The sequence below is a fragment of the Armatimonadota bacterium genome (genome assembly GCA_017303935.1).
Lineage (GTDB): Bacteria > Armatimonadota > Fimbriimonadia > Fimbriimonadales > Fimbriimonadaceae > JAFLBD01.
The window spans coordinates 403017-459129 of record JAFLBD010000003.1 but is presented as its reverse complement, the minus strand read 5'-3'; the positions used below and the strand labels follow the sequence as shown (position 1 = coordinate 459129).

General features: G+C 51.2%; 58 protein-coding genes and 2 tRNA genes (1 of these 60 running past the window's edge). 26 read left to right on the top strand and 34 right to left on the bottom strand.

Annotation, left to right across the window (positions count from 1 at the left end):
* The first annotated feature begins 25 nt into the window (after positions 1-25).
* Positions 26-724 (top strand): fumarylacetoacetate hydrolase family protein, encoded by a 699-nt coding sequence (locus J0L72_11325; GenBank protein ID MBN8691358.1) that lies wholly within the window; start codon positions 26-28, stop codon positions 722-724.
* Here J0L72_11325 and J0L72_11320 read toward each other — a convergent pair.
* Genes J0L72_11320 through J0L72_11305 form a run of 4 tightly spaced genes read right to left on the bottom strand, consistent with a single transcriptional unit; the run spans position 721 to position 4624 of the window.
* Complete coding sequence (locus J0L72_11320; GenBank protein ID MBN8691357.1) at positions 721-1347, bottom strand: flagellar brake protein; 627 nt, start codon at positions 1345-1347, stop codon at positions 721-723. The two genes, J0L72_11325 and J0L72_11320, sit on opposite strands and share 4 nt — an antisense overlap.
* Positions 1348-1378: 31 nt before the next feature.
* Entirely contained in the window at positions 1379-2845 is a 1467-nt protein-coding gene (locus tag J0L72_11315) for a tetratricopeptide repeat protein (GenBank protein MBN8691356.1), read from the bottom strand.
* Positions 2846-2848: 3 nt separating this feature from the next.
* Positions 2849-4144, bottom strand: a complete 1296-nt coding sequence (locus J0L72_11310) for a tetratricopeptide repeat protein (protein MBN8691355.1) — start codon at positions 4142-4144, stop codon at positions 2849-2851.
* 36 nt (positions 4145-4180) lie between these two features.
* Positions 4181-4624: a sigma-70 family RNA polymerase sigma factor gene (locus J0L72_11305; protein MBN8691354.1), complete on the bottom strand. Its 444-nt coding sequence runs from the start codon at positions 4622-4624 to the stop codon at positions 4181-4183.
* Positions 4625-4940: 316 nt separating this feature from the next.
* Between J0L72_11305 and J0L72_11300 the strand changes: the two genes are divergently transcribed.
* The gene (locus J0L72_11300) at positions 4941-6269 is read left to right on the top strand and encodes a hypothetical protein (GenBank protein ID MBN8691353.1); all 1329 of its coding nucleotides are present in this window, start codon (positions 4941-4943) and stop codon (positions 6267-6269) included.
* A gap of 76 nt (positions 6270-6345) precedes the next feature.
* Positions 6346-7431 carry a glycine cleavage system aminomethyltransferase GcvT gene (gene gcvT, locus J0L72_11295; protein ID MBN8691352.1) on the top strand — a complete coding sequence of 362 codons (1086 nt, stop codon included), beginning with the start codon at positions 6346-6348 and terminating at the stop codon, positions 7429-7431.
* On the opposite strand, the gene J0L72_11290 is transcribed toward gcvT, so the two are convergent.
* The gene (locus J0L72_11290) at positions 7428-8453 is read right to left on the bottom strand and encodes a hypothetical protein (GenBank protein ID MBN8691351.1); all 1026 of its coding nucleotides are present in this window, start codon (positions 8451-8453) and stop codon (positions 7428-7430) included. The two genes, gcvT and J0L72_11290, sit on opposite strands and share 4 nt — an antisense overlap.
* 63 nt (positions 8454-8516) lie before the next feature.
* On the opposite strand from J0L72_11290, the gene J0L72_11285 reads away from it, so the two are divergent.
* Entirely contained in the window at positions 8517-9173 is a 657-nt protein-coding gene (locus tag J0L72_11285; protein ID MBN8691350.1) for a flagellar basal body-associated FliL family protein, read from the top strand.
* Between the two features lie 110 nt (positions 9174-9283).
* On the opposite strand, the gene ccsA is transcribed toward J0L72_11285, so the two are convergent.
* The 4 genes from ccsA to nrfH all read right to left on the bottom strand — a co-directional run bounded on the left by ccsA (position 9284) and on the right by nrfH (position 13405).
* Positions 9284-10069: a cytochrome c biogenesis protein CcsA gene (gene ccsA, locus J0L72_11280; protein ID MBN8691349.1), complete on the bottom strand. Its 786-nt coding sequence runs from the start codon at positions 10067-10069 to the stop codon at positions 9284-9286.
* Complete coding sequence (locus tag J0L72_11275) at positions 10066-11310, bottom strand: cytochrome c biogenesis protein ResB (protein ID MBN8691348.1); 1245 nt, start codon at positions 11308-11310, stop codon at positions 10066-10068. The genes ccsA and J0L72_11275 overlap by 4 nt, the downstream gene beginning before the upstream one ends.
* Before the next feature lie 118 nt (positions 11311-11428).
* On the bottom strand, positions 11429-12877 hold the full coding sequence (locus J0L72_11270; GenBank protein ID MBN8691347.1) for an ammonia-forming cytochrome c nitrite reductase subunit c552: 1449 nt from the start codon (positions 12875-12877) through the stop codon (positions 11429-11431).
* On the bottom strand, positions 12878-13405 hold the full coding sequence (gene nrfH, locus J0L72_11265; GenBank protein ID MBN8691346.1) for a cytochrome c nitrite reductase small subunit: 528 nt from the start codon (positions 13403-13405) through the stop codon (positions 12878-12880).
* A gap of 258 nt (positions 13406-13663) precedes the next feature.
* Here nrfH and J0L72_11260 point away from each other — a divergent pair.
* Positions 13664-13740: transfer RNA gene (locus tag J0L72_11260), tRNA-Asp, on the top strand.
* 5 nt (positions 13741-13745) lie between these two features.
* Positions 13746-13821 (top strand) — tRNA-Phe (locus J0L72_11255).
* Between the two features lie 193 nt (positions 13822-14014).
* On the opposite strand, the gene J0L72_11250 is transcribed toward J0L72_11255, so the two are convergent.
* On the bottom strand, positions 14015-15352 hold the full coding sequence (locus tag J0L72_11250; GenBank protein ID MBN8691345.1) for a PDZ domain-containing protein: 1338 nt from the start codon (positions 15350-15352) through the stop codon (positions 14015-14017).
* 47 nt (positions 15353-15399) lie between these two features.
* Between J0L72_11250 and J0L72_11245 the strand changes: the two genes are divergently transcribed.
* Complete coding sequence (locus tag J0L72_11245; protein MBN8691344.1) at positions 15400-15966, top strand: hypothetical protein; 567 nt, start codon at positions 15400-15402, stop codon at positions 15964-15966.
* Here J0L72_11245 and J0L72_11240 read toward each other — a convergent pair.
* From J0L72_11240 to J0L72_11230, 3 genes are read right to left on the bottom strand one after another with little or no spacing between them, the layout of a single operon-like run.
* Complete coding sequence (locus J0L72_11240; protein ID MBN8691343.1) at positions 15952-16335, bottom strand: hypothetical protein; 384 nt, start codon at positions 16333-16335, stop codon at positions 15952-15954. The two genes, J0L72_11245 and J0L72_11240, sit on opposite strands and share 15 nt — an antisense overlap.
* Positions 16322-16642: a DUF1905 domain-containing protein gene (locus J0L72_11235; protein MBN8691342.1), complete on the bottom strand. Its 321-nt coding sequence runs from the start codon at positions 16640-16642 to the stop codon at positions 16322-16324. The genes J0L72_11240 and J0L72_11235 overlap by 14 nt, the downstream gene beginning before the upstream one ends.
* Positions 16639-16998, bottom strand: coding sequence for a hypothetical protein (locus tag J0L72_11230; GenBank protein ID MBN8691341.1), 360 nt, complete (start codon positions 16996-16998; stop codon positions 16639-16641). The genes J0L72_11235 and J0L72_11230 overlap by 4 nt, the downstream gene beginning before the upstream one ends.
* Positions 16999-17047: 49 nt before the next feature.
* Here J0L72_11230 and J0L72_11225 point away from each other — a divergent pair, with 49 nt between their 5' ends.
* The 4 genes from J0L72_11225 to J0L72_11210 all read left to right on the top strand — a co-directional run bounded on the left by J0L72_11225 (position 17048) and on the right by J0L72_11210 (position 19361).
* Positions 17048-17611 (top strand): DUF4256 domain-containing protein, encoded by a 564-nt coding sequence (locus J0L72_11225; GenBank protein ID MBN8691340.1) that lies wholly within the window; start codon positions 17048-17050, stop codon positions 17609-17611.
* 75 nt (positions 17612-17686) lie between these two features.
* Positions 17687-18163, top strand: coding sequence for a VOC family protein (locus J0L72_11220; protein MBN8691339.1), 477 nt, complete (start codon positions 17687-17689; stop codon positions 18161-18163).
* The gene (locus tag J0L72_11215; GenBank protein ID MBN8691338.1) at positions 18160-18876 is read left to right on the top strand and encodes a DNA alkylation repair protein; all 717 of its coding nucleotides are present in this window, start codon (positions 18160-18162) and stop codon (positions 18874-18876) included. The genes J0L72_11220 and J0L72_11215 overlap by 4 nt, the downstream gene beginning before the upstream one ends.
* Positions 18876-19361 (top strand): DinB family protein, encoded by a 486-nt coding sequence (locus J0L72_11210; GenBank protein ID MBN8691337.1) that lies wholly within the window; start codon positions 18876-18878, stop codon positions 19359-19361. The genes J0L72_11215 and J0L72_11210 overlap by 1 nt, the downstream gene beginning before the upstream one ends.
* 51 nt (positions 19362-19412) lie before the next feature.
* On the opposite strand, the gene J0L72_11205 is transcribed toward J0L72_11210, so the two are convergent.
* A complete protein-coding gene (locus J0L72_11205) occupies positions 19413-19910 on the bottom strand; it encodes a PEP-CTERM sorting domain-containing protein (protein ID MBN8691336.1) in 498 nt (165 codons plus the stop codon).
* 155 nt (positions 19911-20065) lie between these two features.
* A complete protein-coding gene (locus tag J0L72_11200; protein ID MBN8691335.1) occupies positions 20066-21028 on the bottom strand; it encodes a PEP-CTERM sorting domain-containing protein in 963 nt (320 codons plus the stop codon).
* A 167-nt stretch (positions 21029-21195) separates the two neighbouring features.
* Between J0L72_11200 and J0L72_11195 the strand changes: the two genes are divergently transcribed.
* Positions 21196-21735 carry a hypothetical protein gene (locus J0L72_11195; GenBank protein MBN8691334.1) on the top strand — a complete coding sequence of 180 codons (540 nt, stop codon included), beginning with the start codon at positions 21196-21198 and terminating at the stop codon, positions 21733-21735.
* Positions 21736-21758: 23 nt separating this feature from the next.
* On the opposite strand, the gene J0L72_11190 is transcribed toward J0L72_11195, so the two are convergent.
* The gene (locus tag J0L72_11190; GenBank protein ID MBN8691333.1) at positions 21759-23504 is read right to left on the bottom strand and encodes a hypothetical protein; all 1746 of its coding nucleotides are present in this window, start codon (positions 23502-23504) and stop codon (positions 21759-21761) included.
* Positions 23505-23944: 440 nt separating this feature from the next.
* Here J0L72_11190 and J0L72_11185 point away from each other — a divergent pair, with 440 nt between their 5' ends.
* Complete coding sequence (locus J0L72_11185; GenBank protein MBN8691332.1) at positions 23945-24580, top strand: hypothetical protein; 636 nt, start codon at positions 23945-23947, stop codon at positions 24578-24580.
* Between the two features lie 105 nt (positions 24581-24685).
* Here the strand turns inward: J0L72_11185 and J0L72_11180 are convergent, their stop codons facing one another.
* Positions 24686-25621 (bottom strand): hypothetical protein, encoded by a 936-nt coding sequence (locus J0L72_11180; protein MBN8691331.1) that lies wholly within the window; start codon positions 25619-25621, stop codon positions 24686-24688.
* Between the two features lie 166 nt (positions 25622-25787).
* Between J0L72_11180 and J0L72_11175 the strand changes: the two genes are divergently transcribed.
* A complete protein-coding gene (locus tag J0L72_11175; GenBank protein MBN8691330.1) occupies positions 25788-26774 on the top strand; it encodes a PEP-CTERM sorting domain-containing protein in 987 nt (328 codons plus the stop codon).
* Between the two features lie 56 nt (positions 26775-26830).
* On the opposite strand, the gene J0L72_11170 is transcribed toward J0L72_11175, so the two are convergent.
* Entirely contained in the window at positions 26831-27814 is a 984-nt protein-coding gene (locus J0L72_11170) for a PEP-CTERM sorting domain-containing protein (GenBank protein ID MBN8691329.1), read from the bottom strand.
* 48 nt (positions 27815-27862) lie between these two features.
* On the bottom strand, positions 27863-28288 hold the full coding sequence (locus J0L72_11165) for a DUF1801 domain-containing protein (protein ID MBN8691328.1): 426 nt from the start codon (positions 28286-28288) through the stop codon (positions 27863-27865).
* A gap of 106 nt (positions 28289-28394) precedes the next feature.
* On the opposite strand from J0L72_11165, the gene J0L72_11160 reads away from it, so the two are divergent.
* Complete coding sequence (locus J0L72_11160; GenBank protein ID MBN8691327.1) at positions 28395-30557, top strand: redoxin domain-containing protein; 2163 nt, start codon at positions 28395-28397, stop codon at positions 30555-30557.
* Between the two features lie 106 nt (positions 30558-30663).
* Here the strand turns inward: J0L72_11160 and J0L72_11155 are convergent, their stop codons facing one another.
* The 5 genes from J0L72_11155 to J0L72_11135 all read right to left on the bottom strand — a co-directional run bounded on the left by J0L72_11155 (position 30664) and on the right by J0L72_11135 (position 34002).
* Entirely contained in the window at positions 30664-31500 is an 837-nt protein-coding gene (locus tag J0L72_11155) for a hypothetical protein (protein MBN8691326.1), read from the bottom strand.
* A 98-nt stretch (positions 31501-31598) separates the two neighbouring features.
* Positions 31599-32021 carry a hypothetical protein gene (locus J0L72_11150; protein MBN8691325.1) on the bottom strand — a complete coding sequence of 141 codons (423 nt, stop codon included), beginning with the start codon at positions 32019-32021 and terminating at the stop codon, positions 31599-31601.
* Positions 32022-32023: 2 nt separating this feature from the next.
* Complete coding sequence (locus tag J0L72_11145) at positions 32024-32425, bottom strand: hypothetical protein (GenBank protein MBN8691324.1); 402 nt, start codon at positions 32423-32425, stop codon at positions 32024-32026.
* Between the two features lie 134 nt (positions 32426-32559).
* Positions 32560-33066 (bottom strand): hypothetical protein, encoded by a 507-nt coding sequence (locus J0L72_11140; protein MBN8691323.1) that lies wholly within the window; start codon positions 33064-33066, stop codon positions 32560-32562.
* A gap of 15 nt (positions 33067-33081) precedes the next feature.
* Positions 33082-34002 (bottom strand): PEP-CTERM sorting domain-containing protein, encoded by a 921-nt coding sequence (locus J0L72_11135; protein MBN8691322.1) that lies wholly within the window; start codon positions 34000-34002, stop codon positions 33082-33084.
* A gap of 87 nt (positions 34003-34089) precedes the next feature.
* Between J0L72_11135 and J0L72_11130 the strand changes: the two genes are divergently transcribed.
* The 3 genes from J0L72_11130 to J0L72_11120 all read left to right on the top strand — a co-directional run bounded on the left by J0L72_11130 (position 34090) and on the right by J0L72_11120 (position 37627).
* The gene (locus J0L72_11130) at positions 34090-35025 is read left to right on the top strand and encodes a PEP-CTERM sorting domain-containing protein (protein MBN8691321.1); all 936 of its coding nucleotides are present in this window, start codon (positions 34090-34092) and stop codon (positions 35023-35025) included.
* 375 nt (positions 35026-35400) lie between these two features.
* Positions 35401-36396 carry a hypothetical protein gene (locus J0L72_11125; GenBank protein ID MBN8691320.1) on the top strand — a complete coding sequence of 332 codons (996 nt, stop codon included), beginning with the start codon at positions 35401-35403 and terminating at the stop codon, positions 36394-36396.
* Positions 36397-36670: 274 nt separating this feature from the next.
* Positions 36671-37627: a PEP-CTERM sorting domain-containing protein gene (locus J0L72_11120; GenBank protein ID MBN8691319.1), complete on the top strand. Its 957-nt coding sequence runs from the start codon at positions 36671-36673 to the stop codon at positions 37625-37627.
* Positions 37628-37793: 166 nt separating this feature from the next.
* Here J0L72_11120 and J0L72_11115 read toward each other — a convergent pair whose 3' ends face one another.
* On the bottom strand, positions 37794-38414 hold the full coding sequence (locus J0L72_11115) for a DUF642 domain-containing protein (GenBank protein ID MBN8691318.1): 621 nt from the start codon (positions 38412-38414) through the stop codon (positions 37794-37796).
* Positions 38415-38716: 302 nt separating this feature from the next.
* Between J0L72_11115 and J0L72_11110 the strand changes: the two genes are divergently transcribed.
* Entirely contained in the window at positions 38717-39631 is a 915-nt protein-coding gene (locus J0L72_11110; protein ID MBN8691317.1) for a PEP-CTERM sorting domain-containing protein, read from the top strand.
* 156 nt (positions 39632-39787) lie between these two features.
* Here the strand turns inward: J0L72_11110 and J0L72_11105 are convergent, their stop codons facing one another.
* The 3 genes from J0L72_11105 to J0L72_11095 form a co-directional block, all read right to left on the bottom strand.
* The gene (locus J0L72_11105) at positions 39788-40714 is read right to left on the bottom strand and encodes a PEP-CTERM sorting domain-containing protein (GenBank protein MBN8691316.1); all 927 of its coding nucleotides are present in this window, start codon (positions 40712-40714) and stop codon (positions 39788-39790) included.
* A 529-nt stretch (positions 40715-41243) separates the two neighbouring features.
* Positions 41244-41570 (bottom strand): helix-turn-helix transcriptional regulator, encoded by a 327-nt coding sequence (locus tag J0L72_11100; protein MBN8691315.1) that lies wholly within the window; start codon positions 41568-41570, stop codon positions 41244-41246.
* 3 nt (positions 41571-41573) lie between these two features.
* Positions 41574-41984, bottom strand: a complete 411-nt coding sequence (locus J0L72_11095) for an SRPBCC domain-containing protein (protein MBN8691314.1) — start codon at positions 41982-41984, stop codon at positions 41574-41576.
* Positions 41985-42247: 263 nt separating this feature from the next.
* Between J0L72_11095 and J0L72_11090 the strand changes: the two genes are divergently transcribed.
* Positions 42248-43075: a PEP-CTERM sorting domain-containing protein gene (locus tag J0L72_11090; protein ID MBN8691313.1), complete on the top strand. Its 828-nt coding sequence runs from the start codon at positions 42248-42250 to the stop codon at positions 43073-43075.
* A 232-nt stretch (positions 43076-43307) separates the two neighbouring features.
* Here the strand turns inward: J0L72_11090 and J0L72_11085 are convergent, their stop codons facing one another.
* Both J0L72_11085 and J0L72_11080 read right to left on the bottom strand, forming a co-directional pair.
* On the bottom strand, positions 43308-44855 hold the full coding sequence (locus tag J0L72_11085) for a right-handed parallel beta-helix repeat-containing protein (GenBank protein ID MBN8691312.1): 1548 nt from the start codon (positions 44853-44855) through the stop codon (positions 43308-43310).
* 220 nt (positions 44856-45075) lie between these two features.
* Entirely contained in the window at positions 45076-45714 is a 639-nt protein-coding gene (locus J0L72_11080) for a hypothetical protein (protein ID MBN8691311.1), read from the bottom strand.
* 948 nt (positions 45715-46662) lie between these two features.
* Here J0L72_11080 and J0L72_11075 point away from each other — a divergent pair.
* Positions 46663-47961, top strand: coding sequence for a hypothetical protein (locus tag J0L72_11075; GenBank protein MBN8691310.1), 1299 nt, complete (start codon positions 46663-46665; stop codon positions 47959-47961).
* Between the two features lie 111 nt (positions 47962-48072).
* Positions 48073-49020: a PEP-CTERM sorting domain-containing protein gene (locus J0L72_11070; protein ID MBN8691309.1), complete on the top strand. Its 948-nt coding sequence runs from the start codon at positions 48073-48075 to the stop codon at positions 49018-49020.
* A gap of 133 nt (positions 49021-49153) precedes the next feature.
* Here J0L72_11070 and J0L72_11065 read toward each other — a convergent pair whose 3' ends face one another.
* Positions 49154-49492: a hypothetical protein gene (locus J0L72_11065; protein MBN8691308.1), complete on the bottom strand. Its 339-nt coding sequence runs from the start codon at positions 49490-49492 to the stop codon at positions 49154-49156.
* Between the two features lie 157 nt (positions 49493-49649).
* The gene (locus J0L72_11060) at positions 49650-50531 is read right to left on the bottom strand and encodes a DUF4394 domain-containing protein (protein MBN8691307.1); all 882 of its coding nucleotides are present in this window, start codon (positions 50529-50531) and stop codon (positions 49650-49652) included.
* 210 nt (positions 50532-50741) lie between these two features.
* On the opposite strand from J0L72_11060, the gene J0L72_11055 reads away from it, so the two are divergent.
* From J0L72_11055 to J0L72_11040, 4 genes are all read left to right on the top strand, one after another.
* Positions 50742-52322, top strand: coding sequence for a GAF domain-containing protein (locus J0L72_11055; GenBank protein ID MBN8691306.1), 1581 nt, complete (start codon positions 50742-50744; stop codon positions 52320-52322).
* Positions 52319-53011 carry a response regulator transcription factor gene (locus J0L72_11050; protein MBN8691305.1) on the top strand — a complete coding sequence of 231 codons (693 nt, stop codon included), beginning with the start codon at positions 52319-52321 and terminating at the stop codon, positions 53009-53011. Before J0L72_11055 ends, J0L72_11050 begins: the two co-directional genes overlap by 4 nt.
* A 185-nt stretch (positions 53012-53196) precedes the next feature.
* The gene (locus J0L72_11045; protein MBN8691304.1) at positions 53197-54600 is read left to right on the top strand and encodes a hypothetical protein; all 1404 of its coding nucleotides are present in this window, start codon (positions 53197-53199) and stop codon (positions 54598-54600) included.
* A 128-nt stretch (positions 54601-54728) separates the two neighbouring features.
* Entirely contained in the window at positions 54729-54950 is a 222-nt protein-coding gene (locus J0L72_11040) for a hypothetical protein (GenBank protein MBN8691303.1), read from the top strand.
* Here the strand turns inward: J0L72_11040 and J0L72_11035 are convergent.
* Positions 54911-55660 (bottom strand): metallophosphoesterase family protein, encoded by a 750-nt coding sequence (locus J0L72_11035; protein MBN8691302.1) that lies wholly within the window; start codon positions 55658-55660, stop codon positions 54911-54913. The two genes, J0L72_11040 and J0L72_11035, sit on opposite strands and share 40 nt — an antisense overlap.
* A protein-coding gene (arsA, locus tag J0L72_11030; GenBank protein MBN8691301.1) for an arsenical pump-driving ATPase crosses the window boundary here: on the bottom strand, positions 55657-56113 show its 3' portion. 1298 nt of this gene lie beyond the right edge of the window; 457 of the gene's 1755 nt are visible here — the last part of the coding sequence; the start codon falls outside the window, past its right edge; it ends in the stop codon at positions 55657-55659. Before arsA ends, J0L72_11035 begins: the two co-directional genes overlap by 4 nt.

Here is a 56113-nt window from a genome sequence, read left to right as displayed (position 1 = left end):
ACGAATGCAACTTTGTAGATTTGAATTGCGCGATAACCCGGGCCAAGTGCGCTCGGGGATTTTCCACGAGGGGCGTGTCTACGAAACCGATGGACAGAATGCAATCGGCGTCCACGATCTTGGGCGCGTGGATTTCTTGCCGCCTGTTTCGCTGCCGCCCACTCTGCGAGTTTTTGATCGCAATGGCGAGTTTGCTTATAGAAACTCTGCGGTGTTTTTGGGGCCTCTTGCTGAGCTCGATGTTCCCGCCGGTGATGTCGATTTTGAAGTTCGGGTGGCGGCGGTTCTCAAGGATTCGGGCGGACGATTGACCTCTGAAGAAGCTACCGATTTTATCTTGGGCTATGTGATGTTCATCGGGTTCTTTGCTGATGATCAGCTTCGGTCCGGCGCGCAGACTGCCGCATTTGACGTGCCGTTTGCCATCGGACCTTTCTTGACCACTCCAGACAGCGTCGTGGTTGGAGAGCAGTTTGTCACCAAGCTAGCGGTGAAAATAAACGGCGAGGTCATGCACGAGTCAGAGCATTCTCACTCCAAATTCGAAGAGATGATCGTGCGGGCGTCGCGGTCGAACGAGGTCAGGGCTGCTGACTTGATCGCGGGGCCAACATTGATGAAGCCACCTGTTTTGGAATCTAAACTAGGGCGGTATCTCCGCCCAGGCGACACTGTTCAAGCTGGTACCGAATCGCTTGGGATGCTAACGATCAAGCTCGTTTAGACGCTCGGTTCAGCGAACACTAGTCGTAGGTTATTTGCCCGGCGACCATCGAGGGAGTCGGGCAGCACTTCCAGGACGCATCCCATTTTCTCGTCATCGAGAGTCTCAAGGCGAATCCAATCGCCAACAGAAACTTCGGCTCGGCTGATGACCCGCGCGCCACCCATCGAGATATTGATGAGAGCGGAGGGCTCGCCATTGAGCCTAGAGAACGCGGTTTCAGGGAAGCACTCCCTCGGATGTTGGCGGCGATTCTGATTCAGGACTTGGCTTGGGATTGCCAGATGGAGCTGTTTGGATTCTGCGCCGCGCGACACGACTTCAGTTCGAAAGGCAACACAACCGCCGAATGCTGGTGCCTCGACTTGGAGCGATTCACCCACCCGTAGTGGTACATAGACATTCTTATCAAGCGGTGCATCAACAATCAGTTCTTGTCCTTGTCTCTGGATGAAGCGAACTCTGTAAAGGCCGGAAGAAGTCCGCAATCGCCAGAAAGTGCCTTCGGGAAGGGTGGGTAGTTGGTTAGCTTTCGGCTTCTTGCCCGTGAGAATGTAGGCGATGCCGAAGCTGGCCAAAAAGATGCCCAACAGCCAAAGTGCGATTTCAAGTACTGGATTCATGGCCAATTCCTTGCGGTTGGCACAACGCTACTTACTCAGAACCGTACATTTCGTTGGCTTCTTTCAACGTCGTCAGGGCTTCGGTGAGGCTGATGGTTGCCTCGTCCCCAACTTCTGGATCGCCGGTTCGAGCAAATTGTAGAATCTGCGCCGTTGCTTGAGCGAGCAATTTGTGTGCCAATACTCGTTTGGCGTGGGATTCTTTGTAGGCGGCGGGCACTCGCAGGACGTCCAAAACTCCCGAAAGAGCCGATGCCGATTTGTAAGCACGTTGTGCCGTTTGGACGGTCGCGGATACACCGGGCTGAAGGCGAGACAGCCGCAAGACCTCTCGTAGATCATCGGCAATTCGCTTCATAGGACTCGTCTGGGCCGCGATAAACCTTCGATAAACTGTGCTGAACTCAGCGTCGTCCTTCACTTGGAGCGTGTCGATGAGTCTTCGAGCTTCGCTGGTGTCTCCTTCGAATGCAACGGTGAGGGCCAAGAGTGCTTGGATCGTACTCGTCGGCTGCTTCGCCATCTGCCCGAGGAATGCCTCTCGCGCTCCAGCGTAGTCGCCTCTGGCGAGCGCGGATCGCCCTTTGATTTCGGAGACCGCTGATGGATCGCCGCCCCGTGCCAAGTATTCATTGATTTCGTTTGCGGCATCTTCGGCACGGCCGAGATCTAGGAGCACGGAGGCATAAAGATAGCGGAAGCTGAGGGAAGCAGGGAACAGGCTGATGGCTTGCGCGCACTCCGCTTCGGCCTCAGAAGTGAGACCGAGGTTGATCAGCATATCCACCAAGATCGCTCGAACCTCAGGGTCGGTGGGATAGATATCGACCTGCTGGTAGAGGTATTTGATCGCCTGCTGGCTGTCGCCCGACTTTAGATAGGATTCGGCTTGAGCACGGATCACGGTGCGGTCAGTTACTGGAGGGACCGGAGTCGGATCAGGTGTGATCGTGCTGCCCTGACCAATCGGTTCGATAGGGGTGGTGATACCGCGCATATCGTTCTTGAACGGTCCAGTTTTGAGTTCGATCGCCCAAGATCGAGCAAGGGATCGTTCGACTTGTTCACGATCTGTATTGCCCGCGACAACCACTGAAGCGTTGACATTTCGTTGCCAGATCGGCTTGCCGCCGGACGGTTTGAAGAGCTGAATCGTCGAACCCGTGAGGTCAGCTTTTGGCATGATCGAGATCACGACTACATAATGCGCCTTGATTTTTTGCGCGGTGCCGAAAAGTTGAGCGTCGGTGGGGTTAGGCTCGGCGGGAATCACGCCGTCGTAAACGTAGTCTCGAAAGACCGGATCGGACATCGCCCACACAATCGGTTGGAACTTGAAATTAGTCGACAGTTCTTCGCTAAAGTACGCGGCGATGTCGCTCTCAAGGCGGCTTTCGTTGTTTTCGCGAATCGTTTTCTGGAAGATCAGTACAGACGGCTCTGCGCAATAGGCGACCGCTGAATGGACCAATAGCGCGAAGAGTGCGACGTTTTTCATGGATTAAAGGCTGGCGAGCGCCGACTTGCAGGCTTCAAGTCCAGTTTTGGCGGCGGCATCATCCGGTGAATTTTGGACGCGTCGCTCGTAGGCATTAATGGCGTTTTGATACGCTCTCGCTGCGTCGGACTTGCGGCCCAACTTTTGATAGCACTGCCCGAGTCTTTGGTTCGAAACGCTTGGATCAGCGCCCATTCGAATTGCAGATTCGTAAGCGTCGGCGGCCTTGGCGAAATCACCTGCGGTGTAAAGGCTGCGTGCTTTGGCGAGCATTTCCCTCGCTGTCGTGGGGGAATCGTTGATTGGTTGGCTACCGCCAGCGACGCTAGAACCTCCGCCATTGCTTGGCCGGATGTCGATCGTTCCAGGATTGGGTCTTGACGTTGTCGATCCGTTGTTGGAATTTGTCGCCTGACTATTCGATGGAGTTGGGTCCGGGTCTTGGCGCGAACCTTGATTGGTATTCGTCGCGGGACGAGAATTGTTATTGCCGGCGGTGTTTAGAGGCTGGATCGTCACGTCCGGTCGAAGCGGGGCGACGTCACCTTCCATCGGCTCCATGCCACCGTTGGTGCGTCCATCTGGGAGCCTAGGATTGTTGTTGGAACTGGTCGAAGTCGCTGGAGTTTGGTTGGTGTTCCCGGAGGCTTGCCCTGCTTGCTGTTGGGCTAAAAGGCGTTCGTATTCGGCTCTTGAAACTTCTGGTGCAAGGGGTCGGCCAGTGACCGGATCGGTTTGAACCTCGTTTGTTCCGGTGACGGGGTCAAAGTTTGAGGCTACAGGCTTGCCGACTGCGAACTTCGTGTTCTTAGCATTCTGACCACTGATGTAAATCGCTCCCAGAGTTCCCACGCTTCCGATGAGCATCATCGCGGCGATTGCGGCACCCAAAGCGCGCTTCTTGTTTGGAATCGCGGGAACTGGTTGGCTCAAAACCTTTCTAACGTGATCGAGTTTGATTCGGTCTAGTGCGGAATCTGGTTGGAGTTCGACGACCTTTTCATACAGCGATAGCGCGCCGACGATGTCGCCGGAACGTTCAAGGCAATCCGCCTTGAGCGAAAGCGCTTGAGCGTTACTTGGGTCATTTTCGGCGGCCGTGCCAGCGATCATTTGGGCTTCGTCTAGGCGGCCTTCGCTGAGCAGTTTGAACCCTTCGGTCACGAGTTTGTCGTTTTCGGCTTTGGCTTCGGCGAGCAAGTCTGCGCCAAGCGGATGGCCGCAAGAACGGCAGAAGTTGCCATCCAAACCGTTATCTTTGCCGCATTCGCCGCACCGAACCATACCCGCACGAATCATAAATCTAGGAAAACCCCACTCGGTAGACTGATCAGACTACCGAATTAGTTTACCTTTGACGTTCATTCGCCTCCCTCGATTCGTTTCGGATCGATAAACTTCCATCAGTCCAGTGTAGGGATAGAGTGCTTCGCAGCGATGAATCTTCTTCGTCGCCTGTTGCAGGATGTTGAGAATAGCTTGCTTCGAGCAACCGGAAATCGCGCCAATTTCCTCGAAGGTCTTTCCCGCGAGCCGTAAGTTGATCACTTCCTTTTGGCGGCAAGTGAGCTTGGCATCGGCGACAATCCCCGCCCACTCTTTGCGGAAGAGGTAGAGCATGCTTTCTGGTGGGCGGGGAACAGGGGTTGATTTCGCCCGGCGTTGCGCGGTTCGAATCTTGCACCGGAACGAGTCGTCGGTGTAGTGGGGCGCATCCGGGTTTCGTGGTATTCGGCTAAGGATCTGGTCAGCAAGTTTTCGGGTCTCAAATTCGGTCATAGGATTCGCCCTCTAAAGATAGTAGATACGTGTCTACTATTATAGGGTGATCCGGTGTTTGTCAACCACTCGATTTTTCGCCCGGCCGTTCAGGGTGGCAGGCAAATTTGCCTGTTTTTGAGTACGCGAACAGCGAAAAATACGTGATGCAAAAAAAATCTCTGATGATTGGCGCAGGATTTGCAAAGAACTGGTGTAAACTTTGACGTAAGAATACGTATTCCGAGCCCCAATTCGGCGATTGGAATCCGTTTTCTGCTTCAGCGGTTTTCTGCCGATTTGGTGCAGATTTGAAGCGAACAGGTTAAGGAGTTCAATGATGAATTTGAAGCGAACGATGCTCATGCTTGCTGGCGCAACTACCGCGCTTGCAGCCAATGCTGCTGTGATCGATGGCACGATCTCAGAATCTCAATATTTTGGCGGCGGCCCCGTCTTCCTGCAAGGCAACCCAACCCAGTTTGGTAACGCTCCTGGCGGCACAGTAGATGCTTGCCCAGGCGGTTCTGAGCTCGATGGTTTGTATGCCTACACCGACGGCGTTTATCTTTACCTCGGCCTTACAGGCAACGTCGAGACCAACTGGAACAAGCTGGCGATTTTCATTGACAGCATTCCTGGCGGTCAGAACCAACTCGTCGGTCCATACACTGACTTTGATCCATTCGGTCTTCAACGATACGGCGCCGATGGAACTCAACCGGGTCTGAAATTCCCAACCGGATTTGAAGCTGACTACATGTATTCGTTGACCAACAATACTTACGATCCAGACGGCGACGGACTTTTGGGCACTCAATACTGGATTCCAACCGACTACTTTAGCGTTGCTAACGAAGCCGACAATGCATTCCTCGGCCTGGGCGTCCACGGCGCAGAAGCTTCTTTGCAATTGCAGAACAACGCAGCTCCTTGGATGTCCAACGTTCGTGTTTCGATCAACAACAGCAATGGCGGCGGTGTTTCGGATTCGGCAGTCAATGACCCAAGCCTGGTCAACACTGGCGCAGAAGTCAAGATTCCTTTGGCTTCGATCGGCGGCAACGCAAGCAATGTCAAGATCATGGCCTTGATCAATGGATCGAGCCACGACTACATGTCCAACCAATTCTTGCCATCGTTGCCAGCCGGCTATGGCAACTTGGGTGAACCACGACTCACGGACATGAGCGGCTTCAGCGGCTTCTCGATCCCAGCAATCTGCCCATCGACTTCGGGCAACTTGAACCTCGGCGGATACGTTGGTGGCGGTCGAACCCTTCCAGCGACCTTCCAAGTCGACTACATGCTTGACTTCATCGTCAAGTACACCTCGGCAGCCAAGGTAATCGATGGTTCGCCATTGCAATACATCGTTAGCGCACCGGGCAACGGTGGCAACTACGACCTGCGAGTTTACTTCCCAGGCGCATTGACGAAGGTTTTTGCAAGCGACACATTCAATGGCCCAACGATCCAGAACCTCAACCTGATCATGGGTGATGTGGATGGCGACAACGAAATCGGCGCAGGCGACTTCGATGCTGTGGTACTAGCTTACGGAAACAGCGGTACCAACTTGATCGAAGACGTGGACTACGACGGAGAAGTTGGCGCAGGCGACTTTGACATCGTGGTCGGTAACTACGGCGAGTCGGGCGAGTAATCTCGTAACAAACGACTAGTTCGAATAGCGGCAAGGAGAATTCCTTGCCGCTATTGATTTTTGATATACTCGGTTCATGACCACCGACGTTCAGCGAACCGCACTCTTTGACGCTCATGTTGCTCTTGGAGGGCGAATGGTGCCTTTCGCTGGGTTCGAACTTCCCGTTCAGTACACCAGCATTATTGCGGAGTCACACGCCGTGCGGGCAGGAGCCGGGATGTTTGACGTCTCGCACATGGCTCGCTTGGTGTTCACTGGTGATCAGGTTTTGGAATTCACCGAGCATGTCACCAGTAACGATGTCGCCAAGTTGGAGTTTGGCACAGGGCAATATTCGCTTCTGCCAAACGAGACTGGTGGAGTCGTGGATGACATCATCGTCTACCGAATTGCTCCGAATGAAATTCGAATGGTGGTGAATGCTGCCAACCATCAAAAGGACGTTGCTTGGCTGAACCAACAAAACAGGTTTGGCGTGACCATGCAAGACACGACTTCGCAGACTTCGATGATCGCGGTACAAGGCCCGAAGGCAACCGAAATCCTTGCCGGACTGAGCGATCAAACTGAGAAAATCAAAACCGCCCCGATGTTTGGAGCGTTTGAAGCGACGATTTGTGGCGTTACCTGCTTCGCTGCACGGTCTGGCTATACCGGTGAAGACGGCTACGAGTTAGTGTGCGATAACGCCGATGCTGTGAAACTCTGGAATGGACTCCTGAATGCTGGCGTCGTTGCCTGCGGTTTAGGATCCCGAGATGTGCTGCGGGTTGAAGCCGGGTTACCGTTGTACGGGCATGAGCTCAACGACGAGCAGAGCCCGATCGAAGCCGGCCTAGGATGGGTGATCGGTAAGGAAAAGCAGTTTATCGGAAGCGAGTTGATCCGCCAGGCGAAGGCGAATGGCACAGCGAAGCGGCTGGTCGGCGTGAAGCTCGACTCAAAGCGTTTACCGGCGATCGGTCAACAAGTTTTGGTGGAAGGCCGGTCCGTGGGAGAGATTTCAAGCGGCGTGTACTCGCCAATGCTGGAGTGCGGCATTGGCTTTGCGTTTGTGGATTCCGGAGTGCCGCTGAGCACTGCCTGCGCGCTCGATTTTCGCGGCAAGCTAGAACCTGCGACGCTTGTCAATAAGCGATTCTTCAAGCGGTCCAGTTAAGGATTCTTGGTCGCCGAATTGATGATCTGATTCCAAACCGAGTTGCGAATCTCCTCTCTTGAAGGAGGTCGTTGCTTTCGCACGGCATCATCGAAGTTTTGCTCGCACTCCCGGCGAGCGTTGTCGATGATGTTCAAGATCACGTCTGGATTGCGTAAATTGGGTCGGTTATCATAGTCACGCCAAGTGCGACTGTCTGATCCAGTCGCCCGAACGTCGCCCAGTGCATTTCGGCCCGATGCTGATACAGTGGCTTCGATATTCAGCTCTCGGCGACGGCTGTCCCATCGAACGTCCACGTTGCAACTCATCGTGCCACTTCCAGAGTAGTCGTACCGCAGAAATTCGCCGTAAGTCCGCCGCATGAGGTCCGATTGTGCATCGGATTCGACCGATGAGCGTCGATCAACACTAGCGTTCGAAGTGCGGATGTTCACCGAGGGGCGGTCGAATCGAACGGTCAGATCCTCGCGAGAGAACTTCGGATCATATTCGGAGATTTGGGTTTTGTCCGCAGTGAGCGAGGTGAGAAATTGCGGGACATGGATCGGATGCGTCATGACAATGACCTTTGCGACTTCCATTTCACTTGGACCAATCGCGAAGACGGTGATCCCGCGCTTCTCGAAAGAAAACACGCTCCAATCTTCAAATCGCTCGATTGGGAACGACTGCTTCGGCGTTTCTCCGAGTTCCTGGACGAGGTTCTTGACGGTTGACCCGGCGCCGAGTGCTTCGATGCGGATGGCCGCAAGCCGAGCTTTAGATCCCCGGTCGTCGAGCAATGCGTCGACACGGTACTCAACGGGTGCTGCGACCATCAGCCGTAGAGCCTCTGGGCGAATGGCACCTTTGGCGATTGCGAATTGCTTCTTGATGCTACTGTCGGTGGAAGTCCCGATGGTAAGCCCGCTCCATGATTTCCCGTCGAAGCTAGAAAAAGGTGCGATTGTGATCGGCGGCGCGGCGTGGGCTTGGGCGCAACACACCGCTAAAACTACTGCAGGAAAAATTTTCATCATTCGCACCTCAAATTTGCGGGCTGGTATGGAATAGACACACCAGAACCTGAAAAGGATACGCAAATGTCAGAAGCTCCAGCAACAGAAGGTGGGAAGAAGAAGGGCGGAAAGCTTCCGTTGATCATCGCCGTGGTGGCGGTGTTGGCTGGGGGCGGCTACTTCATGATGGGATCGAAGAAGAAAGAGCCCGTCAAAGAGCCTGAACCCGAACTGGGTGAGGTTGTCGCGATGGTTCCGGAATTTGTGGTGAACCTTCGAGAACGCCAGTACTTCTTGCGCGCCGAGATCAATCTGCAACTCGACAAGAACTCAAAGCTCCACTTGGGCGGCGATGGTGGTGGTCACGGTGGCGGTGGTCCGAGCGCAGAGATGACCGCGCTTCGAGATGCTGTCCAACAACGACTCAGTTCGATTAGCGTTGAGGACATTCGCCGACCAGACTTTCAAGAGCGGTTGCGCCGATTGATCGCAGCGGATGCGAATGCGGTCCTGCACTTGGTGGCTCATCACGAGGAAGAGGCACCGGCTAAGGACGAGAAGAAAGACAAGAAATCTAAGAAAAAGAAAGAGGAAGAGGAATCTGCCGAAGAGCACCACGAGAGCTACACCTTCGACAACGTTCCGATGAATCACGAGGAAATGGATTACCCAGAATGGGATTCGGACGAAGGTCCAGTCCTCAAGGTGTACATCACCTCTTTTGCAACCCAAAGAGAATAGAAACGACTTTTAACCGGGGTTGGGGATGAGACTCGCTGTGGGCATTTATTGCCCCGGCGAGTTCTCTATTTAGGGCCACTGACGGGAACAAGTCAGTGGCCCTCATTCACTCAGTTTTGCGTGTAAGTGTGGACGCTCTCTTGAGCTGTCGGAAGGTAGTTGACCCCGAACCAGCAGCCTATTAGTACTGCGAACCCCACGACCAATAACGATAGATTCAGCGTTGGCTTTACGGAGTGACGATGCTTGACGTGGAGGTATGTGAGATAAGTTGCCCAGGTCAAAAACGCCCAGGTTTCCTTTGGGTCCCATGTCCAGTAGTGCCCCCAAGCTTCCTTTGCCCAAAATGCACCAAAAAGTAAGCCGCAGGTGAGAAGAGGCAGTCCCACCATCACTAGCTTGTGAGGGGTTTCCACGTCTTCAGGAGTGATCGTTTGACGTCGAATGGCTTTGGTCGCGAGTGTCCAAGCACCGACGAGACTGCTCAGGCCCAGCGCGGAATAGGCAACCATATAGACGACGACATGCGGTACAAACCATGGGCTTTGTAGAGCAGGCATCAAGGTCTTGTCCATGTATTCGGGGTGGGCCAGGTTGATCGCCGCGAACACAACGCCCATCAGGCAACCCGGGATCGCAAGAATCTTCGTATTGAATCGCCATCCGATGAGAAGGCTCAGAAGAGGCACCGCGGTGGAGTACCACATACGGGTCTCGCCCAACGTTCGGAGCGGCGGCCTGCCAAGTGAGATCCAGAGCATTCCCAGTCCCAACGCACTGGCGAAAATGCCTAGCATGGTCAGGAGATCGCCGATCCAAGGGCGCCGGCGTTGTAGCGCATAAGCTCCGCCAGCAGCAACCCAACTTCCTAAGGCGAATTGAGCGAGCATTGTCATGATTTTGAAACTCCATTGAACAGGTGAAGCATTGAACCGAAAACCATCAGACCCATGCCGATGTAGACCACTTGGATGCCGGGGTCACGCACGATTTCTAGAGTGGAATAGGCTGAAGCGGCACCGGCCTTATCGTCATAGCTGAGCTGATAGATCGTGTATGGACCGCGTTGAATCGGGGAATTAACCTTCACCGATTGCTTGACCGACTTGCCATTTTCGTGAATGGTGAGGTCAGAGCGGAATTCCTTTGGATGAGGTTCCGGCAGGACGATAGCGACATTTTCGGAGATTCTCAGATGTTCTTGGGGGGCATCGATTGCACCGGAGCTCACCCAACCTTCGTGCTTTTTGCCGTTTTCGTCTGTGACCACCAGAAGTGCGGCAGGGCTAGCGGTTTTCCATGGGGCGGCGGTCCAGCCATTGCCCCCCATTACAGCCTTTGGAAAGTACTTCTTGACCTCAATTTTGTATCCCCTGAGGGTTGCGTGTAGGCCAGGTTTCACAAAGTCCGAACCTGGATCGAGTCGAAAACCGTCTGGCGCTTTCGGATCGAGCGAGGCGACAGCCAAGACAGGAGGGAAGGTGTCCAGATGGAATTCGCGCAGTTCGACTGAGAACGGTAATGGCTGCATGGTTCCTGACGGGGTCATTGCCGCGCGGACTGGCTCCCCAGGGAACACGACCATCACATTTCTTTCGAGCAGGAGAGAAGAGCCGGCCCCGCCGATGATCGCGGTGGCAAGGCCAGCATGCGTTGTCAGATAGACAACATTGGTGTAGTTGAGTGGCCAGCACCGCTTTCCGACCGACCCAACCAAATTGATCAACATGAGCTCGACCATCAGCAAGAATGGCCAGCTCGACCAAATGCTCTCGGCATGAAGTTTGGACTGGATTACACTGGCGGGGACAATCCCGCCGATGAGCGCTAGGACCCCTACCGCAACCGTGACAGAAACAGCCATTGGGATGCCTGTCAACCAGTGGATTACGTGGGATTTTCGGCCAACTCGCCCAGCAATCAGCATCGCTGGGACAAGGAGCGCGAGCAGCCACATGACTGGATTGAGGGTGTGTGGAATTCGATAGCCGATTGTCGAATGGAGGGCCATGCCCAGCGCAAACACAAAACTGATGAGAACGACAGACTGAGGGTAACCCAATTGTCCTTGCCAAAACGATTCGTGAGATTTCGGGCGGATTTTGTCAACCGGTTTGGAGTGGATTTTTGCGATCATCACTATGAATATGGATCGCTTGATTCAGGAAAACTATGACCTGCATCATATATGGAATTATTTGAAAAAATAGCCTCCTGGCGGGGCCAGGAGGCTAGGAAAGGAGATTGATGAGCGATCAGGTTTTTGCCGCTTCGGCGGCAGCCTTTTCTTCTGCGGCTTTCTTATCGGCTTGAGCCTTTACATAAGGCTTGATATACTCCTGAGCCTTCTCTTTGGTGGAGATATCGACCGCTGGCGCGGTTGGTGGCAACCCATACTTTGCACGAACTCCAGCCAAAACGAGCCTTCCTTCGTTAGCGATTGAGATGGATTTCGCCAGCACCCGTGCTGTTTCTTGTGGCGCGTGGAATCCCATACCGTTGTTAGCGCTCACATAGTCCCAATACATTTGAGCGAGGGAAACTAGTTCACGTGGCTTGGCCAACTCTTCATCGGTGGCACCCTTGGCTTTGGCTTCGCCGATCGAGAGATGCAAGCTCACCAGAGCGTTTTCGGATTCAATCAGCATCTCTTGATGCTTGCGTTGCATTCCAAGAACGCGTTCCTTGATCTTATCTTCGCCCCATCGGTGGCACACCTGGCAGCTATTCGCGACGTTGGTGAGCGGGCTTTGAACTTGGTGATCGGTGAACTTGACGCCACCTTCCTGCTTGTAAGGCATGTGGCAGTCTGCGCAGCTCACGCCACGGGCGGCGTGGATTCCTTGTTGGAACACCTCATAGTCTGGGTGCTGCATCTTGATCATCTTTGCGCCGGAGATCGAGTGGACCCAGTCGGTGTGCGTGCTGTTCTTGTAGTAATCAGCCATCGCTTCGGCGGTCAAACCCTTATCCCAAGGGAAGGTGAGGTAGTTTTCCTTCTTGCCCTTGAAATAATATTCAACGTGGCACTGGGCACAGACCAAAGATCGCATTTCTTGGTGAGTGATCTTGGCGATATCGCGACCTTGTCGCTCCAAAGCTTCTTTTAGCGCAGGGCGACTGATCTGCAACGCCATCGTTTTTTCGTTGTGGCAGTCGGCACATCCGATCGGATTCTTGATGTCCTCCTTGTAGTGCGAGAACTTGTTTGCGTAGTACTGCGAAACGCCATCGCGTGCCATCACCCTCGGTACATCGGGGCTCTTACAAGTCCAACAAGTCGCAGGCGTCTTCTCGTTGATTCGCGGAGTTGCGTTGACATCTTCGACGGCGTGCATGTGCCCGCGTGGGGAATTGTATCCCTTTGCGAATCCGTAGCCAGCCCAAAGTACGACCAATCTTGGATCATGAGCCAGATAGTCCTTTTGAATACTTCCGCCAAACTCCGTTTCAGTATTAGAAGCGAGTGTGGCTTTCCACGTGTCGTATTCGCGTGGGAAACTCACTCCCCACTTGGAACTGTCGGATTCCCATTGATTGATGGGTTGTTTGAGCGTGAGCCTGCCGATGGAGGCTTCTTCGCGCCGTTCGAGAATGGTGCTTCCAAGCAAACCAAGTGCAAACACGCCAAGCGCTGATCCAGCTAGGATCAACCACCCGGTCAGGCTTCCCTTGGGTTTGGAAGGGACTTCGTTACTACTCATTTATTTGTTCTCCTTGTTTTCTGGGTTCTTAAATCCGCCAATTCCGACCTTTTTAAGGGGTGGAGTGAGGGTGTTTGGTGTCGAGCTAAGACTCGTGGTTCGTCCATGCGGGGTTTCGCGGTGGCATTCGATACATTGGCGATCCGGCTGATGGCCCCTGAATCCGTTGACTTCTGAAAGCAAATTGCCATGGCATCGCATGCAGTTGTTTTGGATCACGTGTTGCGCTTCAGTTGTGGCGCGAAGAACCTGCGGCTCCATTCTTAAGGTGAAAATTGTGGAATGGCGCATTCCATCTTTGGCCTTGTATGCGTACTTCGCAAAGGTCGATTCGTGCGGCACGTGACAGTCGTTGCAGGTGGCGACCCGGGCGTGGGAAGAGTGTTGCCAGGAAGCGTAATAGGGCTTCATGATGTGGCAGTTGATGCACGCTTCAGGTTCATCCGAGAGATAGCTCGTCGCATTACTGATTCGTGCGACGTAGAGTCCGGACCCCGCAAACACACCTATAGCTGCAAAGCAAGCCATCCGCAACTGATGCGGAACTCCAGAGAGGGTTATGATTTCGCGTATTCCCACCGAGTTTCTCCGGACGGACTGGTGAAGCCCATCACTGTTTCAATGTTGTGGGAAACGAAAGCAGCAATCTATGACCTGCGTCATATTTCCGGTTTTTTAGGTTCAAATCCCGATTTGTTCGGCTCGAGAAATTGTTGAAATCCACAAAAATCGGAGGGCCACTTGCACACGGTGAAATCGCCTGTCATAATGAATCTTCACCCGAGCGCGGGTGTAGCTCAGTTGGTTAGAGCGCCGCCCTGTCACGGCGGAGGTCGCGGGTTCGAGTCCCGTCATCCGCGCCATTTATGCCGCGGTAGCTCAGTTGGTAGAGCAAAGCACTGAAAATGCTTGGGTCGCCGGTTCGAGTCCGGCCTGCGGCACCACTTTCTTCCACTAGTTGGCCTGTTGGTCCTAATTTTCACGCATTGCCGCCGGGATGTATTCGCCCGCCCACCCCGCTCGCCTTTGGCTCGCTCCCACATCCCGGCGGACCGATTTGATGCCTAAAGTGCGAAAAAATGCGCCACAAGGAAGACCCTGTGGCGCCAAATCAACCTTATCTCTTTTTGATTGAAGTTAACGAACCTTCACGGTTTCGATCCAGTCCGTCACGAGTTTCCCAAACGCCGGGTTACATTGACCAAATTGGAATTTGGCCATGCTCTCTTTCTCGGTTGCAAAGTTGTGGAATAGGTGATCCGAGTTTGGCAAGACCTCGAACTTGCCATATCCCGGGTTCACGCTGTTGATAATGTCTGCGATGAGCTTGTGGTCGGCATCATAAGTCACGAAGTCGGATGCGCCGCGAACTGCCAGCACGTGCGAGCCGCATTTCGCCCAGTACGTCGCAAAGTTGATCTCGTTCAGCTGCCGCCAAAATTCGAGGGTTTTGCCGTTGAACAATCCGCCAGGGAAGTAGGCGTCCACGAACTGCGCCAGTTCTGGGCTCGACTTCTTGACCTCTTCTGGTGACTTCTTGAGCAACATGACTTGCGACATCACCTTTGCGCCGATTCGAGCTTCTTCGTCGGCACCTTCGAACGATTGCCCTGCGACCAATCCTTGATACCGGATCGTGTCCATGAGGTATTCGAACCACGTTCGTCCGGCAGTGCCGTAGACAGCGAGCCCACGCACTGGAAATTCGTTTGCGATCATCGGACCGAACGAGCCGCCCATGCTGTGACCAAAAATGAAGACATTGCGCTTGTCTACCAATGTCATATCGATCATCTGCTTCATCGCTTGGCGATAGATGTCGATCTCACTCTTAAAATCAAGGTTCGCGAAGGGGCCGCCCTCGCTGTCTCCAACTCCAGGCTTTTCGACGCGCATAAGTACAAAGTTCGAACTTGCGAAGTGGTACAAAATGGGTCCATCCAGCGAGGTCACGTCTCCCTTGGAGCCTTCTAAAGTGAAGTCATAAGACACTGGAGAAAACCCCTGAATAAACAGAATCGCCGGATACTTACCAGGCTTCTTCGGGGTCGTGATGATCGTGCGCATTCGACCGCAAGTCGTGTCCACGGAACTGTAAGTCACGGTGTAGTTGGCGTTGCCTGGATCACGAGGACGCTCGACAAGGCGATGCTTAAGCGTCATCGGTTTGCGGTCTCGAATGACGGTAAATGTCATTTCGCTGCCGGCAGGAATCGTACGAACCCACTCGCCAAGACCTTGAGCCTTGGCGGGTCGATCGTTGATTTTCGTGATCACGTCGCTGGGCTTCAGCCCCGCTTTTTCAGCGGTCAGCCCTGGGACAACTCCTGTTACGACGATGCCTGAAGTTCCGGGTTCAAGATTTGCTGCGGTGATAGCTTCATCAGAAAGTTGTGCGAATTGCGCGCCGAGGGCACCTCGTCGCGGAAGATCGGCTTGTAAGGCCAACAAAGAAAGCGTTGTGGCAAGTACCATGGCTACTATTACAAAACGTAATAGTCCGAAAGTTTCTAAAATATCGTATGAGCAAGAAAATTGGGACTTCTGTCGAAATGACGATGCTTGGAATGACCTTCCTGCGCGGACCGTGTACGGTGTACTCCGTGATGAAGGAGCTTTCCGCGTCGGAGTCCACCTTCTACCGGTCGCGAGCCGGAACCGCTTACCAATCGATCAAGAGGCTGATCGAGCGCGGGTGGGTAGAGCGTGTTCAGGGCGACTTGGTGCAGACCACTCGCGAAGGGGAAGCGGTGTTATCCCAGTGGGTTGGCCCGGATGTACCCATGATGGACGTTGCCCACTCGGCCGATCTCTTGCGTTTGCGCTGCTTCTTTCTGGAGTCATTACCTCCACTACAACGACTCGAATTTATTGATCTATCATTGCAGAAACTTGAACAATTCTTGACGCGATGCGAGGGATTGATCGCTGAGAACCAGGCAATAGGGGAATACTACGGTGCGCTCGCCACGCTTTGCTCGGTGAAGGAAACTCGGGCAAGAATCGATTGGCTACAGCAGATTCGGCCCTTGGTTGAAAGCCCGCTACCCAAAAATGAGAATTGGGCAGAAATCCTACTTGGACTTTGAGCGCTTCTTCACTGGCTGACTCCTGGTAAGAAACGCTTCATCTAGTAAGTCGTGAAGTTCATTTAGCGGTATCAGCGGGAGCCTGACGATCACGGCCGGGTAGCCGTTGTAGTGTGGATCTTCGACCCAATATTCCTTTGGTTCTGACAAAAGTGCATCTTTGATTGCTAGTCCTGATACATAAATTGCCAGCACCTCGCGGTTTGGGACACGTGCCTTTTTGGGGTCGTGCCGCTCAAGCCAAGTCCAGCAGTATCCCTTTATCTTGCCCTTGAACGGTACGCTCGCTGAAAATCGACCACCGTCGTCCTCAACAACGACACCTTCGTGTTCCTGGGTCCTTGCCAGCACATCTTCAAGTGTCGCCAAGCGATTGCCTCCGCTCGAACGGTAGCTCAATTTCTAGAGTGACCTGGATCGAACTGCCTTCTTCGATGTCCTCTGCCTTCCGGATAGCGTCCTTGAGCGGAAGTACGTACGAGCCGTCTTTGGGAAACATGGCGGTACGCCACCGCGAATTACCAACCTGCGCGTTTACGGGCATCATGCCCCATCCGTAGCTGGCCGACTTTTGAAGCGCGCGGATTTCTGCGGCAATTTCCGGTGGGACCGTCGCAAAATAGAACGGCGCGGGGCCACGCCAGTACCAAACGTCAGCTTCAAAATGATGCGTCATTCGCTGGGTTTGATCTCCATTCCAATAAACATCATGGCCTTGGTAAATGGGAGTTCGACATGAACTTCGCGCATTAAGTACGGCTGGTCAAATGGAGGTTTGTGCTTCAATTCATTAACAAATGGCTCCATTTGTTGCCACATGGAATCCAGGTCGTCGACCTCGAGATAAAACTCCAATTGGCCGAGATCTTTGCCCGCTGGTAGAAGGTGCAATGAAAGTCCGTCGCGCGTACAAATTGCGTACTCGCTATCTAGAATTCGAACTGAGAAACCCAACGCATCCTGCAAAAATTCGGCGGTCTTGACCACATTCGTCGAAGGAACCATCGGGCTTAGAAACAGTGCTTTTGCCATCAGTGGATTCACATTACCCGCCGGCAATCAAATTGGGATAATAAGTTGAATGAGCTCCGCAGAGTTATCCATCGCTGACCAAGAGGCGATCATTACCGAATTACGTAGTAGATTTCTCAATAATCTTGCACGGCACCGCAGTGTGGATTGGGAAATTGTTGAGCAACGGTTGCGCGCGAATCCATCAGCTTTGGCTGTTCTGAGGAATCTTGAACTGTCTGGTGGTGAGCCTGATGTGGTGGGCGACCTCAGCGCAGATGGCGGGAAAGTTACCTTCGTAGACTGCGCGCCGGGGAGCCCAAAGGGGCGCAGAAGCCTTTGTTATGACGAAGCCGCGCTGAACTCCCGCAAAGAACACAAACCTGCTGGCAGCGCGACCGAAATTGCGACTCAATACGGTGCGGAATTGCTCAATGAAGAGCAATACAAATGGCTTCAGTCCTTCGGCGAATTTGACCTCAAGACATCGAGTTGGTTGAAAACTCCTGATGAAGTTCGAAAACTTGGCGGAGCGATCTTTGGCGACAGGCGGTTTGACCGGGTGTTCGTCTATCACAACGGCGCGGAATCGTATTACGCCGCTCGCGGTTTCCGCTGCATTCTGTTTGTTTAGACTAGTCAGCAGTGCGGTCTAAAATCTGGCTCGCGGGCGTACCAAATAGGCGCATTGGTGTGTAGAATACGCACCATGTCCGTCCGCACACGAAGCTTTTTGTGGTTTCAAAATAATGCAGAAGAAGCTGCAAACTTGTACACTTCTCTGATTGAGAACTCCGAAATCCGTTCAATCGAGCGCGTCCCGGTTGGCGAGAGCGACGCGCCAGAAGTGATCGTCATCAACTTCACGATCGGTGGGCAAGAGTTTGTGATCATGCAAGCTCCTGGCGGACCAGAACCAAAAAATTCCTTTTCCATTAGCATTTTGTGTAACGACCAGGCCGAAGTTGATCGCATTTGGGATGCATTGGTGGAAGGCGGTGAAGGAGTTGCCTGCGGCTGGCTTCGCGACCGATATGGCATCAGTTGGCAAGTAACTCCGAAGAGGATGAATGAACTTATGGAAGCTGGAAATTCAGCGCATCGCGCCGCAGTGATGCAAGCTATGATGGGCATGGTGAAGTTTGATATTGCAGGGCTTGAAAGAGCATTTGAGGAATCCAAATGAGCAACTACACAGCGGAACAAATACTGGAAGAAATTAAACCTTTAGGCAGTGAAGGGTATTGCAAGGTTTTGCGAAACCACGGCGTTACCGATCCCATGTATGGCGTCAAAATTGAATATTTAAAGAAGTATGAAAAAGCTATCAAGAAGGATTATCAGCTTGCCAAGGATCTTTACAACACAGGAGTGTACGACGCGATGTATCTTGCCGGGCTTATTGCCGATGAAAGCAAAATGTCCAAAGACGATTTGCGAGATTGGCTTTCGAAGGCAAACAATGATGCCATTGCAGAATATGCAGTTGCATGGGTAGCGGCGGACGGTCCACATGGATGGGAGCTTGCTTTAGAGTGGATTGAATCCGAGGACAAAAGGGCTGCAGTCTGTGGATGGGGAACACTGTCATCGCTAGTAGGAGTTAAGCCAGATTCTGAACTTGACATCGAGCATTTAAGAAAGTTGCTCATCCGCGTGCAAGAAACTTTGCATGATCAGCCCGATCGTGTGCGCTATAAAATGAACAATTTCGTGATCTGCGTAGGGTGTGGGGTTGCTGAACTGTGCCCTGAGGCGATCAAAGTAGGGCAGGCGCTAGGAAAGGTCAAAGTAAATATGGGGAACACTGCATGCAAGGTTCCTTCTGCACCGGAGTACATAGAAAAAGTTGTGAACATGAACCGCCTAGGCAAAAAGCGAAAGACGGCAAGGTGTTAATGATCGAAGCCGTCGAAGCTGCTAAAAAGAGTGCAAGGGATAATATGCAAATGTTCCTCAGGAACTTCTCGCATGTACCAGATGATAAACTCCATTGGACTCCTGCTCCGACTGCTAAATCGGCTTTAAGGATCGCCGCCCACACCGCACTCTATTACAGTCGGTTTGCGAAGATGATTCGCGACAGAAAACCCCCGCAACCCGAAGATCTGGAGCTATGGATCGCGCAAAACAACGCCGAAGAAGAGGCGATTACGACCAGGGAACAGGTGATCCAAGCATTCAATATGGGCTTGGAAGAAGTCATCTCCGCTCTCGAAACAATTCAAGCTGATGAAGTCGATTCAGAAATAGATTCCGGCCAAGGATGGACAATGCCGATGTGGTTTATGATGAATCTGCCGGGATGGCACGCAACATTGCATTGCGGGCAAATAGATTATCTGCAGACCTGTTGGAACGACCAAGAAATCTATGTAGGATAAAGAAAATTCCCTTTGCACATCTGTGCAAAGGGAATGATCAACGGGGAAGATTTACTTAGAGCGCTTTCGTCGCGATGCAATCACGCCGACCAATCCCAAACCTAGGGCGGCGTAAGTGCCAGGCTCAGGTACGGCATTAATCGAAATAGCGGTTACATTGCTGCGTACATAGTTCGATTGGTTAGAATTAAAATCGATGTACACATTGCAAGGAGCTGTCAACGAAGCAAAGGTGTGATCATACATACCCATAGGATCGCCAGCATCCATGTCCATATAAAACAGACCGCCGGAATAAGTTGCACCTGCTTGGTGGCTACCAATTGTGCCAAGCCATGTCAAAAAGTCTGAATGGACGTTTCCTGCATCTATCCTTGACCCATAACCACCTTGCAAATAGGCATGTGGATACCAAAGTGATAAGCTATTCCAATCTTGGGTAATGCTGAGCGTGCCAGTAAACAAGATGGACTGGCTAGAACCGGCAGTCACCGTCTTGTGTGGGTCGTTGATCGTCAAAATTCCGTTGGCATTTGCAGCAACGCACATTCCCAACGCAGTAACCAAACAAAGTAGTCTAAGATTCAATTGATGTTCTCCTTCGAAGCCTTTGAGCAAATCCTCAAAGGAACTTCGGCCCAAGTGATTGTATCAGAATATTGCCGAAACTGCTAGCATTCCGGCAACATTCCAGATAAATATACTTAATCCTTGCGTCGACGGCGCACAATTAATGCGGCTAAACCTAACCCCATAGCGACAAACGGTCCAGGCTCTGGAGCCAAAATGTTGGCACCGCTCCAGCGATAAGAAGGAACATCAACGGAACTGGTGGTGGATGACCCTAAAATCACGTTATCCGTCCCATATCGGGTCAATCGCGTGACTGTTGAGGAGGCAGCATCATCTCCAACAACGTAGTATCCTAAGTGACCTGAAATCACACAAAGTGCACCAGTGCCAAATCCACTAATTGCCGTGGACGAAAAGCTAGTAAGCGCCATCGAACTATTGTAATTCATGACGTTTAGGTAATTTAGATTCAGTGAATTTCGATAGGTAAACTTAACTGCGAAGCCACCAGAAGTCGCATTCACGCTAACTGCACCCATTCCGATCAAGTTAGGACTTGCCACACTTGCAGCAGCAACAATCGTCGTCTGTGCGCTAAGCGTACTTGTTGAGAAATCAACACCGCGCGCAACAAGATCGCCAGAAGCATTTGTGCCATAAACAAAAGCACGAGTAGATGTAACTCCGATAATTCCGTAGATATTCAGTCCCGTCGAAAGGTTAGAAATTGAGGCACCTGTTGTACCATTGTAGCGATACACAAATTGTCCAAATGCTTCATACAATGTCGCATGATTCGGATCAATACTGCAAAGAGTCGAAGGCAAAGGTTGGGACCCTTGGTATGTTCCACTATAGGGTTCATACAGAACCGTGCCCACAGAAGATGTAGCTGCGATGTTTCCGGTCGCCATCTGGTTAACCGACATCACACTTGAGCCGCCTTGTTCTCCAATCGTGCCCAGATTTACGCGGGAAACAGGATCCCAGCGGGTGAGCACCGAAGAACTCGCATTAGGCAAAATCATGAGTTCAAAAGAGGCGTGAGCCGCACTCATGGCCCCCGCCAATGCCAAAACAAAGCACAATCGCATGCTCGTATTATAGTGTGAATTGACCAAAGTAGCCCCAGTAATTTTGTCAGGTTCGGTCCTCGCGATTCAAATTGCCGTCGCTCCAGGCGACATCTCACCTATATCGCATAGGCAGAGTCTTGCGAAAATGGGTGGGTAATCAGAGCCGCTTTCTGTATAATGCGATCATGAATCGAGCGCTGTTTGGGTTAATCGCAGTTTTGGTGGCAGGGATAGCTTCCGTGGCCGGAATTGCATTGCGCGAGTCTAAGAGCGATCGAAATCGTGCGGCTTTCCATCAAGTGCAGGCGCCAAAGGTAAGGGAGCACTTTAACACGATGTTTGGACTGAAACTCGGCGCGAAGAATCATGAAGATTCATTCTATTCTGCAAGTAGTTCCGTATCAATGTATATGGTCGAGCACCAACTGTTTTGCGACGGCGAACCATGTGGAACGATTACCGCACTAGGTACTAGTGAAAATTCAAACATTGTTTCACTCAGATATGTGCTAGACCGCAAGGTCATACAAAAATCAGAAGCTCTAGAGACGATTTCACAGCTGAAACCTAACTTGATCTACAATTTTGGAGAATATAAGGTTCGTTTCGATCCAGATTCGGAGGAATCTCAGTGCGTGATCTTCATCTCTCCTTCTGAGGATGCGGTGGAACAATTAATGGCGTCGGGAAAACTGCCTTCTCTACCAGGTAAGAATGAGTTGTAAGGGATTCGTGCTCAATTATTGGATTAGGGTGCGTTAGAATATCGTGCGTGCCAATGATTTGCTTCCTGTAATACACTAAAGCCCGCATCTTTCAGCGCCTTCAACTGCAACAGTGCGAGCGTTAAGTTTATCTCACGTGATAATTCGCTCGCTTCTTTGTTCTTAGTATAGCGGTTGTCAGGCCATGCTGAATCCGCTTTAGGAACTTCCTTTGCTAAGTTGGATGAAGCTAAAAATTGAATGGTGCGAATGTCCACGGTGTTACCCTCGCGATGTCCACCATGTGGACTGCACCAGTCGCCATCTTTGTCAAACAAACCGCCCTTTGGCAAGCTGATATCGTTCACCTCCAGCTTCTGAATTTGTCTAGAAATTTGGGGCGATAAGCCTCCAAACCGGAACTTCGCGCCCCATTTATCCAGAAGATCGTTCAGATCCTTGTCCGTCAGCTGAAGAGCACGGAAGATATTCGCGGCGGACTGTATCCGAGAACGGCATTCGGAAGTTCCATAGTGATTCTGTGTGTGTCGCCCAGCGACTGCCCCAATCTTCTTGTAGTTATCGGAACTAGATGGATTCGGCAATTCGGTCAGACCCTCAACAGTAACCATGAAGGATTCCGCCCTAACGGTGTGTCCATCGACAATGATGCTCAACGATTCGGTACCCGAAACCTCAGACGCAGTCACTTTTACAGAGACATATCCATTGAGGTCAGTAATTGCGGTCTCAATTCGCGGTTGATCACCACCTTTCTTCTTGTTTGGGACAACACTGCTCGTACTTAACGGATGACCAAAAGGACTGTCCGGAGTTGCAATATGGTCCAACATTACAGAATCGTCGATACTGTGTAACCAGCTTGTTACCGGCAAAGTGTTATGAATATGACCTTCAGCGGTATGAGTAGCATCCAGCCTCCATTGGACCAAGCGCAACGGTGCCGGCGTGCCATTGCCATCTGTGATTCTGGTTGTAACAATGAAGCTATTGATTTCGGGCACTAAGTTGTATGGGCCTGGATTTGGATTGCCAGCTGTCGCAGGCTGCAACCGTGGACGAATAGACGGACGAATCGTGTTTGGAATCCCAGTGAATGGAGAGGAACTGAAGGTCGGCAAATTGACTGAGAATTGTGTCAGTCCGCCCGGCCCCTCGACGTTTATTACAAAACTGCCGGAAATTGGTGGGACAATTTGTAATGTTGTCCAAGAATTGCCATTGAAACCACCTGTTCGTGGAGATTGTGCCCAGAAGTCCCCATTTGACACTGTTCTTGGTGTCGCCACTGTCATTAGGTCGTAATCAGAGATGGAAACCTCCCCATCATGATCGAAGTCGCAGGTCGGATACGGGGCAGGAGGCCCGTCCCAAACCTCACCTAAATGGCTCCAAAACACGTCGTAGTCAAGCTCATTGAACCACCCGTCGTTGTTTAAATCTAGGTACTGATCGCTACCGGAATAGTTAATCACCGGAATTGGTCTCTGACCGGCGGGTATGTATGCCCAGCTTTGGGTTCCTTGAGCTGAGGAATTTGAAGTGATCCAATTGCTACTATAGAGCTGCGAATTTGAACTGGTGATCCAGATGCGGCTATATTCAAATCCCGGTAAAGATCCGGTCCCTGTTGGATTGTGATAGATCGTGTAAGTTCCGCTCTGGCCGATTGGGAGTTGAGAGGGGCCAGTTATGGATGGTGGAGCGGCGTGTGCCGAGATACTCGTACTCGCCAAAACGCCAATGAAGCACGCTAGACGCCAGTTCATGTGCGCATTATAGCCATAGATGAAAATGAAGTCAAGCGAACCGGCCTTGACGTTTGGTGAGGAAGGCCAACATTTTGCTTCAATCAAGAACAATTTGCGGGCGACCACGAGATCAAATAAGTCACCAAATCATAAAAAATTTGATTCTAGATGAAACTTGCGGAAGCAAAATTCTAAATTGCATCAGCATTTCTCAAAAGAATTGTTCCTGAAATATGAAGAAACAGCAGTTCAATTCAAAGAAATATTGCTGATGGTAAGAGAAAAATTGCTGAAATCAAAAGAGAGTTTCTTGAAATATAGAGAACAATATCATGGTGGCGACGTAGATTACATGCATCATAGGTGCATTTTAGGTTCAATTCAAAGAAAATTCTAAAGATTTCGTGAGCGATGACCGAGACTTGCTGTATTCCTGAACTGGAATAGTTGGTGAAAACATGTCAAGCAATTTCTTGCCTCAAGATGACCTTGCTTTGCAAGCATGGTTAAACAATTTCGCAGAGACCTGCGAAAAGTATGAGTCCGAACTGGACCTCGACACAGAAGAGCTCGCAGAAATCAATGGCGCTGCAAGCGGATTCAGTACGGATTTGACTGCTCAAAGTACTGCGAAAGCTATTTTGAAGGGTGCTACTGCCGCCAAGAACTCGGCTAAGACAACCGCAAACGCAGTTGCTCGAAAGTATGCCAAGGAGTTTAAGGCAAATCCAACGGTTTCGCCGGAAATCCTTAGCGAACTTCAGATTGTTTCTAACGCTGTTACTTCGCCTGTGACCACGGTGACTGGCGTCAGCGTAACCGGTTGTGATGATGGCGTGAACAAAATCACCTGGAACCGCAACGGAAACTCGGCTAACACTACATTTGTTGTGGAATACCGCGTCGATGGCCAGAGCAACTGGAACTTTGCTGGTGTCGTCACAAAGGTGAAGTTTGATCACGAAAATCAGACTCCTGGTGTGATGACTTGGTACCGCATTATCTCCACGCGAGCTGGCACAAACTCTGCTCCAAGCGTGGCAGCTGCGGCTTATCCAAATAGCGGCGGGAACTCTCTGAGCATCGCCGCATAATTATCGTCTTTCTTCTGGTTATGTGGTAGATAGTGGGCCCTCATTCGGTGAACAATCACCGGATGAGGGCCCCTACTGTTATCTGCTGTTCAGGAAGAAACGGTGTTACTTCTTTTTGCGTTTAACGAGTAGCGGAATAATGCCGAATCCTAGAGCGATGAATGCACCCGGTTCTGGGGCGAGAACGATCGCGGATTGCCCAGTGAGGGAAGTGGTTTGGGAAAGGTTGAATGAGGATGTAAGATTTCCCGTTGTGGACATTTTCGTCGCAGCAATAAAAGTTGGAGTAGCGGTTTTGACGCCAATTATGTAAGCACCTTCATGTGCTGAGACGATTCCCGTGTTGCTTGTGAATCCTGTAATCGCAGTTGAATTCGTGCCAAAACTCCCCGAGCTAACTGTTTCGTTTAGTCCCGCAAGACTAGTAGTGAGGTTAGTTGCCATTTGGTAGCGGATATTAGAAATTGCATTTGAATTTGCTCTCTCCGCGATTTGCTTTACATTAGTAAAGCCTATGTATGTAGTTGAGAACAGAAATGCTCCAGTACTAGAATAAGATCGAATCGTGGCTGACGTATCATCGGCGACAATGAATCTTCCGGTTTTACTCGCACAAAGAGCGCTGCTAGTGGATTGACCGGACAGCGTAATGAAGGAAGTAGAGAATGTATTTAAGTCTAATATTGTGAGGGTTCCTCCACTGATTGAATATAGTTTATCTTGCGCTTCATTGAGTGCGAGGCTTGTGCCGACGAGCGGGCTATTGCGAATGTAGTCCCCGGTGCTGTAGTTAAAAATGTCTACGTTGGCAGTACTTGATCTTACAAAAGCGAGCCCACGAGCAGAAGAGCCGGCCAAGGCTAAAACTGAGCCAAAAACAGGGAAGGATCCTAGGTAGACCCGGTTGACTGGATCGTATCGATCGATGTGGTCACCGAGAGTGGTATCGGAATCGGCCTGCAGAAGCATGTCGAAGGAGCCAAAAGCTGCACTCGCGGCGAGTGCAGCACAACCAGCCAAAGCGGATTTCAATGCAAACATGATCCCCCATTATAGCGGACGATCCGCGATATTCAAAGCTCCTGCGGCTGGTTTGTCCTTTGGATTTGCGAGAGGGCATTATTCCTTCGGTGCTTGAGATGTGTTAAGTGCACTTGAATTCGAGTGCGGTGCCTCATTTGAACCAAAAGTGGCTTATACTATTGACATGCAGTTTCGCTTGATATCTGTGGTGAGCTTGGCTATGGCATCGATGGCGGCTCATGCCTCATTCGATTTGATGATTGTTCCGGATTCTTCGGGCAATGGATATGTTCGGTATGACCCGATCAATCGGGTCGCGCTCGGCACGGTGAATGTGATGAATGGTAATCGCGTGACTGCGATTTCTTCGAATCCGAACGGCCTTTATGCCTACAGCTCTGGCTGGATGCAGGTGAACAACTTTACGGGAGAGCGTATTTCAAATCCCACTTTCGCGACTTCAACGCTACTTTATAATTTAGATGGATCAAAGGTCGCGACGTACACGAATTTTAGCGTGAATATCAATTCGCTCTCTCCTTCTTCTGGATTTCTTATTGCTGGCCCAAGTTGGTCAGTGCCAGGTGGATTTACTGTCCAGGGGATGACTTCGGTCAGTGGAAATCGTTGGGTCGTTTACGGAAATTCTGCCGCGGGAATGAGCGCCTACTTAATCAATGATAGTGGACTAACGATTAATTCTCTTGTTGGTTTTATTCCTTTGGCGAACATGATGACATCGGGAATTGGGATGGGTACCCGCGTTCAATATGGGAGTACAGAATACTTTACGATGGCCTATCGCCCGAACTCGGTCTCCCATGGTTTGGTTTCTTTGCAAGTAACGGGGAGTTCGTTGGTCTATGCGTCCGGCCAGACTCTAGGCAATTATAGTACTGCCAATGTCAACACTTCTTTGGGGCTGGTAGCGGGACATACAGGCTTGTTCGTCGTGGGTGCTGATGCCACAACTCCAACCTCAGCGCGGATTACGGAATTCGATTCTGCGCCGATCTTTGTCTCGGTAAGTTCATATACTACTAGCGCGTTTTCGCCGCACACGTCAGGTAGTTGGCGGATGACAAACTTGGTCGCTCCTGAACCTGGCCCGATGATTGCGCTAGGTGTTGGGCTGGCTGCTTTGATCGGGCGACGTCGACGAAAGAACTGAGAGGCACATAAAAGTCCTGCGGCGATTAGGATTTGCCGCAGGACTTGAGTGTTGCTTTACTTGCTTTTTCTGCGCTTGAGCAATCCGACCAAAGCTGCGGAAAGGGCGAAGAGGGAAGCGGGTTCTGGGGCCACAACAACAGCCATTCCAGTGAGTTCCGAAGGTGTACCCAATGCATTCATGGTGTAGGAAGGACCTGAGCCGAGTCCAGGAAGATAGCTCGAGTAAATGTTCCCAGTTCTTACCCAAAGCATGCCGTTGTGTCCAGCAGACATGCTTCGCCTAACGTTACCAGGATTAGAGCCATGAAGCGATGTGACGACGACTGGGGTCGCTCCAAAGCCGGATGAGGTTTCACTGGACCACAGCTTGGTGTTGTTTGTTACCGAATCCCATTGAACGCCGTAGAGCTTGGTGCCAGAAAATGCAGCATCATGAAATCCATTGCCATAGGGCGAATTCGTCCACGCAATTCCGGTCGAGGCAACAGTGAGGAAAGTCCCGGAACTATTCCACGTGCTTATAGAGAGGTTATACGGTGAAACACCCTCGAGGGTGAAAGCATAGTAATTCGAGCTTCCTGAACGGCGCATGGGTGCGGATGCTGAATATGTTGCACCGAAAAAAACTGGACCAAGAGTTAGGTTTTGCGTAAATACTGTCTGACCGATAAGTCCTGAACCTTGGCCACTTCCAACGGTGAAGAAGTTTCCGCCAGAATCGTAAGAGATGTTTGACGCAACCGTGCTATACATTTGTCCGGAAGCACCTTGAAATTCGCCCGTACTGTAGCTGAACTTATAGATAGCTCCATTCGAGATCACCCAAGCCGTATCTGATCCGGGAACGACCGCGACGTCCTCAACCGGAGCAGTGATGATCCCCGACCCGAATGAACCAAGACTAACTCTGTTGATAGGGTCCCAACGGGAAACCCTGTAGTCACCCCCAGAATTGTTTCCGATCAGCATTAGATCGAAGGAGGCGTGAGAATGAGCTGCTGCCAACAGAGCAAAAGCAAGAATAGAATGGCGAATCACGTTGTCAGTATAACAACTAAATTCGGATTCTCCAAATGAATCCGCGATTTATTCCGCGCGGTCCATCCCAAACTTGATCGCGGTGAAGAGTACGGACTCATCGATCTTGGAAATTGACTTGAATTTGATGCAGTATCCCGTGACTTTGGCATCTCCGATCGCCTCGCCGAAGGTCTTGAGCAAATATGTTTTGTCCTCAATGCCCATGATGTATACCGAGATCCCCGCCGTATTAGCACTGATGCCAACTCTGTAGAACTCGCGCTCGGAACCGTCCGCATACCGGATCGTGTATTGTCCGTAGCCGATGTTCGGATTGGTGACGACTTTCCCACTCTCATCCATGCCATCCAGAAACCAGAGTCTCGCCTCGGGATAGGTTTGCACCATCTGCCTGTGAAGTGCTTCGATCTCTTTGCTCTTTGCTTCCGGCAGAGAAGAGATGTAGTCGCGAATGTCGCCGAGAACGGGCATCTAGCAATGATGGATCAAAATAAGAGCCCGCAGTTGTGTACAAACTGCGGGCTCTTATTTTGATCCAATGAACTTAAATCCGCGATTTACCGTGCTATAGTCAGCAATGCGACGAAGCATCCTTGCCATCCTTTTTGCGCTGCTGGCTACTGGCGCGTTGGCCAGTGACGAGCCCGGCCATTCCAGCCACGGATCAGCATTCGATTCCGGGATGCGAACACGCCCCTGGGATATCGAAGGCACCGGCAAGGCACCTTTCTTGATCACCTGCGCAGACCGTGAAGTGCAAAAGTGGTTCAACCAAGGCAACGCGTTGCTGCATTCGTTCTGGTTTGAGGAAGCCGAACGATCGTTCCGATGGTGCCTCAAGCTAGACCCCGAGAACGCGATGGCGTATTGGAGCCTCGCCCGATGCGGATTCAACTGGTTCACGGTCGGAACCATCAGCGCGGATGACAAGAACTTCGATCGCTACCGAGCGTTCTTGAAGGAAGCTGTCAAGCGCAAGGGCAACGTCACCGAGCGAGAGAGAATGTACATCGAGGCGTGGGAAAGAGCCATCTCAGAGCGCGCCGAAAACCAAAGCGATGTCCTGATCGCCAATATGAAGCAGATCGTCGCCAAATTCCCCGAAGATATCGAAGCGAAGGCGCTACTCGCTCTCTTCAGTATAGGAAAAGAGGATCCGGCCGTCAATCAGACGACCATCGACCAAGTTTTGGCGGTGAACCCGATGCACCCTGGAGCGCATCACGCAAGCATCCACAACTGGGACGGAGTGAAGGCAGAGCCCGCCATCAAGAGCTGCGAGATGTACGGCAAAGCCGCGCCAGGAATCGGGCACGCCCTGCACATGCCAGGCCACATCTACAGCAAGATCGGCATGTGGCACGAAGCCGCGATTTCGATGGATTCCGCCACTCGGACCGAACTGCGCTACATGAACGACCGGCTCGCGCTTCCGTTTGAAACCTGGAACTACCCCCACAACCGCAACTACCTTTGTTACATCCAAGAACAGCTCGGGATGGCGGAAGCATCGATCCAGGGAGCGCGCGATCTACTGTCTGCGCCGCGTGATCCAGAGCTCAACTCCGAAGAGGGTTATGGCATCTTCACCGAAGGCATCGGAGCTCTTGTCCGAGCCCTGATCAAGTTCGAGCGCTGGGACGAGATCATGACGCCAGGAGTCATTCCGTGGAACGTCAAAAGCGACCCGTTTGAGAAGTTCATCCGCGCCGTTGCTGAGACTCACGCCCTGAATGGTCAAGGCAAGATCGAGGAGGCAAAGGCCAGCCTCAAGCAAGCCAAGGCCCAATTCGTATTGATCGGTGGGATGGCAAATCCGGACGCCAAGGCGAACTTGGATGTCGCCGAAGGGTTGATCGCTTTGTCCGAGGGCCGAGTGGCAGAAGGCCAAAAGCTCTTGCAGGGGGCTGCCGAAATCGATGCCAAGATGATCGGCGGTGATCCTCCATTCAATTCGTGGCGTATGATTCGGCTGCTCGGCGACGACTTTCGGATGCGCGGCGAATACCTGATGGCGATCGACTGCTACGACACCGCGCTCAAGGAAGAGCCGAACGACGGGTTCACGCTGTCCGGATTGGCGCAAGCCTATTTCGCGCTAGGGAACATCCCCAAAGCGACCTACTATGCAGGGCGGCTGGAATACGTCTGGTCTGGGGCAGATCCGAATTTGCGCTGGCTGGAAGAAGTTCGCAGGTTGAACCTCAATCCAACGCCGATCGCCGAAACTCCGCGCCCAGAGCGGGTCTACCGGCCGAAGGATTTGGACAAGCTCGGCCCGATGAACTGGCAACCGTTCAAGGCGCCCAAGCTAGACGTGCTCGACGTGAACGGTCAGCGGGTGGACCTGTCGCACTACGCCGGCAAGAATGTCCTGCTCGTTTTCTTCTTGGGGGATGAGTGCGTGCATTGCGTTGGGCAGCTCAAGTCGATCAACGATCGAATCGCCGATTTCAAGGCGCAAAACGCGGTGGTGCTGGCGGTTTGCAGCGCCTCGCCGGCGTCGCTCAAGGAATCTTCGACGCTGGGCGACGTGCACCTGACCTTCCTATCGGACAAGAACCACGCCTCCGCGCGGCGGTTCGCCTCCTACGATGACTTCGAAGAGATGGAACTGCACTCGACGATCTTGATCGATAGCTCCGGCCGCGTGCGGTGGAAACGCACGGGCGGCGACCCATTCACCAACATCGACTTCCTGGTGCGTGAGCTGATGCGGATCAACGCGGGGAAGGTTTAAGCGGAATTCTCTTAGCGAACTTAAATGAGTAGATCTAGTCGGCACAATTCGAGAAACTGTCAATTACGTGCTCAACGTCGACGACTATGCTCTATTAGCTCCGAACCTACCAGAATTGGTCCGCTTCCACGAGGAGCCCGGCGCGCGTCGCTTGTTCCAAGCAATTAACAATCACTCGCGTGTCGGCATCGCGGTAATGAGAAACTGTTAGGTTCGCAAGCCCAATTGACCTCACTAACGTGCGTAAATTAAACGAAAAATATTCTGGCTTCACAGTAAGATTTCCAAACGATTGAGCTCCTTCGCCACTAATATTCATACCCACTTGTATTAGTGCCCAGTTGTGCGAGTGTGCAACCGCGCTAAGTATCCGGTAATTTGCCTCCATTCTAAGTTGGGATTTCACAAGCTCAGTAATTTTCATCTTTCGTAGTCGATGTTCTGGACTCGCGGCAAGCGCCTTATCAAAATGGAACCCAAAGCTTGCAGCTTCTGCGGTTATCTGCGCGATCCGCTCATGTACTAATTCAGCATCACCGGCTCGGTCTTCAAGAGCGAATAACGTAGAAGTTGCTTGTGATAGTCCATTTATGCGCCAGGAGTATTGTCGCGCCATTCGCTGAATTGGACTCACACTAGTATCACTGAAGTAAATCGCTAAAGCCGAAGCCTCTAAGCATCCCCTAGTGCATGTGCATGCCGCGTACACGTTTGAAGGGAAGCTGTAAGCTTTCAGTGCTCCATAAAAATGGTCTACTGCACACACCAGACATTGAATTGACATGCAATAGTTGAGGGGCAAATATTTAGCGCTTTGTGAAATGCAGTCTTCAGCCATTGAGCTAGAATCCGATGCTTGGCCTGCTTCCCATTGTAACGAAATACGATAAATTGATTCAATAAATCGATGGGCTGAATCAAGTTTCTCAGTGTTAATATCCATCGTTATCTTGGAATTTTAGCGTGCGTAGCTAGGAGATAACTTGCTTTCGAACATTGCAAGCCGTAGCGCATAGGTTAAAGAATTGAGAAATGACCTCTTCACTCTAGTTCAGAGATAGCCTGGACTGCAGGATCACCGACCTTTACATAACTCGTCGCTTCATTCAGAGCTTTCTTTTCAGTATCAACAATCGACAACTGCTCATATTTGCGCACAATTTTCGGTGGATCAAACATTTGAGAAAGCTGGAGTGAGCCAAGCCCGCGTCCTCCAATATTAGTCTCAGAGTAACGAAATGTCTTTGCGACGCATAATCGTTCGTCGACGAAATCAACTTTTACCTGAACCTTTTCTCTCTCAATGGCTCCTAAGACTTCACCCGAGTCCGGATCTTTGATCGTTTCTAGTCCTGGCTCTAGTATCTTAAAGATCATTCCGATGGTAACTCCGTCCGCGCGACCGCGGTTGATCACTAGTTCACGCGAATTTATAAGCTTTGCGACTTTCCCTTCAATTCTCATCACTAATTAACCTCCACAATGACGGGATTTTCTGATGCCAATTTGATCGCATCGTCAAGTCGTTTAATTTCGTCTGGTACAATGTCTCTCCAATCCTCCAAAATGCTTGAAACATCCATAATATAGTTCTGGTTCGCTTGGATGACCATATCAAAACAAATTATTGCTTCCTTCTGCGTAACATCGTATTGATTCTGCCAACTTTCTATTTGGCTGGAAAGTCTACTGATCCGGTGTCCTAAGTCAACGATTCTGCGCACGGCTTTGATTGCGTGAGACTTAACTAGGATTTGAGCAGCTTTTTCAGAACTAATCATTCCAAATGCCCAAGATGTGCCAGTAGAAAAAGCCAGAGAAAAAACCTGAAACAATGCAGACTCAGTCGCTGTCAGTGTCCGGTTCATTGAGATGTATATGTAAAAAGCGATAATAATGCCGGTCGCGAATAGCCCTATATAACTAATTGCCCGAACGTGTATCATTATAAGAATTGATTCATTCCTTCAAACGTCAGCTATCCTGTGAATCAGGTTTTGCGCTAATTGCTGGACTGTCGCAATGTGATGCCAGACAAGTGACAGTATACCTCTGGGCAATGCGTACGCGATCGTAAAATATTGCTTCTGCGGAATTTTCTGTAGTACCACCGCAGCACCAGTACCCAAACCGCGACGGGGGCGGCGAAGAGGGACGGCCAAAGCCACGCTCCGGGTTCTGGCGCGAAGTACACATAGTGATACTTTCGACCGGACGAATTCAGCACCATTGGAATAAGCGCGACCGCGATGAACCAACCGAGAAGCGCAAGTTTTAAGAGTGTGTTTGCGATGAGGATTCGCCGCCAACCCAATCGGGGCCACTTGCCCAATGCGTTCATGCAAGCCAAAAACACCCCCTCGGCAATTCCATATCCAAACGCACTCGAATAGGAACTCGGGAAGACCTGGATTTTTCCGATCATGCCGATGGTAATGGCTATCCACAGCAGCATCACCAAGAGCGCGGCCAGCCCGCAGCCCAGCACGAACAGGGTTGTCTTTAGCATCTAAACCACGACAAGTTAGGCGCGGCGTTTTCGGCGGGAAAGGATCCCGAGCCCGCCAACCAGCATCGCGAGATACGTTTGCGGCTCTGGCGCTATCACAGTGCCTAGGGCTACGAGATTTGATGCTCCTGGAATCGTGTAAGAACTCATTTGGGCGCCAGTAGTCAAAGAATAGCTGTTGAGTAGGACGGTGCCGCTGGTGGGGTAGCCACCGGCATAAATGGTATTAAAGTGTGCTCCCGAAACGCCATAGGAGAATGGTGTGAAAGTTGTCTCGGTTAAAGTGCCCCAAGACGCTGACGAAGAATACGTTGAACGAACCCATTTGCCACTACTTCCTCCAGAGAGGACGACCGTTCCGTTTTGGACAAACATCTGGCGGCAATCGGAAACTGCAGTGCTCGCGGTGGTCACCGTCGCCAAAATCGCGCCTGCAGCATTGTGGCGGGTGATGACATTGGCGCCACTCCAGGCAATGTAGTAGTTGCCATCTGCTGCCTGCATCATGGCTCGGGTGCCAATCGCGCCAGCTGGGGCAGTGAAGACGCCGACCAGAGTTCCTACCTGGTTATAACGTCGCGCTGTATTGGTGAAAAAGTCACCGACCAAGAAGTCGCCATTTGTGCCCAAAGCGAGCGTCGCGTAACTAAAATTCGGCATAGCGGTTTCCCCGACCTTTTCGCCTGTGTTGTAGTCAAACGAGATGACGGCCCTCTGGGTCGGGTCATAAACATGCGCCCGATTTGCCGATTGCTGCACGACCATCGCACAAGGGTTCACCAGGCGATTCGCACCAAAATTTCCGAGGTATATGCTGCGCTCACCATCAATCCGATGAACCGTATGATTGGTGGAGTCCAGCGCCATCACGAGTTCAAATGAAGCCGAGGCAAAGCAGGAAAAAGCCAAAACAGGAACAACCAAAGCGAGTCGCATTCCAGAATTATACGGTAGTCCGGTTCAAATTCAAAATCAGATTCAAAATTTGGTTTCTGGCCAAATATCGGATATAACTGTATCCAGATGAACCGAATTTTGCTTTCTTGTTTGGCCGTTTCTCTGGTTGGCGTGGCGCAGGCCTCCTTTACCCTGGCCTTGGTCGCGGACAACGTCGGGCGATGTATCCACCGCTACGATCTCGATTCCGGAGTCTATCTTGGCAAGTTTGGGCAATTCGCCCTCGGTTCTGCGTACACAATGGGACTCGATCAGACTCGGAACAAGCTTTATGTTGGAGAGAGTTCTACAATCAAGGCTTTCAACTATAACACTGGGGAGTACCTTTACTCAATGAATGGGATCACTTCTGTGGGATTAGGTGTGTTCTCCAATGGCGATTTGTTAACGTCGACTGGTGGATCTGTTAGTCGTATCAATTCCACCACTGGTGCCACCATAAATACATACAATTTGTCTGCGGGCGGTTTGCAAGGAACTGTTGCAGGTATTGCGGTGGACGAAAACGATAGAGTTTATATTTCTGACGCTGTTGTGGGATCGACATCCAACAACGCAAGAATCGACGTGTTCGGAGGCACGGGAACTTACATTTTAAGCTCCGCAGTATACACGCAGAGACTTAATAATTCCTACCAGCAAATGACTGCTCGCGGTGGGAAACTCGCAATCGGGAGTGATACCCTGGGCGGCCACTATCAATTTAACTACACAAATTCCACCATGGTTTATGGCCTTACAGGATTCTCGTATGGTGGAATGACGCAATCGATGGGCAATGGCTTTGGCCACGGCAATTTGTTGTATGTCACAGGAATGGACGGATCAGGAAATCCGCTGCTGCAAGTGACAGACTCTTACTCCATGACAACGACTATCCCCACTCCACAGATTTCGACCAATGGAATGCGGCAAATGGCGATCGTCGTTGCTCCAGAACCTGGCACCATTGCAGCCTTGGCGCTCGGAATCGCGTTTCTGAATCGACGCCGGAAGAGATAAATTTCAGCGCAACCGATCTCGCAACGTGGAGCCAAAATCGCGTGATTGGCGGCAGGAGTATTGAACGGCGGATGCTGATTCTCCGTTCAAATATTCCAGAATTCCTCCAAAATCTCTACCCGATTCAGCCAAACCTCCTCTATTCTAGAGTGGATGCGATGAGCTGTTTTGGTTATTGCGGCAGCATTGACTGCAAGCGTAAACTGTTCCTGTAGAATCGATCGGATGATGCCTTGTTCGTCCAGCGTGCTCAAGATATGTCATTTTTAGGGCATATTTTTCACATCTGCTCTCGAAGCAAAAAGTTGGCCCAAAGTTCTGCGAGCCATTCAACCGAAACCTCACGATCAATATAGCCGTCTTAGTTATTGCAAAATGAATTCACAGGCGCTTGTCTTGACTACGTTGGTGCTGAATGCGGTCTGTATCACAATGGGAGTATGGATTCAGATATATGGTTTTCGACAATCAGATGCAAAACCGGGCGGACAGGTCGAAAAGCGAGTATTGGCCGAACGCCTTGCAATCATTTGCGCTGCTTGTAGCATCGCCCTATTGGGTAGCAATCACTGGTTGAATCAAATTAACTCTGAGCAATCTGCACGAGTCGCTTCTGAAACTGCCCGGGAGACTCTTGAATTAGCTCACAAAAACGAATATGCACAGTATCGAACACAGACCCCACTCCATAAACTTAGCGTCTCTGTGCAGGCAGAATTGCCTTATAGTAATCGATCTGAAGTACTTTCCCAACTTCAAAGAGCTCTGCAATATCAAAGAATAGGAAATCCGGTATCGCAAAAGCAGAAAGATGATATGGCCAAGAGTATTCCTAAGGATGTACAGGTCTATCAAGAAATCGTAAGGGATGGTGTGACAATATTAGAAAAGATCGGAACGATAGAAGGTCATTCAACGCAACTGAAGACTTGGGATATGGTAGAAAAAGCGATAGAACGCTATCCGCTATATGACCTCGTAAGCAATAAAATCCAGGAAGTAGCAATAAACAATCGCGTGAACCAAACATTTCCAATCCAACTCGGAGAGGTCTCGGCTTCCAAACCAATAGTCGGTCCGATGGGAAGAGTTGAATTTTCCTGGGGGACTAACGTTAATGATTTGAGTTCGCCAAATTTTGGGCACCTCAGTCGACTTGATCTAGACAAATCAATCGTCGAAGTTCGAATGGGACCAATTCTAACCAAGAGAACAAGGTTTAAAATCCTTCTCACTGCGGAGGATGGAACCACGTGGTACGCACCGCTAAAATATGTCAAGAGCGAAAGCGATCGTGGTGTAACTACCCAAATCTGGAACGGTGATTTGGCAATTTCAAACAATGATCCCTTTGCGAAACGCTCCCAATAGTCTACTTCTGCGCTGACATTCGCGGGGTCTACCTTCTTGGTCGCAACGCAATGTTTCAGCCTGAGCGGAAACTTAGCACTAGAGTGCTAACACGCCCACAAGCGTGGAAGCCGTTCTCGCCCAATTCGCTTAAAAAAATCCGTGCGAAAGTAAAGAGAATTTAGGTGTCTACACTAGCATGAGTGATCTGAAATTCAGCCATTTTGCACACATTTCTCGGACTAACATAGAAAATCCTACCAGATTCAGCAGAACCTCCTCTATACTAGAGGGGATGCGATTCATTGGTTTGATTGCCGCCGCGGCGATGGCTGCCGGTGCGAGTGCTAGTTTTGATCTCATGTTGGTGCAAGCCGCAACAGCAGATGCTGGAGGTTTTTACCGCGTCCATCGAATTGACCCGGAAAATGATGTCAATTTGGGATCATTTCAGATCGGCCCACAAAGTATGGGTTTGGCCGCGAGCTATGCACGTGGGGAAATGTACACCCTGGATATCAACGGCAATTTGCGAACGTGGAACTATTCGACAGGTACATTGAAAAGTATTCGCAATGTCGGATGGTCGCAGGTTAATGATTTTGCATTGTCAGCTAATGGAAACGAAATCGTGTCCGTGCATGGTAACGGCGAACTACGAATCTTCAATCTCGATACTAACGCCGTCAATGCAAGCGCGTTGGGTGTTGTGCTCAACAAAGTATCCACTCTTGGCAGTAACGCGTTCATCGGTTATTCAACTGTAGGACATTCTCTCCGAAGAATGCTCAGGACTGGAAATTCTGCGGCGGTGACTACTTCGGAGGCAGTAAACAATGCCATTACTCCTGCAAATGTTTCTAGCATTGGTGTGCTTTCTTCCGCACCGTACCACTTCATCTACACCGGTAATTCAGCCGGTTCAACCGTTGGATTTAACTACGGGGCAAGTGTAAGTAACGATCTTCTTCTTGTAGGCTCGTTTACTTCATCATTTACACTGCAGAATTCGGTTAATTACTTTACAAAATCCCACTTGGGGTTGTATACGATCGGAGCAGATAGCAACAGCACAGGCGTAAGAGTGAATGAATTGGATACGGCTGGATACGTTATTCGCACAAACGTATATTCTGGAATAGCAGGTGGTGCGCGCAACGCGGCAATCGTCCTCGCACCAGAACCAGGATCCATGATCGCTCTCGGATTAGGAGTTGCAGCATTGCTCTCCCGCCGCCGCCGAAAAAAGTGATTTAGGAATACTCCGTCTGAACAAGCGAGTGCAACATGCTTCGTTTTTATTCACAAACGAATATTACATGTTAACCAACTTTAGAGTCAAAAGGTAAACATAATTAGTAAGTGGGTGCAATACCAAGTAAAGTTTCTGCACCCACAACGCCAGTTTTCGACAAATACTATTTCTTTCGACGGCGAAGGAGCGCCACTGCGCCAAGCGAAAGAGCAAGAATAGTGGATGGCTCCGGAACAGCAACAACACTCACGTTGTCCACACCTTGATAAACGGATCCACCCACATTTTGAATATCCTCAGCAATCGAAAGCGTCGTCGAAGTGCTGGTTGCTGTAAAAACCATCGAACGACCTTCCCACAAGTTTGTAGCCCCAGAAGTCAGGGTCCAAGATTGAGTTGTACCAGCCGCAGAAGCGACTATCTTTGAGGCGCCATAGAGATTGCTTGCACCATGATCGAATGTCAAAAGATATTGTTGGCCGATCGTCGTTGCAAAAGTTTGTTGAATGCCACCTGGCGAGCCGTTATTGTTATAGCCTGCAAGATCCAAAAAGCGTTGACCTTCAGATGGAGAAACGAAATAAGGATTCGACGAACCGATCCAAGCGATTTCGTCACCAGTAACTGACCATCCCATTATTGCTCCAGAACCTCCAAACAGTTGCATGGAGTTATCTCCTCCAGGTGCCCAAGCACCTTGTTCGAAGCCACCATTGACAATGAGGTTGGCGTGCGCGAATCCTGCAAAACCGACTCCGAAAACGAAACCAAGTAGACCCTTCATATTAAATCCCCACGTTCGAAGCAACAAATTTGCTCGACGAATAAAATATACACGGAATTTCCACAGCAGGCAATTTCCTCAGTTAATCCCCGCATAATTATGGGCATTTGAACTAGGAGAGGGCTAACAGTATCCATCATGCTATCGCTCGAGTTTCGGCTGTGATAGAAGGGGATGCCAAAAAAACCACGTAAGTTTGCCCAAGACGTTTTTCACGCAAACGGACGCGGCATGAGTGGACTGTCAATGAATTCGAACACAAATCCTTCCACAGCGCAAAAAGTGGCTTATAATAGAAAGCGATGAAGTCAATTGCATTGTTGGCGTGTTTCGGAGTGGCGGCGATGTCGCAGGCTAGTTTCGAACTGATTCTCGCGATGGACCGGGGAACAGGCTCAAACGGAAAAGTCCACCGCTATGATGGCGACTCCGGAACCTATCTGGGTTCGTTCGCCTCTGGATGGGTGGGTGCGAGTTCCGTGATGGCGGTGAATCAATCGGCGAACGAGCTAGCGGTTGGAACCGGTGGATTTATCCGAATTTTCAACTACAACACTGGCGAGCTGAAACGAACATTGTTTACCGGCAACACGTTGACAACTTTGACATATGCTGGTGGTAACAACTTTTCGTATACGCTGGGAACAGTATCCGGGATTTTCACAATCAATTCTATAGCCGGTGGAGCATCCACGATTGCCACAGGGACTTTTGGTGCGTTCGTGAAGCACCTGGTCGTGAATGGTTCGGATATACGATACACGGATTCCAGTACCAATCAAGTTTTTCGGTCTACCAATGGTGGCACTACGTTCACGAGTTATGGCATACCAGCGGTGGCTTTGACTGGCGGTCTTGCTCAAGGCATTGCATCCGGAAATAACTACAACGATATTTACTACACTTCGACTTCTGTGGGTGGAATTTATTATGATTATGGTTCAGGAGCTGGGAGCCTAACTTTTGCCGGATTTAGTGGGACAACGGGAGTAGGCCTTGCGCACGGTGGTTCGAACTTCATCTTAGGTACGGCTACTGCTGGAGGTGCAAGGTTTATAAAAACGGATACGTATTTGAATTCTGGTTTCCAATTTGACGCGCCGCAAATCACTACTCCGGGACACATTGCGGTTGTGGTCGCTCCAGAACCGGGAAGTTGGATGGCATTAGGAATTGGCGCAGCGGCATTACTCTCCCGCCGCCGAAGAAGATCCTAAAGCATTTCTGAGTCAAAAGCCATACGGAGCGAAGAGACTTCTTTTGTTGTTTATGTAATAAGGGCGTAGGGACTAGAAAACAAAGTCTTGATGCCAAGAAATAGCCTGATCGATATAATTCTCAGATCAGGCTATTTCTTTTATTGTAGCGGCCGGTTATTTCGCTCGTCTTTTTCGGCGAGCCATAAGACCCACAAGACCTGCAGCGAGCATTCCGGTGATTGTTTGTGGTTCTGGGGCGACAACTGTACCCAATGCAACAATTGTGCCGGCACCTGGAACAGTGTAGCTGCTGGTTTGGTAGCCAGTGGTTAACGAATAGCTGTAGACCGACGCTGAATTTAATGTCGAATAACCGCTCGCATAGATGGTGCTAAAGTGACCCGCAGAAACCCCATAAGCATAAGTATTGACAGAGGTTTCTATCATTGGTCCCCAACTGGTTGTATTGGAGTAAGTCATGCGAACATACTTGCCAGAATTGCCCCCAGAAATAACCACCTGGCTGTTTTGAATAAACATTTGTCGGCTGTCGGCGATGCTAGTACTCGCTGAAGTTACGGTGGCCAAAAGAGTGCCGCTAGCGTTATGCCGAGTAATGACGTTGCTTCCAGCCCACGCGACATAGTAGTTGCCATCCGTCGCTTGCATCATGGCGCGAGTTCCTGTGGAACCTGCGGGAGCCGTAAAGATCGCTGACAAAATCCCTCCTTGTGAATAGCGCCGCGCTGAGGCCGAAAAGAAGTCGCCTACCAAAAAGTCGCCATTATTCGCCAAGCCCAAAGTTGCATAGCCATAGCTAGGCATGGCGGCTTCGCCGACTTTTTCACCGGTGTTGTAGTCGAACGAGACGACGGACCGAAGATACGGATCGTACACGTGCGCTTTATTGGCTGACTGTTGGATGGCCATTGCACTCGGGTTGACTAGACGATTCGCCCCAAAATTGCCGAGGTAAATATTGCGCTCACCATCAATTCGGTGAACGGTGTGATTATCTGAATCAAGCGCCATGACAAGTTCAAAAGAAGCGGAAGCGGCGCAGGATAATGCCGCGACGGCAGCCAAAAATGCAATTCGCATGCTAGGAGTATACGGCAAGTTTTCGTCTGGGCAAAATGGATTGCTTGATTTATTTGAGATCCTATCGTTTGGTGTGATGAAAACAACTTCGGAGCGGATTGCTCAGCGGTAGATCGCTTTGAACATCTTGCTTGCACCATACTTGACTGCATGACGCCAAATCGATGGACACCTTAAAATATAGATCGAGAATTGTGAGGTCCTCACGCAATCAATAATCCATTGCTCCGCCGAATTGTAAATAGACGGCAAAATACTCCGGCACCCCCGTTTGGATCAGGCGATGAGCCGTCAATTCCTCATCATATTCTAGTCGAACTTGCTCGACGGACGAGTTGAGCGACCGCTACGCTGTCGGATCGTATCACATGATTTACGAGCCTGACTTCGCGACTGTCCAAAGCATTCGATCATACTGGCGCAATGAGCCTTTGTGCAGATGGATTCGAGCTCTATCGTGGGGTATTCACTCATGACGAAATGGTTCGCGTAATTGCGGAGCTGCCATCGTTAGAGTTGGCAGCAACTACTACCCAATCGAGTCCTCCCCAGATTCAAGAGAAAGCTTGAGCGCTTCGAGGCGGAGGTCCCATTCCGCTTCAAGCTTGGCGATGAACTCCCGGGCGTAGTCCAACCTCTCGATGTTGACGTTCACCCAAACATCGCGGCCCTCGGGTTCCAAGACCACCACTTTGGCGTCGGCAAGAACCTGCAGCTGTCGACGCGCGCCCTGCCGAGTGAGCCCCAAACCATCGGTGACTTGCGAAATGCGTTGGCGGCGGCGGGCGACCAGCCGCTGAACAATTTCCAGCCGGACCGGATCGCCCAACGCGCCAAAAACTTCTGCCAAAGCCATCAATTATTCAAACAGCTTTGCAAAGTTTGCGATTTCTTCGTCCCATCCAGCGGTGTTGTTGTCCATCGCCTCTCGGTAGCGCTCTTCGGGAATCGAAGCAAACCCGCTTTCCTTCAACACAAGGGTGGTCGCGCCGCCAGATTCGGTGAGCCTAAACTCCACCAAAGTGCAACCCTTTTCATAAATATCGCCCTCAAAGATCGTGCCAGGAACCCAGCGATACGCCAGATAACTCGGCGGTTGATAAGCGATCAAATGGACGCTGGATTTGCCCCATTCGCCAAAGTTAAAATGGCCGTGAGTGTCAGTGATCAGCTCCCCGTCCCATGCCTTAAAAAAATCGGAAATCACGCCCTGAAAGACGCGGTCAATGGGAGCATTGATCACGATGGAGCGCTCGATAGAATCTTGCATTTTGAATCCTGTGGCGGTACGCTAAAACCCATCATAACACAATAGGCAATAAAAATGTTGCTTATTTTTTCTGCGCCGGTAATCTGCGACCGCCGCCGGCGTAAGCTGTGGCTTTGGCTGGGGCATCTCTACCACTTAGCCGTAACAGTTCGAGCCCATCAATATTGAGGCATTGATGCCAGTAATTTTGCTAAAAATCAAATTTGCTGTGCTCAGGAACCCACAATGTCATTATATTTATACTGTTAACGGAGATTTATTCTATGAATTGGCTACTAAAAGTTGGGTTGTTTTCGGTTGGAATGGGAATGTCGATCGCGTGTTCGGCGACCACGATCCAGTTCCTCGCGACGGACGGAGACAAGTTGTATCGTGCGGACTCTACAGGCGCGGTTTTGGGTTCAGTGACGATGAATGCACAGATTCAATCATTGACCACTCTTCCGAGCGGATTTGCATTAGCAGGAGCGACGGCAGGCGACATTATTGCGTGTGGAAGAAATCCAGTAAGCGGTCGATACGGGCTTTATCGATTGGATAATCCCTTTGGCGCTGCCAATCTGGTTCAAATTGGTTCACTGGACCAAGGCGTCGGCTCGCTAACTTTTGCAAACGGACAAATGTACGGAGTCGAGGACTCTATTAATCCATTGCGTGTCATGCGTTTCAACGCAGCGACCGGGAACACACTGACAAATTACAACACCGGAATTTCTTCGGCTGGTGGTGGTGGGCTTTCGTTCAATGCCGCTGATGGCCAATTCTATGTGACTGATGCCACAAACAATCGGCTTTATCGATGGGCACCGGGAGGAACGGCGACTTTGGTCGGTGCGGTTGGATTCGGGTTTTCGAACAATGGAATTGAGTTCCACGAAGGCGTTCTATATGGCGCTATGCGAAGAGATAGCCCCGCCGGAACGATGAGCCTTGGTTATTTCAATATGTCGAATGGAGCGTTCACGACGCAGGCTACTTTGACCGGAATTCAGGGCGCCGGCACGGGATTTTTGGCCGTTCCAGAACCAGGTAGCCTGGCCGCGCTTGGTCTAGGATTGCTGGTCGTGACTCGTCGAAAGCGCAAGTATTAGCTCTTTCTGTTGGCTAGAAATAAGCTGCTGGGGTACAAGTCAATACTCCCCAGCAGCTATTGGTTTTGTAATCTGGCGAGTCTAAATCATTTCGCGCGGATGCGATTGTTCTTCGCGTCGTGGGTGATTTCGACCAATCCCATCGCCGAGTGCTACACATCGAATATTGTGGGCTCGAACTCCCTCATCCCCTAGAGTGGGCGTACTAGCAGAATCGTGCACAATCGGAGCATCAAGGGCCGTAGGCCACAGAAGGATCCATCTGCAATCTCAGCGTCGTCTCGTAGCAGCCCATATCCGGCAACGGGCGAGAACCAAGTCCTGTATCCGGCTTCGAAACAATATCAAAGAACCGGGAACGATTTTGAAGATCCAAGTACATCCCAGCGCTGAACTTCGACTTCTCGCCAGCATCCACACAAGGCGACGAAACCGCAAGGTGCAAATCGTCGGGGTAATGAACAAACGACGGATTCGAGATCACGCATCCCGGGAATTTAGAAGGATCGATCGCGTCCTCGCCAGGAATGGTCGTCCAAAGGTTTTGAATACAGCTGTACCGAGCTTTCTTCACGCTACTTTGGCTAACCGTGCCGTTCACGTCGGTATTGCCCCAAAAGATCGAGTTCGAAATATCGGTGCGATAGGTGGCATAGCCGTGATAATAAACACCGCCCGTCTCGTGCGCGTTGTTCTTCACAAAGGTGCAGCCCACCACTTTCAGCAAATAATCGCCGAAATAATAAACGCCAATCGCACCGCCATTTCCGCCCGCAGCAGGAGCAGGAATCGCGTTATTTCCCCGGAACAAGCAGTTCGAAACGGTCAGATCGCGCCAAGAATAAACGCCGCCGCCACTCACCGCCGTGTTCGATTCAAACGTACACCGATCGATCGAAAGAGGCGCGCCGGAGTAATAAACACCCCCGCCAAAATCCGGCATCGAAGAAAAGAAAGGGAAGGTCTGATTGCCGATAAACCGCGAATTCTTGATCGTCGAGGGCGTCGTCCCTTCCAGAGCGATTCCCGCCCCGGAACCGGTCGAATAGTCCGATTCGCCGTGATTGTCAAAGAACATACAGCCGTCCACCGTCGCGCCAGCCGTCCCCGACACCGCGACGCCAGCCCCGTTGACAAACCGGCCCCAATTCTCGCGCACGGTGCAATTCGTCATCAAAAGGCTGCCGTCAATCACACAAACCGCCGCGCCCGCGCCCTGATAGCCGAGGCACCGCTCAAAAGTGCAATCGCGAATTTCAAGCTCGCTTTGTTGCGCCAACACCGCGCCGCCAGCGGTCTGAATCGCGCCGCCACTGGTCACCGTCAGCCCCTCCAGCAGCGTGCCCGCCGCGGCAGAATCAATCTGCAAAACGTGATAGCTGTTGGGCGTATTGGTGTTCATCCCGTTCCACCACGGGTCGCCCCAAGAATCGTCGTCGCCCAGATCACCATCTAAAATCGTGGGATAAATCGCGCGGCTGCGAAGATCAGCGTCCGCGCCGAAGCCCTTATATCCGCCGCGAACCCGAACCCCAGACGGCACGACAAACGAAGCATTGATCTCGCCCGGAAGCCCCGGCCGATAAGTCCCCTGACCAATGCGAACTTCGTCGCCATTCGTGGCGGCGGCCAGCCCTTGATGCAGGTTCGAAAACGCGTTCGCCCAGTCGTTGCCGTTGCCCAATCCGGCGGCACTTTGGCTCACATAGATCGTCCGCGCCGAGGCCAGGCCCGCGCAAGAAACCAGCAGCGCAGCCGCGAACAAGGGAAGATGCTTCATCGCCCACCCCCCGCTGGGAGTCGTCGAACCCCGGCTCCGGCGGGGCTGCAAATCGCGTTTCGGCTTGTCTTCACGAATAGATTTCCTACACACGCGCATCCTCCGACGCCGTGCTTTGCTAGAGAAGAGGCCCCCCACCGCGCATTAAATACACGATCGCCTGTTCGGCAACTCGCTTTAGCCGCTCCGAACTTACATGCGGCCGCAAATGCTCAAACCGCTACGCAGCGCGGGGGAGGGGGGAGGGGGCGCCGAGGGGATACACCACCGCCGCCGCACAAGCCGCCGAAGTTTGGCCCGCACGCTTGCTCCGAATGCGATAGAACTTCCGCTCGCCAGGAACCTGATTTTGGTGCTTGTAATCCGAGCGCGTCACCACGTCCACCAGCTCCCAAAAAGAGGTGCCATCCGGGCTAGATTCGATGATAAATTGCGTTCCGTAAGAGTTATCGTTGCGATTCCATTTAAGAGTATTCACGCCAGTATCATTTCCGCTAATCGTTAAGTCGGTGACAACCATTACCGGGCCAACAGAGCCGCTTCCGGTAATGTTTAGCGATTTCAAAATGCGTGGTTCGAGGTTTGGTTTTGCCTTAAATTGTTTGGCAAGCGAGCGGATTAGGGCCACGGCTTGAGTTCGGCTAGCGTCTTTGCCCGCCACTGCGCCGCGCAGGGTTTCCTTCAATTCGTTAACGCTATAAAACTTGGTGCTAAAGTCAGCCGAAGCGTCTGTAATCTGCGCCAAAGTCTCGGCATCGAGCCCCAGCTCTGCCTCATAAGCCTCACATTTGCTGACAAAGTTTTCGAGCCAAACCCGCAGTTCGGCATCCGAACCAGGGATGTAATCTTGCGCTTCCACGTTCTATTTTTCGGCAGATTCCGGGGGTTTTTGGAGGGGTTGCGCCACCCTCTGCGCCGCTCGACTGGTTTGTCGCTGCCCGCGCGCCATGCTTTGCGCTGATTGCCGGGGTTGTTTGGGCGCTCGCGCGACCCCCGTGTCCCGCTCCCGATGTTGCCCGCCTCGGCCAAAAGGTTGGTGGAACCCGCCCAGAGGTTGCCCGCCGTGGCCAAAAGGTTGGTGGAATCGGCCCAGAGGTTGCCCGCCGTCCTCCCAAAACCCCCGCGCCGATTCCCTGTGCTACTCGGACTGCATTCCCGCGACTTTCGGCAAGTGCGTAGTGACTACGCTCAAAATCTTACGACAAGGCATGGGATTCGGCATAAGCCAAGCATTTCGCATGCATTACACAAATCAGGCTTATCGGCCTTGAGCGATAATTGGAATCTACTTGCACCGACAACAATTTGTACACCATGAGCCCAATATTGCCAAAAAGTCGCAAATGTTGGTTAAAACTTGACAACAATATGTTTCCCTGGTACTATTTTCAGTGCCGGGCGAGGAGCATATGCTTCCAAGCAACGGTAATGGCCCGAAGTAATTCTGGTCGATTGCCCTGGTTTTGTGGGTGTCGTTTCGAATTTCGAAAATCAATTATGGGTTAATCCCAAATCGAGATGAAATGAAAAAAGACATATTAATAGCAAAACTCGTAAGTTCAGGCATTGCGGTTGCCATTCGGTGACAATAATGTCTCAGGCTTGCATTCGTATTCGAAAGAATACATGTAAATACTGGAATTTGAGAAACTTGATGATGCGTAGAAGCGTCAGATAGAATCGAGGATTCGAATCGACAACTGGGACGTCAGCTGAAAGTTGACTCTTATAGCGAGAGGCAGGAATTCGTTGAATTGTTGTCTCTCCTATCTGAAGAAGGCATGAGGTCGCTTATGCCTTCAATCTTATGAAGACCTTTGAGCAACAGTTCTCACGAAAATCCGTAGCCGACGCGGCATTCCGATTTATTTCCAGATCTGCCGCCAAGGGGAACTTGGTGAGACGATCTGCACAGTTTATTAGGTCGGAATTTCATGACCAAGTTGAGCTTACTTCCAAATTAGTGTTAGAGGGAGATTACAAGTTTCGTTATCGCGGAGTGTTGCTGAACAAATTCGGCGGTGGAACTCGAGGAATAACTATCCTCAATGGCATGGACTACGTTGTACATTCTCTTTTGCTTGAATTAGTGCAAGCCAGAGCAGAGAATGCCGTAAACAGTAGAGTAAGTTATTGTAAGCCGAGGTATCGTAATTCTGGTAACAAGGTTGTCGCGAATCATGCCGCATGTGTAACAGGGATTTCCGCAGCGCACAGAGAGTGCAAATTCGGTTTCGGAACCGATATTAAGAACTGCTTCGGCTCTATCGATCGGACGATTCTATCTGAAAAGCTGGAGGGCCTGGAGCTCTGCCCGAACACAAAGTTCCTCCTCGACCGGGCACTATTTACCCCTGTTGATCGGAAGCCGATGAGCGCAACGGCTGAGGAAATTGAAAAGTATTGGTCCGATAAATCTGGAATTGTCCAAGGTAGCCCGCTTTCGCCGCTGATTGCGAACGTGTACCTGTCGGATGTGGATCGCGTTGCCGAGTCATTTAATGCGTTCAGGTACGTCGACGACGTAGTGGTTTTGACCAAGACTGAAGCCGAGGCTCGAGATGCGGAATCCTCAATATTTGGCGTTTTGTCTGATCTCAAACTGCCCTTCCATAAAAGTGGTGACTCTAAATACGAACAAATCGAACCGGCAAACGGCTTCACCTTCGTAGGATATTTCTTTCGTAACGGATGTTCCCGAATTCCAACTCCGAAAGTTGATAAGTTCAAGGCCCATCTTTCTTCTCTCGGTGAGATTTCCGCGACTGAACGAGGTGCCCATAGCGAAACATTGTTCTTGAAAAAATTACTTAAAATTGATCGGTATATCAGAGGTTGGACATATTTCTACAGTCATGCGAATGTGAGCTCAAGAACCAAAAAGGAATTGGATCATGCGATAGCAGAAGAAGTAAATCGACAGCTAGCATTGGTTGATCCGACCATTCGGATGCGGAACAAACGACAGAATATGGTGGCGACCGTGCACACTGAGTTGATTCGAAGTAGAAAGGATAAGCAAATTGAGGATGTCGATCAAGGGGTCATGCGTCCATCCGATTACGTAGATAGTCTTTCAGGTCTTGACTCTGAAGCCCCAGAATAGTTCGCTTCGTCGCTCATGGGTTCTTTATTCTAGTCGCGGAAGGTGGGGAACAGGGGCAATTCCCAAATTCAGGTATCCCAGTTCGCGAATTTTTCCCTTATACTGTGGGGGATGAAATGCCTTTTTGCTTTGGCGAGTTTGATCGTGGCTACGACTGCCGCGCATGCCAGCTTTGATATGATGCTCTTGCCGGATACAAACGGGGGCGTGACACGGTATGACCCGGTGAACCGCGTTCGGCTGGGGAGCTTTGCCACTGGCAACCCGACCCCTTGGCATTCGGTAAACCTGAGCAGCACTTCTGGCGAGGCTTATTTGACGGGGAATGCGAACTATCGGTTTGATTACAACACGGGCACGATGATTGGATCGTCTGCGTTCCCGGTGGGCCTGACGACTTCTAACCTCGATGGGTCGCGGTTTGTGGAGACGTTTAGCACGACTTTCTACACCTACAATTCCAGCATGAGCGCCATCAACGCCTTCGCGCCTGCAGGCCCGACGATGCTTTCTGGCCTTTCTCTGGCGACGGATCGACTGGCGATGATGGTGATCGACTCTACTCCGAACGTGATTTTGAGGGTACGAAATGATGCGACCTCAGCGTTGGTCAGCACGACTCTGGCTTCGACGGCGATCATTAACAACGCCAGCGCGATGACGCTGATGTCCACAAATGTCAACTTCTCGACCTTAAGATACGGCTTTTTTAATGGCGGGAATCTGACGGTTCAGCTACTTACTGTTAATTTGAACACCCTGTCCACCAGTGTCACTTCGAGTCAAACTTTGACCGGTTATGCGACCACGGCCACCGTCAGCATTATGCGCGCGCACGATGGCTATTGGGTGGTGGGCCGTGACTCGACCACGCCTAGCTTGACGCGGATTACCGGGGTGAGCGCGGTGGGGACTGTGTACTCGTCTTATACGACAAGTGATGTCTCGGTGCCGACTTCGCGCTGGGTTGGGGCGAACGTGGTTGCTCCGGAGCCTGGAACGATGGCCGCGTTGGGCATCGGCGTTGCGGCGTTGCTCCGCCGCCGCCGCAAGGCATAAGAATCGTTTTTTGCCAGGCTCACATTCCCGATCGGCCCACCTTCAATTTCATTTCGTAGGGTGGAGTTCCGGTCGGGGATGCTTGCGTCTTATGGCGCGGTTTTTGCCTATGATCGTTGCTGGATCGCGCCGATCAACGGAACGGGCGAACTTCGACCGAGCCGCGACACGCTGCGGCGGCTTTCTTGCCCCATTCCAGAGCTTCTTCTGGAGTCGCGACGTCCAGAACCCAAAATCCATCGATGTACTCATCCGCATTTAGAAACGGGCCATCGGTAATCGTTTGGGAGCCATCCTCTGCGCGGTGAATCGCATTCGCTTCTTTTGGCGACCGCAGCCCGCCGACAAAAACGCGAACGCCCGCGCTGACCATCTCTTCATTCACGCGGTCGATCTCGTCCATCACTTCCTTCGTGATGTTGACGGAATGGTCGTAGTCGGTGGGGCGGTGGATCGCTACAAAGAATTTCATGTTGATGTCTCTCGTTTGGTGGATGGCTGAACGCCGTCCTTGAATGAGTGTCGAAATTCTAGCGCGGAAATCGACAGGCCACTTCGAGATCTTTGACGATGCATGAAAAAGGGGTTCAGCCTGCACGCTGAACCCCTCACGAAGCAACGGAATTGGGTTACTTTTTCTTTCGTCGTCGCAGCATTGCCGCGATACCGACCGCGATCGTGGAGATCGTGGCTGGTTCTGGAACCGGAGTCACTGCGATGTCGCGGATTGCCAACGAATCGCTGGTCTGCTCGCCGCCGATCATTCCGATGGCCGATGCGCTGCCGGTGGCGAGGTTGATCATCGCGAATCGCGATCCTTGCGTCCCTGCAACTTGGAGCGCGGCGTACGCCGTGTTGGTCGAACCCACGGTCAGGATGTCCATACCTGCCAGGGCGGTCACATCCATTCCGAGGGAGCCGACCATCACCTGCGAACCGTTGTTTGGCGGGCTTTGGATCGTGAGCATGTCGGAATTCGAATCGATGTTGTAGAGCGTTGTCGAAGTCGCTCCTGCGAAGCTATTGGTGTACGCCGAAGCCACGATGTATGGCGAACCAGACGATTGGTTGAGCGTTCCGTCGACAACCGTCGCGCCGGTCGCAACGTTGATTCGGAGATTCTGGCCGAGGTTGCTGGTGACTCGGAGGCGGTCTGGAACCGGATTGAAGTCGATTCCGAATTCCGTTCCGGAGAGCATAATCGGCGCCATCGTCGTTGAATTAAAAAGCGAGGCGACAAAGGTGGCTGCGCCGGTGCTTTGATTCAAGGTGTAGATTCTGCCAAACGATCCCAGGCCGTACAACTGACCGGTCGCCGGGCGAAAATCGATCCCGACGAGGGATTCGTTGGACGCCAATCCAGAGATGAATGTCGCTTGCGTGAGCATTCCTGGAGTCGCCGAGTCAAATGACACGAGCTGGTCTCGGGTCGAAAGTCCGTAAACGACAACGGCCTGCGCGGAAACCGCCGCAATGGTCACTGTAGACAAAAGAAGGATTTTGATCTTCATGCTTTTCTCCCTTCCTGAAAATCAGGAGTACAGCAGGAGCTTAACAAGAAATCCTGGCGATCCCAAAGGTTTTCAGTGACTGTTCAGGCATGTCATAAACTGTTCATGTTTGGGCCGAAATTTTTGGCTCATATTCATATTGGCGGGAATATTGCTAACGACTTCCGTTAGCTCTTTTCAATCGAAATTGATCGCGCTAAACTACACGCTATGCCTGGCTTGAACCCGAACCTTGCCTTTCGAAAGGAGATTCTCGACCGAGAACATCCGATCTTGGAGTCGATCTTGGGGGCGGTGGATGTCGGGATCATGCTCACCGATTTAAAGCATAACACCTTAGTCGTCAACGATAGTTTCGGGCAACTTTTCGGGATTCCGATGGTGGAGGCGATTCGAAACAATCCGCAAACTGTGCGCGGTTTGGTTCAGAAGCGAATCATCGATTTTGGTGCGTGGCAGGCAAATCTCGAACAGGTTTATGACGACCCGACTTCGGTTCAAGAAGACCTGCTGTTTCTGCAGGAACCGCACCAAGTATTGGAGCGGAAAACGATCCCAATTTTGGGCGACGACCATGTTCCGATCGCCAGACTGTGGACCTTCGCCGATATCACTAAGCGGTATCACCGCGTCCAGATCGATTCATTGCTGCAAAGTCTTAGCGTTAAGTTCGATCCGAATCCGCGCAAGGTTTACGATCATATCGTCCAGGCTTTGGCTGAATTCTATAACAGCACTTGCATCCTTTCGATCCTCGAAGGGGAGCGGATGAAGTTTCAATCTATTGCCAGCGCGATAGTCGATGTCAGCAACGAAACCGGCAATGAACTGCGGCAATCTTTCTGCCAGTTCTGCCTTGAAAACGACGGGCCGATCATCATCCAAAACGCCCTGGAGAACTCGGTTTATGCCGCGATGATGCCGGTGCAATTGGGAATCACGCGGTACGCCGGTGTCCCGCTAAGGTCGTCTGATGGAACGGTTTTTGGGACGCTCTGCGTGCTCGATCACCACAAAACCAAGATTTTAGGGGACGATGACCTGCGTCTGCTCAGCCTGATGGGGATGCGGATCAGCGGGGAACTCATGCGCGAATCGCACCTTTCGAGGTTGGAGCAAGACCTCGCCCACGCCCAAAAGCAGATGATTCAGAACGAAAAGCTGGCTGTGGCAGGCACGCTCTCGGCGAGCATAGCCCACGATATTCGAAACATCGTGAGCGCAATCACCGTGGATTTGGACGGCGATTACGAATCGGCAGTTGACCGGTTGGATCGCGCCAGAGTCCACATGGAGCGGTTTAATGTCCTTGCTCTTCGGCTGCTTTCATACGCCAAACCGAAGGAGATTTCGACTCAAAAGATTGAGCTTTCGGATGCGATGCACAAGGTCGCCGAACTCCTCCATCGACATCTTCAGATTTCAAAGGTCGACCTCGTCGTCGACTTCGCACCCGATTTTCCGGAGATCGAAGCGGACCCCAGCCGGATCGAACACCTCCTGATGAACCTGTGCCTGAATGCCCTCCAAGCCGTCAAGTCGGGCGGAATCATTAAGGTTATTGGGCGGGCCGAAGACGATCAGGCGATCATCGAAGTGAGCGATACCGGTAAAGGGATGCCAGCAGAACAGGTTCAAAATGCGTTCAAACCGTTCCAAAGTTCGCGGCCGGATGGGTTTGGGCTCGGGCTCTATTCTTGTCAGCAGATCGTCAATGAGTCCGGCGGCACGATCGCAGTTTCGTCATCGGACCACGGCACCACTTTCACGATCAGGTTCCCACTGCCATGAACAAGCAACTTCTCATCGTCGATGACGATCCGTTCTTGGTTAGTTCGCTGAGCCGCCTGCTCCTGGCGAACGGCTTCAAGGTGATCAGCGCTTCAACCATCGCCGAAGGATACGAGCAGATTTTGATTCGTGAGCCAAATCTCGCCATTCTCGACCTGAGCCTTCCGGACGGTGACGGCAACGAACTGTGCCGAAAAATTCGCGAGAAATATGATTTCCCGATCTTGATGCTCAGCTCCCGGGCAGAGTCGATTGACAAGGTTACCGGGCTCACCATCGGAGCCGACGACTATCTGACGAAGCCGTTTGATCCTCACGAATTGGTAGCGCGAATCCACGCGCTCTTGCGGCGATCTGGCAAGGGCGGATTCGACTCCGATCCACAAGAGTTGAAGATCGGGAATATCTCAATCGACCTCAAAATCCGCGAGATTTCGGTGGAAGGGAAGGTCGTCTCTCTGACCCAAACTGAGTTTGATGTTCTGGCATATCTGGCCAAGCATCGCGACCAGGTTGTGCCTCGCGAACAGCTCTTCCGAGTGGTCTGGGGCTACGATTCTGAGTTCGCCAGCAACTCACTGGACGTGCTTGTTTACCGAATTCGCACGAAGATCAAAGCGGCCGGCGGGACTGACTTGATCACCACTGTCCGCGGCTTCGGCTTCCGCCTCCGCTCGAAGCTGGAGTAATCTGGATTTGGTCAGGAAGGGATAAACTGCGTAATATTGGATAATCAATTGTTCGAGAAGTATCGGCCGTCTTGTGTAGCCAAAGCTGCCCATTACTTAGTGGCTCAATATTTTGAATTTCATTCTTTCATCCCAATTCGACAAACAAGCTAATGCAAGGACAATGTAAGCCGTCAACGAATTCTATGGCCTTAGCAGCGTCAATCGCTAAACAGGAATCTGAACTCATTGAAAAACTTCGGAAGAAATATCCGCAGAAAGGATCTGATGCAGGAGTGCTCTTGCAGGAAATCTTGCACGGAGAAGACTCAAAACAGCGTCTCCAAGCCGTGTTTGCATTCAATAACCGCAGATACAAACGGGGCTTTGTACAACTAAGGAGGCTATTCGAAACCGAGGCGACGCAATTTCAGGTCATCGGTGACGATAGCGATTTCGAGAGAGCAGATTTTATTCGCTACCTGCTCGAGAGTTTCGGATTTATAGATACGTTTCAATCTCATCAATTCCTGATGGAAGTGTTTGAGAATGGAAACGAGAAATACAATAAGCTCAATGAGGCTCTAGTTCAGTGGCAGTGGGGCAATATGAGAGCGCATTCTATTGATGCGATGGCTTACGAAAAAGAGTATTTCGATACAGAATTTGTAGTTGGTCTATTAGAGCCAGATGCAGATCATCACTACTTATGCAATGCTCTCTTCGGCATAATGCTGCATTACATTAAAATTGAAGGGTCAATAGACGCAAGGAGTCGAATTGCGCCGCTGCTCGAACATGAAAATCCGAGAGTTCGTTCCTACGCATTAGACACGATCGGATATAGAAGCAATTTTGACTTAATCGAGAAAATGGTCAACGATGAATCTCCTGAGGTTCGAGAAATGGCTCTCCAACGGATTGCGACGTTGACGGAATCGGATGCAGAATTGCTCTTGCAGGAAATCTTGCATGGTGAAGACATAAATCTTCGCAATCAAGCAGTTGTTGCATTCACCAATAAAGGGTACTTTCAAGGATTCTTACAGCTCAAAGATCTCTTTGAGTCCGAAGCATCCCAATTTCAGGCCGTGGATGATGAGAGTGATGCCACGCGGTGGACATTCATTAGCAACTTGCTTGATTGTTTCGGGGCTATGGATACGTTTCAATCCCATCAACTACTGCTAGAAGTGCTCGATGGTGGAAACGAAAAGTACTCAAAGCTAAACGATTTTCTGATTAAGAGGCAGATTTACGATGTGAGGGCTATGGCATTAGATGCGATGGCTTTTGAGGAAGTTTTTTTTGATACTGCTAATGTCGCAGGATTCTTAAAGCCGGATGCATGCCCGCACTATTTACTTAACGCGCTGTATGGATTGATGCGCCATGGGTATAGGATTAGCCATCCTGAAGAGTCGAGAATGCGCATAATGCCATTACTGGAACATAGTTCAGAGAAGGTACGATACTATGCCTTGGAAACAATAGGATACGGAATGGAGAATCTGGATCTAATTAAGAAAATGGTAAATGATCCAGATGAAAGCGTACGTGGTCTTGCGGTCGAGATGCTCGAATCTCTCTCAGAATCGGAACAAGGTTAGTCGGACGGTGTGGATTCTGCTATCAACGGTTTGTAGCGATTTACATCGGGGTTTTGTCGAAGCCAAGATTGATTAACAAATTAGAGACTAACAGGAACAAAGTCAAATGTAGGGAAGTTATTACAATCGTGAGCGAGACGGAAGTGATCAGCGGAAGGGGGCAGCAAGTGGGTTCGAAGAGCCTAGTGCCCGCCCGTGTGATCAACGAACCCCTAGTGGGTCAGATTCAGTATGGAGAAGATGCTTACACCGAAGATTGGTGGTTGCCAGCCCATTCGGGCTGGCAACCTAATCCGGTCACTCCAAGTGCTTATGTATTGCTATCGAGTTGCCCAGCAAACCTAAGATAGTCGGCGAAGTACTCTGGCAAACCTGCTTCTACCAGCCTGCCAGCGGCGATTTCGACGTCATATTCCACACGCACTTGTTCGACAGACAGGCTATCGCGATCAAATGAAATCACCGCGTATCCTGCTCTGGGGTCACCATCTTTGGGCCGACCCACGGACCCAGTGTTGATGAAGTGCACGCTGTTCACAACCCGGTGGAATGGGACGTGGGTGTGGCCAAATACGATGACATCTGCATGGGCATCGTCCTTGCTACCGGACGTGAACTGGCTCAGGAAGCCGTCTGATCGGTTCTCAAAGAGATATTCAGTGTTGGAACGGGGAGAGCCGTGGCAAAGAAGCACTCGCCGCCCCTCCACATCGATTCTAATTTCGCGGGGTAAAGCGCGCAGCCATGACTTGTTCGAGTCCAATGTATTTGACCTGGTCCACGAAAATGAGATGTTACTCATTTCGATATCGAATGGCTTGATGTAGTGGCACCCGCAATCATCTTTGTTGAATCCGACTCCTTCGTCGTAATTGCCCAAGATGGTGGGGCATCCCATCGATTGGATGATCTCCTGAACTTCATTCGGTTGGCTCGCATACCCTCCGAGGTCCCCGAGGCAATAAACGCCGTCGTATCCACCCCCATCAATGGAGGCTTTAACGGCCTCCATTGATGGGAGGTTGGCGTGTATGTCGGAGAATATGGCGAGTCTTGTCATACCAGTACGTCCTGAGCGACTGACTGTGGTCGGTCTGCCTTTTCGAGCGGCGAGGTCCAGGGTTCGATGACGACGCGAATCGCGGAATCCAGAACTTCCTGGATAGGGCCAACTTCCTGAGCCGCCTTTCCCGCAAGCATAGGCTCAGAAACTCCTGTGGCAATGAACGATCGGTTGATGATCCAGCCAAACGGTTCTATGCCAGCCCGTCGCAAATCCGCTTCCAATCGCTGGGCTTCATGGACTGGAGTTGGCTCTGGGAGGGCAACGAGCACAACCTTCGTGAATTCAGGGTCGCGAAGTCGAGGGAGGAGTTCGCGGACCGATTCGGGTGCGTCGCTTTGGGTTCTGGCGACTTCGCGATGATACGACTCGGTCGCATCCATGAGCAGAATCGTGTGACCAGTCGGTGCGGTATCGATGACGACGAATCGGTCAGTGCCTTTAGCGACC

Coding starts and splice junctions, on each gene's coding strand:
- J0L72_11045 (MBN8691304.1), top strand. CDS start 53,197: ATGGCCTTAGCAGCGTCAATCGCTAAACAGGAATCTGAACTCATTGAA.
- J0L72_11070 (MBN8691309.1), top strand. CDS start 48,073: ATGAAATGCCTTTTTGCTTTGGCGAGTTTGATCGTGGCTACGACTGCC.
- J0L72_11300 (MBN8691353.1), top strand. CDS start 4,941: ATGATGAATTTGAAGCGAACGATGCTCATGCTTGCTGGCGCAACTACC.
- J0L72_11105 (MBN8691316.1), bottom strand. CDS start 40,714: ATGCGAATTGCATTTTTGGCTGCCGTCGCGGCATTATCCTGCGCCGCT.
- J0L72_11290 (MBN8691351.1), bottom strand. CDS start 8,453: ATGATGAAAATTTTTCCTGCAGTAGTTTTAGCGGTGTGTTGCGCCCAA.
- J0L72_11180 (MBN8691331.1), bottom strand. CDS start 25,621: ATGTTTGCATTGAAATCCGCTTTGGCTGGTTGTGCTGCACTCGCCGCG.
- J0L72_11090 (MBN8691313.1), top strand. CDS start 42,248: ATGAATTGGCTACTAAAAGTTGGGTTGTTTTCGGTTGGAATGGGAATG.
- J0L72_11135 (MBN8691322.1), bottom strand. CDS start 34,002: ATGCGACTCGCTTTGGTTGTTCCTGTTTTGGCTTTTTCCTGCTTTGCC.
- J0L72_11165 (MBN8691328.1), bottom strand. CDS start 28,288: ATGCCCGTTCTCGGCGACATTCGCGACTACATCTCTTCTCTGCCGGAA.
- J0L72_11225 (MBN8691340.1), top strand. CDS start 17,048: ATGAGCTCCGCAGAGTTATCCATCGCTGACCAAGAGGCGATCATTACC.
- J0L72_11065 (MBN8691308.1), bottom strand. CDS start 49,492: ATGAAATTCTTTGTAGCGATCCACCGCCCCACCGACTACGACCATTCC.
- J0L72_11200 (MBN8691335.1), bottom strand. CDS start 21,028: ATGCGATTGTGCTTTGTTTTGGCATTGGCGGGGGCCATGAGTGCGGCT.
- J0L72_11145 (MBN8691324.1), bottom strand. CDS start 32,425: ATGAACCGGACACTGACAGCGACTGAGTCTGCATTGTTTCAGGTTTTT.
- ccsA (MBN8691349.1), bottom strand. CDS start 10,069: ATGACAATGCTCGCTCAATTCGCCTTAGGAAGTTGGGTTGCTGCTGGC.
- J0L72_11190 (MBN8691333.1), bottom strand. CDS start 23,504: ATGAACTGGCGTCTAGCGTGCTTCATTGGCGTTTTGGCGAGTACGAGT.
- J0L72_11055 (MBN8691306.1), top strand. CDS start 50,742: ATGCCTGGCTTGAACCCGAACCTTGCCTTTCGAAAGGAGATTCTCGAC.
- J0L72_11270 (MBN8691347.1), bottom strand. CDS start 12,877: ATGAGTAGTAACGAAGTCCCTTCCAAACCCAAGGGAAGCCTGACCGGG.
- J0L72_11130 (MBN8691321.1), top strand. CDS start 34,090: ATGAACCGAATTTTGCTTTCTTGTTTGGCCGTTTCTCTGGTTGGCGTG.
- J0L72_11095 (MBN8691314.1), bottom strand. CDS start 41,984: ATGCAAGATTCTATCGAGCGCTCCATCGTGATCAATGCTCCCATTGAC.
- J0L72_11195 (MBN8691334.1), top strand. CDS start 21,196: ATGAATCGAGCGCTGTTTGGGTTAATCGCAGTTTTGGTGGCAGGGATA.
- J0L72_11210 (MBN8691337.1), top strand. CDS start 18,876: ATGATCGAAGCCGTCGAAGCTGCTAAAAAGAGTGCAAGGGATAATATG.
- J0L72_11185 (MBN8691332.1), top strand. CDS start 23,945: ATGTCAAGCAATTTCTTGCCTCAAGATGACCTTGCTTTGCAAGCATGG.
- J0L72_11060 (MBN8691307.1), bottom strand. CDS start 50,531: ATGAAGATCAAAATCCTTCTTTTGTCTACAGTGACCATTGCGGCGGTT.
- J0L72_11085 (MBN8691312.1), bottom strand. CDS start 44,855: ATGAAGCATCTTCCCTTGTTCGCGGCTGCGCTGCTGGTTTCTTGCGCG.
- J0L72_11140 (MBN8691323.1), bottom strand. CDS start 33,066: ATGCTAAAGACAACCCTGTTCGTGCTGGGCTGCGGGCTGGCCGCGCTC.
- J0L72_11205 (MBN8691336.1), bottom strand. CDS start 19,910: ATGTGCGTTGCTGCAAATGCCAACGGAATTTTGACGATCAACGACCCA.
- J0L72_11175 (MBN8691330.1), top strand. CDS start 25,788: ATGCAGTTTCGCTTGATATCTGTGGTGAGCTTGGCTATGGCATCGATG.
- J0L72_11115 (MBN8691318.1), bottom strand. CDS start 38,414: ATGAAGGGTCTACTTGGTTTCGTTTTCGGAGTCGGTTTTGCAGGATTC.
- J0L72_11245 (MBN8691344.1), top strand. CDS start 15,400: ATGAGCAAGAAAATTGGGACTTCTGTCGAAATGACGATGCTTGGAATG.
- J0L72_11035 (MBN8691302.1), bottom strand. CDS start 55,660: ATGACAAGACTCGCCATATTCTCCGACATACACGCCAACCTCCCATCA.
- J0L72_11230 (MBN8691341.1), bottom strand. CDS start 16,998: ATGGCAAAAGCACTGTTTCTAAGCCCGATGGTTCCTTCGACGAATGTG.
- J0L72_11050 (MBN8691305.1), top strand. CDS start 52,319: ATGAACAAGCAACTTCTCATCGTCGATGACGATCCGTTCTTGGTTAGT.
- J0L72_11215 (MBN8691338.1), top strand. CDS start 18,160: ATGAGCAACTACACAGCGGAACAAATACTGGAAGAAATTAAACCTTTA.
- J0L72_11120 (MBN8691319.1), top strand. CDS start 36,671: ATGCGATTCATTGGTTTGATTGCCGCCGCGGCGATGGCTGCCGGTGCG.
- J0L72_11100 (MBN8691315.1), bottom strand. CDS start 41,570: ATGGCTTTGGCAGAAGTTTTTGGCGCGTTGGGCGATCCGGTCCGGCTG.
- J0L72_11285 (MBN8691350.1), top strand. CDS start 8,517: ATGTCAGAAGCTCCAGCAACAGAAGGTGGGAAGAAGAAGGGCGGAAAG.
- J0L72_11075 (MBN8691310.1), top strand. CDS start 46,663: ATGAAGACCTTTGAGCAACAGTTCTCACGAAAATCCGTAGCCGACGCG.
- J0L72_11150 (MBN8691325.1), bottom strand. CDS start 32,021: ATGAGAATTGAAGGGAAAGTCGCAAAGCTTATAAATTCGCGTGAACTA.
- J0L72_11160 (MBN8691327.1), top strand. CDS start 28,395: ATGCGACGAAGCATCCTTGCCATCCTTTTTGCGCTGCTGGCTACTGGC.
- J0L72_11315 (MBN8691356.1), bottom strand. CDS start 2,845: ATGAAAAACGTCGCACTCTTCGCGCTATTGGTCCATTCAGCGGTCGCC.
- gcvT (MBN8691352.1), top strand. CDS start 6,346: ATGACCACCGACGTTCAGCGAACCGCACTCTTTGACGCTCATGTTGCT.
- J0L72_11310 (MBN8691355.1), bottom strand. CDS start 4,144: ATGATTCGTGCGGGTATGGTTCGGTGCGGCGAATGCGGCAAAGATAAC.
- J0L72_11155 (MBN8691326.1), bottom strand. CDS start 31,500: ATGGATATTAACACTGAGAAACTTGATTCAGCCCATCGATTTATTGAA.
- J0L72_11110 (MBN8691317.1), top strand. CDS start 38,717: ATGAAGTCAATTGCATTGTTGGCGTGTTTCGGAGTGGCGGCGATGTCG.
- nrfH (MBN8691346.1), bottom strand. CDS start 13,405: ATGGCTTGCTTTGCAGCTATAGGTGTGTTTGCGGGGTCCGGACTCTAC.
- J0L72_11125 (MBN8691320.1), top strand. CDS start 35,401: ATGAATTCACAGGCGCTTGTCTTGACTACGTTGGTGCTGAATGCGGTC.
- J0L72_11320 (MBN8691357.1), bottom strand. CDS start 1,347: ATGAATCCAGTACTTGAAATCGCACTTTGGCTGTTGGGCATCTTTTTG.
- J0L72_11220 (MBN8691339.1), top strand. CDS start 17,687: ATGTCCGTCCGCACACGAAGCTTTTTGTGGTTTCAAAATAATGCAGAA.
- J0L72_11235 (MBN8691342.1), bottom strand. CDS start 16,642: ATGACGCATCATTTTGAAGCTGACGTTTGGTACTGGCGTGGCCCCGCG.
- J0L72_11275 (MBN8691348.1), bottom strand. CDS start 11,310: ATGATCGCAAAAATCCACTCCAAACCGGTTGACAAAATCCGCCCGAAA.
- J0L72_11305 (MBN8691354.1), bottom strand. CDS start 4,624: ATGACCGAATTTGAGACCCGAAAACTTGCTGACCAGATCCTTAGCCGA.
- J0L72_11250 (MBN8691345.1), bottom strand. CDS start 15,352: ATGGTACTTGCCACAACGCTTTCTTTGTTGGCCTTACAAGCCGATCTT.